At 27.6% G+C, this 57,671-nt stretch carries 51 protein-coding genes and 1 other annotated feature (2 of these 52 cut by a window edge); of the genes, 4 read left to right on the plus strand and 47 right to left on the minus strand.

Annotation, left to right across the window (positions count from 1 at the left end; translation table 4 throughout):
* From MFL_RS03170 to MFL_RS03205, 8 genes are all read right to left on the minus strand, one after another.
* A protein-coding gene (locus tag MFL_RS03170; RefSeq protein ID WP_011183490.1) for a Fur family transcriptional regulator crosses the window boundary here: on the minus strand, positions 1-358 show its 5' portion. The gene continues 98 nt to the left of window position 1, outside the view; 358 of the gene's 456 nt are visible here — the first part of the coding sequence; its start codon is at positions 356-358; its stop codon lies off the left edge, out of view.
* A 2-nt stretch (positions 359-360) separates the two neighbouring features.
* Positions 361-585 (minus strand): acyl carrier protein, encoded by a 225-nt coding sequence (locus MFL_RS03175; RefSeq protein ID WP_011183491.1) that lies wholly within the window; start codon positions 583-585, stop codon positions 361-363.
* Between the two features lie 31 nt (positions 586-616).
* The gene (locus MFL_RS03180; RefSeq protein WP_011183492.1) at positions 617-952 is read right to left on the minus strand and encodes a hypothetical protein; all 336 of its coding nucleotides are present in this window, start codon (positions 950-952) and stop codon (positions 617-619) included.
* Positions 939-2,069 carry a hypothetical protein gene (locus tag MFL_RS03185; RefSeq protein ID WP_011183493.1) on the minus strand — a complete coding sequence of 377 codons (1,131 nt, stop codon included), beginning with the start codon at positions 2,067-2,069 and terminating at the stop codon, positions 939-941. The genes MFL_RS03180 and MFL_RS03185 overlap by 14 nt, the downstream gene beginning before the upstream one ends.
* Positions 2,070-2,143: 74 nt before the next feature.
* Entirely contained in the window at positions 2,144-3,097 is a 954-nt protein-coding gene (locus MFL_RS03190) for an L-lactate dehydrogenase (protein ID WP_011183494.1), read from the minus strand.
* Between the two features lie 148 nt (positions 3,098-3,245).
* Entirely contained in the window at positions 3,246-7,010 is a 3,765-nt protein-coding gene (gene rpoC, locus MFL_RS03195; RefSeq protein ID WP_011183495.1) for a DNA-directed RNA polymerase subunit beta', read from the minus strand.
* 9 nt (positions 7,011-7,019) lie between these two features.
* Positions 7,020-10,874: a DNA-directed RNA polymerase subunit beta gene (locus tag MFL_RS03200; RefSeq protein WP_011183496.1), complete on the minus strand. Its 3,855-nt coding sequence runs from the start codon at positions 10,872-10,874 to the stop codon at positions 7,020-7,022.
* Positions 10,875-10,888: 14 nt separating this feature from the next.
* Positions 10,889-12,046, minus strand: coding sequence for a hypothetical protein (locus tag MFL_RS03205; protein WP_011183497.1), 1,158 nt, complete (start codon positions 12,044-12,046; stop codon positions 10,889-10,891).
* A gap of 214 nt (positions 12,047-12,260) precedes the next feature.
* Here MFL_RS03205 and MFL_RS03210 point away from each other — a divergent pair, with 214 nt between their 5' ends.
* Positions 12,261-13,370, plus strand: coding sequence for a serine hydrolase domain-containing protein (locus MFL_RS03210; protein WP_011183498.1), 1,110 nt, complete (start codon positions 12,261-12,263; stop codon positions 13,368-13,370).
* 44 nt (positions 13,371-13,414) lie between these two features.
* Here MFL_RS03210 and rplL read toward each other — a convergent pair whose 3' ends face one another.
* From rplL to rplK, 8 genes are all read right to left on the minus strand, one after another.
* A complete protein-coding gene (rplL, locus tag MFL_RS03215) occupies positions 13,415-13,783 on the minus strand; it encodes a 50S ribosomal protein L7/L12 (RefSeq protein ID WP_011183499.1) in 369 nt (122 codons plus the stop codon).
* Between the two features lie 59 nt (positions 13,784-13,842).
* On the minus strand, positions 13,843-14,343 hold the full coding sequence (gene rplJ, locus MFL_RS03220) for a 50S ribosomal protein L10 (protein ID WP_011183500.1): 501 nt from the start codon (positions 14,341-14,343) through the stop codon (positions 13,843-13,845).
* Positions 14,344-14,365: 22 nt separating this feature from the next.
* Positions 14,366-14,531: a sequence feature (ribosomal protein L10 leader region), on the minus strand.
* Positions 14,532-14,568: 37 nt separating this feature from the next.
* Positions 14,569-17,124 carry an ABC transporter gene (locus MFL_RS03225; RefSeq protein ID WP_011183501.1) on the minus strand — a complete coding sequence of 852 codons (2,556 nt, stop codon included), beginning with the start codon at positions 17,122-17,124 and terminating at the stop codon, positions 14,569-14,571.
* Positions 17,125-17,201: 77 nt separating this feature from the next.
* Complete coding sequence (locus MFL_RS03230; protein ID WP_011183502.1) at positions 17,202-18,590, minus strand: APC family permease; 1,389 nt, start codon at positions 18,588-18,590, stop codon at positions 17,202-17,204.
* A complete protein-coding gene (locus tag MFL_RS03235) occupies positions 18,577-19,587 on the minus strand; it encodes an alpha/beta hydrolase (protein WP_164919796.1) in 1,011 nt (336 codons plus the stop codon). The genes MFL_RS03230 and MFL_RS03235 overlap by 14 nt, the downstream gene beginning before the upstream one ends.
* Positions 19,588-19,673: 86 nt before the next feature.
* A complete protein-coding gene (locus tag MFL_RS03240) occupies positions 19,674-20,114 on the minus strand; it encodes a GNAT family N-acetyltransferase (RefSeq protein ID WP_011183504.1) in 441 nt (146 codons plus the stop codon).
* A gap of 48 nt (positions 20,115-20,162) precedes the next feature.
* On the minus strand, positions 20,163-20,846 hold the full coding sequence (gene rplA, locus MFL_RS03245) for a 50S ribosomal protein L1 (protein WP_011183505.1): 684 nt from the start codon (positions 20,844-20,846) through the stop codon (positions 20,163-20,165).
* On the minus strand, positions 20,846-21,274 hold the full coding sequence (gene rplK / locus MFL_RS03250; RefSeq protein WP_011183506.1) for a 50S ribosomal protein L11: 429 nt from the start codon (positions 21,272-21,274) through the stop codon (positions 20,846-20,848). Before rplK ends, rplA begins: the two co-directional genes overlap by 1 nt.
* A gap of 494 nt (positions 21,275-21,768) precedes the next feature.
* Between rplK and MFL_RS03255 the strand changes: the two genes are divergently transcribed.
* On the plus strand, positions 21,769-22,854 hold the full coding sequence (locus MFL_RS03255) for a putative cysteine peptidase (protein WP_011183507.1): 1,086 nt from the start codon (positions 21,769-21,771) through the stop codon (positions 22,852-22,854).
* Positions 22,855-22,858: 4 nt separating this feature from the next.
* Here MFL_RS03255 and MFL_RS03260 read toward each other — a convergent pair whose 3' ends face one another.
* The 3 genes from MFL_RS03260 to alaS all read right to left on the minus strand — a co-directional run bounded on the left by MFL_RS03260 (position 22,859) and on the right by alaS (position 26,889).
* Positions 22,859-23,773 carry a hypothetical protein gene (locus MFL_RS03260; RefSeq protein WP_011183508.1) on the minus strand — a complete coding sequence of 305 codons (915 nt, stop codon included), beginning with the start codon at positions 23,771-23,773 and terminating at the stop codon, positions 22,859-22,861.
* 73 nt (positions 23,774-23,846) lie between these two features.
* Positions 23,847-24,131 carry a hypothetical protein gene (locus tag MFL_RS03265; protein WP_011183509.1) on the minus strand — a complete coding sequence of 95 codons (285 nt, stop codon included), beginning with the start codon at positions 24,129-24,131 and terminating at the stop codon, positions 23,847-23,849.
* Between the two features lie 79 nt (positions 24,132-24,210).
* Entirely contained in the window at positions 24,211-26,889 is a 2,679-nt protein-coding gene (alaS, locus tag MFL_RS03270) for an alanine--tRNA ligase (protein ID WP_011183510.1), read from the minus strand.
* Positions 26,890-27,008: 119 nt separating this feature from the next.
* On the opposite strand from alaS, the gene MFL_RS03275 reads away from it, so the two are divergent.
* A complete protein-coding gene (locus MFL_RS03275) occupies positions 27,009-27,860 on the plus strand; it encodes a Cof-type HAD-IIB family hydrolase (protein ID WP_011183511.1) in 852 nt (283 codons plus the stop codon).
* A 36-nt stretch (positions 27,861-27,896) separates the two neighbouring features.
* On the opposite strand, the gene MFL_RS03280 is transcribed toward MFL_RS03275, so the two are convergent.
* The 25 genes from MFL_RS03280 to MFL_RS03400 all read right to left on the minus strand — a co-directional run bounded on the left by MFL_RS03280 (position 27,897) and on the right by MFL_RS03400 (position 54,164).
* The gene (locus MFL_RS03280) at positions 27,897-29,348 is read right to left on the minus strand and encodes a glycoside hydrolase family 1 protein (protein WP_011183512.1); all 1,452 of its coding nucleotides are present in this window, start codon (positions 29,346-29,348) and stop codon (positions 27,897-27,899) included.
* Positions 29,349-29,458: 110 nt separating this feature from the next.
* Positions 29,459-30,391: an ROK family protein gene (locus MFL_RS03285; RefSeq protein WP_011183513.1), complete on the minus strand. Its 933-nt coding sequence runs from the start codon at positions 30,389-30,391 to the stop codon at positions 29,459-29,461.
* Complete coding sequence (locus tag MFL_RS03290) at positions 30,384-31,784, minus strand: glycoside hydrolase family 1 protein (RefSeq protein ID WP_011183514.1); 1,401 nt, start codon at positions 31,782-31,784, stop codon at positions 30,384-30,386. The genes MFL_RS03285 and MFL_RS03290 overlap by 8 nt, the downstream gene beginning before the upstream one ends.
* An 80-nt stretch (positions 31,785-31,864) precedes the next feature.
* Positions 31,865-32,608, minus strand: a complete 744-nt coding sequence (locus tag MFL_RS03295) for a MurR/RpiR family transcriptional regulator (RefSeq protein ID WP_011183515.1) — start codon at positions 32,606-32,608, stop codon at positions 31,865-31,867.
* Positions 32,609-32,673: 65 nt separating this feature from the next.
* Positions 32,674-35,298, minus strand: a complete 2,625-nt coding sequence (locus tag MFL_RS03300; RefSeq protein WP_011183516.1) for a glucose PTS transporter subunit IIA — start codon at positions 35,296-35,298, stop codon at positions 32,674-32,676.
* 143 nt (positions 35,299-35,441) lie between these two features.
* Entirely contained in the window at positions 35,442-35,801 is a 360-nt protein-coding gene (locus MFL_RS03305; protein WP_011183517.1) for a hypothetical protein, read from the minus strand.
* 66 nt (positions 35,802-35,867) lie between these two features.
* Positions 35,868-37,052 carry an elongation factor Tu gene (gene tuf / locus MFL_RS03310; protein WP_011183518.1) on the minus strand — a complete coding sequence of 395 codons (1,185 nt, stop codon included), beginning with the start codon at positions 37,050-37,052 and terminating at the stop codon, positions 35,868-35,870.
* A gap of 140 nt (positions 37,053-37,192) precedes the next feature.
* Positions 37,193-39,262, minus strand: coding sequence for an elongation factor G (gene fusA, locus MFL_RS03315; protein ID WP_011183519.1), 2,070 nt, complete (start codon positions 39,260-39,262; stop codon positions 37,193-37,195).
* 37 nt (positions 39,263-39,299) lie between these two features.
* Positions 39,300-39,767: a 30S ribosomal protein S7 gene (gene rpsG, locus MFL_RS03320; RefSeq protein WP_011183520.1), complete on the minus strand. Its 468-nt coding sequence runs from the start codon at positions 39,765-39,767 to the stop codon at positions 39,300-39,302.
* 80 nt (positions 39,768-39,847) lie between these two features.
* Positions 39,848-40,261 carry a 30S ribosomal protein S12 gene (gene rpsL / locus MFL_RS03325; RefSeq protein ID WP_011183521.1) on the minus strand — a complete coding sequence of 138 codons (414 nt, stop codon included), beginning with the start codon at positions 40,259-40,261 and terminating at the stop codon, positions 39,848-39,850.
* Positions 40,262-40,363: 102 nt separating this feature from the next.
* On the minus strand, positions 40,364-40,909 hold the full coding sequence (locus MFL_RS03330; RefSeq protein ID WP_011183522.1) for a hypothetical protein: 546 nt from the start codon (positions 40,907-40,909) through the stop codon (positions 40,364-40,366).
* Positions 40,910-40,917: 8 nt separating this feature from the next.
* Entirely contained in the window at positions 40,918-42,477 is a 1,560-nt protein-coding gene (gene cls / locus MFL_RS03335; protein ID WP_164919797.1) for a cardiolipin synthase, read from the minus strand.
* Positions 42,477-43,202: a hypothetical protein gene (locus tag MFL_RS03340; RefSeq protein WP_011183524.1), complete on the minus strand. Its 726-nt coding sequence runs from the start codon at positions 43,200-43,202 to the stop codon at positions 42,477-42,479. The genes cls and MFL_RS03340 overlap by 1 nt, the downstream gene beginning before the upstream one ends.
* A gap of 86 nt (positions 43,203-43,288) precedes the next feature.
* Positions 43,289-44,203, minus strand: a complete 915-nt coding sequence (locus MFL_RS03345) for a hsp90 protein (protein WP_011183525.1) — start codon at positions 44,201-44,203, stop codon at positions 43,289-43,291.
* A gap of 101 nt (positions 44,204-44,304) precedes the next feature.
* The gene (locus MFL_RS03350) at positions 44,305-44,964 is read right to left on the minus strand and encodes a hypothetical protein (RefSeq protein WP_011183526.1); all 660 of its coding nucleotides are present in this window, start codon (positions 44,962-44,964) and stop codon (positions 44,305-44,307) included.
* Positions 44,952-45,458, minus strand: coding sequence for an L-threonylcarbamoyladenylate synthase (locus tag MFL_RS03355; protein WP_011183527.1), 507 nt, complete (start codon positions 45,456-45,458; stop codon positions 44,952-44,954). Before MFL_RS03355 ends, MFL_RS03350 begins: the two co-directional genes overlap by 13 nt.
* A complete protein-coding gene (locus MFL_RS03360) occupies positions 45,448-46,956 on the minus strand; it encodes a polypeptide chain release factor methylase (protein WP_011183528.1) in 1,509 nt (502 codons plus the stop codon). Before MFL_RS03360 ends, MFL_RS03355 begins: the two co-directional genes overlap by 11 nt.
* Positions 46,957-46,964: 8 nt before the next feature.
* A complete protein-coding gene (gene prmC / locus MFL_RS03365) occupies positions 46,965-47,825 on the minus strand; it encodes a peptide chain release factor N(5)-glutamine methyltransferase (protein WP_164919798.1) in 861 nt (286 codons plus the stop codon).
* Positions 47,818-48,909, minus strand: coding sequence for a peptide chain release factor 1 (prfA, locus tag MFL_RS03370; RefSeq protein ID WP_011183530.1), 1,092 nt, complete (start codon positions 48,907-48,909; stop codon positions 47,818-47,820). The genes prmC and prfA overlap by 8 nt, the downstream gene beginning before the upstream one ends.
* Before the next feature lie 2 nt (positions 48,910-48,911).
* Positions 48,912-49,523 (minus strand): thymidine kinase, encoded by a 612-nt coding sequence (locus MFL_RS03375; protein ID WP_011183531.1) that lies wholly within the window; start codon positions 49,521-49,523, stop codon positions 48,912-48,914.
* Positions 49,524-49,525: 2 nt separating this feature from the next.
* Positions 49,526-50,470, minus strand: coding sequence for a DHH family phosphoesterase (locus MFL_RS03380; RefSeq protein WP_011183532.1), 945 nt, complete (start codon positions 50,468-50,470; stop codon positions 49,526-49,528).
* Positions 50,471-50,482: 12 nt separating this feature from the next.
* A complete protein-coding gene (locus tag MFL_RS03385) occupies positions 50,483-52,360 on the minus strand; it encodes a hypothetical protein (protein ID WP_011183533.1) in 1,878 nt (625 codons plus the stop codon).
* A 105-nt stretch (positions 52,361-52,465) separates the two neighbouring features.
* A complete protein-coding gene (gene rpmE, locus MFL_RS03390) occupies positions 52,466-52,744 on the minus strand; it encodes a 50S ribosomal protein L31 (protein ID WP_011183534.1) in 279 nt (92 codons plus the stop codon).
* A gap of 111 nt (positions 52,745-52,855) precedes the next feature.
* Entirely contained in the window at positions 52,856-53,512 is a 657-nt protein-coding gene (gene deoC, locus MFL_RS03395) for a deoxyribose-phosphate aldolase (RefSeq protein ID WP_164919799.1), read from the minus strand.
* Positions 53,481-54,164: a ribulose-phosphate 3-epimerase gene (locus tag MFL_RS03400; protein WP_011183536.1), complete on the minus strand. Its 684-nt coding sequence runs from the start codon at positions 54,162-54,164 to the stop codon at positions 53,481-53,483. The genes deoC and MFL_RS03400 overlap by 32 nt, the downstream gene beginning before the upstream one ends.
* Before the next feature lie 59 nt (positions 54,165-54,223).
* On the opposite strand from MFL_RS03400, the gene MFL_RS03405 reads away from it, so the two are divergent.
* Positions 54,224-55,039, plus strand: coding sequence for a MurR/RpiR family transcriptional regulator (locus MFL_RS03405; protein ID WP_011183537.1), 816 nt, complete (start codon positions 54,224-54,226; stop codon positions 55,037-55,039).
* Here the strand turns inward: MFL_RS03405 and rbsK are convergent.
* From rbsK to fba, 3 genes are all read right to left on the minus strand, one after another.
* Entirely contained in the window at positions 55,036-55,962 is a 927-nt protein-coding gene (rbsK, locus tag MFL_RS03410; protein WP_011183538.1) for a ribokinase, read from the minus strand. The genes MFL_RS03405 and rbsK overlap by 4 nt on opposite strands.
* A 16-nt stretch (positions 55,963-55,978) precedes the next feature.
* On the minus strand, positions 55,979-57,487 hold the full coding sequence (locus MFL_RS03415; protein ID WP_011183539.1) for a PTS ascorbate transporter subunit IIC: 1,509 nt from the start codon (positions 57,485-57,487) through the stop codon (positions 55,979-55,981).
* A gap of 171 nt (positions 57,488-57,658) precedes the next feature.
* On the minus strand, positions 57,659-57,671 hold the 3' portion of the coding sequence (fba, locus tag MFL_RS03420; RefSeq protein ID WP_011183540.1) for a class II fructose-1,6-bisphosphate aldolase. It continues 878 nt past the right edge of the window; 13 of the gene's 891 nt are visible here — the last part of the coding sequence; the start codon falls outside the window, past its right edge — the gene reads right to left on this strand; the stop codon is at positions 57,659-57,661.

Below are 57,671 nucleotides of genomic sequence, written 5' to 3' on the forward strand. Positions count from 1 at the left end.
AATCTATGTTCTTTATTTTATCAGCAGAAACATGTTCTATTTTTCCACAACCATCACATTTAATGTGAGCAGATTTGTTTGTTGAAAGTTCATATCATATATTTTTACCATCAAAAGTATTTGATGTTATTATGTGTTCTTTTAGTAATAAATCTATAGTATTGTAAATACTCGCAAGATTTACATTTGATAAGTTTTTTTCAAGCTTTAATGTAAGTTGTTGAATATTAATGTGTTCAGAAATAATAATAATCTTTATAATATTTGATCTTATTTCGGTAATTTTTATTGACTTTACTTTTAATTTATCAATTATTTCAAAATATTTTTCTTCTTGAATTTTATTTAACTTTAACATAATTATTTTGTTAGCTCAGCTATAACATTTTCTAAATCTTTAATTGTTTTTATTTCTAATAGTTTATCATCTGGCACAAATATTGATAAACGGTCTTCTAGCACTGTTATCATGTCCATTAAATCTAAAGAGTCTAAACCAATTGATGAAAATTGAGTCTCAGCTGTTAGATTACCTTTTGCACCCTTACTTTTTAATTCTTTTATAATTTCGTTATGTATATTCATTTTTATCACCTAAAGAAATTATAACATTTAATTAAGCTTTTTCTAATTGGTAAAATCACTTATAATTTTTATAATTATTTCAAATATTTACTTCTACTTTATTTAATTCAAAATCAAAACTTATGTTTTCCACATATGCTTGATTTTCTAGTTTTAATAAAAATACACTGATAAATTTGTCTTTATCAATATCACCATCTTTATTTATAAAAGATCTCCATTCATTATCTTTAAAAGTAACTTTTTTAATATTTAGATTATCTACTATTTTGTTTCCAAAAAAATTGGCACTTGTTATAGCAAAATATAAGGTAACTAAGCCTGAACATAAAATTATAGATACCAAAAGAATTTTAAAAAATTTCATAACCTTTTATCATCTCCTTTATTTCTTCTGCATTTAGTAAAATTAAAATTGTTCAAAATAATTTATCGAATTTATAAATAAATTTTTTACTATTTTGAATATTAAATTTTAAATTATCTATAAATTGATATTTATTGTAAGACTTAATTATTGAATTGAAGGTAAAGGTTTCGCCAAAAATATTTAATCTCATAACCATGCATTGATCTAAATTTCAATTATACGGATTTATGTAAAGGCCATCTAATCCTTCATTTAACAATACTTTTTTTGTTTTTTCATCTAACACTGATAAACCATCGTAATTTATTAAAAACAAATTTTCATTTTCAACTAATTTAGCAGTTAATTTGCCTGAATAATAATTTTTAAAATCATTTTCATCATTTATTTTAAAATCTTCTAATATTAAATGAGGAAAAATTTTATTGTTTTTAGCTTGCTGAATTTCTTCTAATATAATCTTATTGTTATTTATTAAATGTTGATTTTCTTCATTAAAAGAAATTGTCATTTTAGCAAAATTTTTATAATACTTATTAACTTCTAATTGATTAAAATTTAAATTTAAATTTGCACTTAAAATACAATCTGATGTTCATTTTTTGATTTCATTTTTAATATCATAATAAGTTAAATAATTAATTAAATTTATATTAATCTCATTATCTACTTTATTAAATGTTGGATTTATTTTTATAAATCCTTTAGACTTATATTTTATTTCTTTAAATTCATGACTGAAACCAAAACTTAAATTTATTGCATGTTCTTCTTTTAAAGAAATTGGTATTTCAAATTCAAAAAATATTTTACTTTTATTATTTATTTCATAATTTTTAGTAATTGTTGAAGCTGGTTTAATTTCTTTTAAATCAGAATTATATAATTTGAAATCTAAATTTGTAATACCATAAATCTTTTTATATTCATCAACATCAACCATATTTGGATTTAGGTTTAAACTTACTAACATTTTAAAATAGCTATTTTTGTTAATAGTGTAAGGTTTATTTATAAAAACTATCTCTGGTGCTAAAAAAGATTGATTAGCATTTGAAATAATATTTTCTACCAAAATATCAGTATTAACTTCTTCTTTGATTTGGTTTAGCATTTGTTCACCTCATTTATAATTAAGCAAAAAGCGCAAAAAAAATAAGATGATTAACATCTTATTATTAATTTTAATTAAGCAATAGCTTCTTTTGCTTTTTGGTAAGTTGCATCTAAAGCATCACATGATTTTTTAAATGCTGCTTTTTCTGCATCTGATAGATCTCATTCAATGATTGTTTCTCATCCTTTTGACCCTAAAATAACAGGAACTCCAGTATAGAACCCTTTTTGTCCATATTCACCATTTAGTTTAGCACCTACCATGAATGTAGTTTTTTCGTCTCTCAAGATTGCTGATGAAATTGCATTTAAACAAACACCAATTCCGTAGTAAGTAGCACCTTTACGTTCAATAATTTCATAAGCCATTCTAATAGCTCTAGTTCAACATTCTTCTAAATCAGCTTCAGTAATTTTTCCTTCTGCTAAGTATTTGCTAATTGGTTGACCCATAACTGTTGCTTTTGAGTACGCAGCAACTGATGAATCTCCATGTTCTCCCATAATATAAGCATTAACTGATTTAGGAGCCACATTTAATTTTTCAGCAACTAATCTTCTTAATCTAGCTGAATCAAGTGTTGTTCCTGCTCCTACAACTGAATGTTCATCATAACCAGTTACTTGTTGATAAACAGTAGTTAAAACATCACATGGGTTTGAAGCAATAACAGTTACTCCATTGAATCCTGATGCTTTAATAGCTTCAGCTATACCTTTCATAATTCTTGAGTTATCTGCAATTAATTCTAATCTTGTTTCTCCAGGTCTTTGTGGGCGCCCAGCAGTAATAACAATTAAATCTGCATCTTTACAATCTTCGTAAGTTCCAGCTTTAATTGTAAAAGGTTTGTCTAAAACAGCCATTGTATCTTGGATATCAATTGCGTTCCCTTCTGCAGCTTTTGTATTAACATCGATTAATACGTATTCTTCAGCTAAACCTTGGTTTACTGCTGAATAAATAAATGACATACCAACTGCACCAGTACCAACTAATACAACTTTATTTGAAGTTTTTTTCATATTTAATATCTCCTTATTATTTCTCTCTACACATATAATTATATTCTCTCTATTATAAAAAATTAACTCTTTTGATAGAGAAAATATTTTTTGTTTTTTAAGTTAAATATAAAAAAGCATCATTTAACATGACGCTTTTAAATAAATATTAATATTCGTTTTTGTGGTATTCTTCAGCAATTTCCATTACTTCTTCAATTCCAGTTAAACCTGTTCCTGCAGGAATTAAGTTTCCTAACATAATGTTTTCTTTCAGACCTTCTAATTTGTCTTCTCTTCCTTTAATAATTGCATCTGTTAATACACGTGCAGTATCTTGGAATGAAGCAGATGATAATCAAGATTCAGATTTCAATGGAGCTTTTTTAATACCTAAGATTTGGTTTTTAGCGACCGGAGGTACTAAACCTTCACGGATACATTGAGTAACCACTTCTTTGAATTTTTGTTGAGTTACAATTTCACCTTGTAGTAAATGAGATTCACCACTTTGGATAACTTTAACTTTGTTTAACATTTGTTTTACGATGATTTCAATATATTTGTCTGATATTTCAATCCCTTGTAAACGATAAACTTTTTGTACTTCTTTTAAGATGTAGTTTTGTACAGCTGTAGTTCCAGCAACTTCTAATAGATCATGTAAGTTGATTGAACCTTCAGTAAGTTTTTTACCTGGTTTAACTTGATCACCTTTATTAACTCTTAATACAGCGTTATACATTGTTTTGTATTGTTTTTCAATTTGTGTACCATTAACTTCTTCAGTAACAACAATTGTGTTGATTCCATTTTTGTTAATAATATCTGAAACAACTCCTGCTTTTTCAGCAATAATTGCAACTGAACCTTTTTGAGTTGTAACGTCAAGTAACTCTTTAATACGAGGAAGACCTTGAGTAATATCAGCATCCCCTGCAACCCCTCCGGTATGGAAGGTACGCATTGTAAGTTGAGTTCCTGGTTCACCAATTGATTGAGCAGCAATAACCCCAACTGGTTCACCAATTTTAACTAATGATGCGGTTGCCAAGTTACGTCCATAACATCTTTGACAAACACCTTTTTGGTTATCACAAGTCAATACTGAACGAATTGTAACTTTTGTAATTCCAGCAGCAATAATTGCATCAGCTTCTTTTGATTCAATTAAAGTATCTTTAGCAACTATAACATTACCCTTGATGTCTTTAATGTCATTGAATGAGTAACGCCCAACGATTCTGTCTTTTAACGGAACAATAACGTTGTTGTGTTTTGTATCAATAACTGATTCAATTTCAAATCCTTTGTTTGCTTTACAGTCTTCATTAACTACAACAATTTCTTGTGATACGTCAACTAGACGACGTGTTAAGTAACCTGAATCGGCAGTTTTTAAGGCTAAATCGGCCATCCCTTTACGGGCACCGTGAGTTGAAACGAAATATTCAGAAACTGATAAACCTTCACGGAATGATGATTTAATTGGAATTTCTTTAATATCCCCTTTTGTATCGTTCATAAGTCCACGCATACCTACAAGTTGTGTGAAGTTAGAAACGTTACCACGGGCTCCAGAATCAGCCATCACGAAAACTGGGTTTTTAGTATCTTGTTTTAATACCAATTCAAGTCTCTTTTGAATGTCATCTTTAACATCAGATCAAACTTCGATAACACGGTGTTTTTTTTCTTCTTTAGTTAACATACCTTCATTATAGAAACTTGTAATTTCAGCAACTTTTTGATCAGCTTCTGCAAATTCTTCATATTTATGTTTAAAGGCAACAACGTCACCAGCTGAAATTGTTGTTCCAGATTTTGTTGAATATTTAAATCCTAAATCTTTCATTTTGTCTAACATTTCAGCAGTTTTTCTTGCTCCAAATTTGTTAAAGTAAATTTCAATAATAATTGATAATTCTTTTTTCTTGATTGGAGTTACGATTGTGTATTCTGCAATAGCTTCATTAATATCTTTTGAGAAATCAAAAATGAATGAGTTTACTGCTTCTTTTGCATCATAAATACTTGAAGAGTTAATTCATGGGAATGAAGCATCAAAGATTTGGTTGAATAAAATTTTACCAACAGTTGTTAATAAATATCCTTTTCTTTGTTCTTCAGTGAATTTTTCAGCTGGTAGTGCATCAACTGCAATCCCAATAACTGCGTTTAATGAAACAATACCTGTATCAAAAGCATTAATTGCTTCTGTAATTTCAGCAAACATTGTTCCTTCACCTAATTGCCCTTTTTCTTCAAAAGTAGCATAGTAGTTTCCTAAAATAATATCTTGACCTGGAGTAACAATCGCTTTTCCATCTTTAGGTCCTAAAATAGCATTTGATCCTAACATTAAAGCTCTAGCCTCAGCAACAGCTTCTTTTGTAATTGGAACGTGAACTGCCATTTGGTCACCATCGAAGTCGGCATTGAACGCAGTAGTTACAAGTGGGTGAAGACGAATTGCTTTCCCTTTAACTAACTTAGGTTCAAATGCTTGAATACCAAGTCTGTGAAGTGTTGGAGCACGGTTTAATAGAACTGGTCTATCTTTAATAACATGCTCTAAAGCTTCTCAAATTTTTGGATCATTTTGTAAAATCATTTTTTCAGCAACTTTAACGTTTTCAGCATATTCATGTTCTTGTAATCATTGAATTACAAAAGGTTTGAATAATGTTAATGCCATTTCACGAGGAATTCCTGCTTGATACATTTTTAAGTCTGGTCCAATAGCAATAACTGAACGACCTGAGTAGTCAACACGTTTTCCAAGTAAGTTTTGACGGAAACGACCTTGTTTACCTTTAAGTACACTTGTTAATGATTTTAATGGACGTTTGTCTTTTCCTTGAATTGGACGTGGCTTACGTTCATTATCTAATAATGCATCAACAGCTTCTTGTAACATACGTTTTTCGTTGTTAATAATAATTGATGGTGCACCCATTTCTTTAACTTTTAATAAACGTTCATTTCTAATGATAATACGACGGTATAAGTCATTAATTTCAGAAGTTGTAAATCTTCCTCCATCTAATTGAATAATAGGACGAATATCTGGTGGAATAACTGGTAATACACGTAGTACCATTCATTCAGGTTTTTGGTTTGAACGTTTTAATGATTCTAAGATATCTAATCTTTTTAATAATTTTGAGTTATCAGCATTTGGACCAATAGCATCTAAAGTATTTTTTGTGATTTCAATTTCTTTGTCTAAATCAATTTGTTTTAATAATTCTTCAATAGCAGAAGCACCAATACCAAATTTAGCATCAGTATATTTTGAAATTAAAGCTGTAGCTTCATCAATTGAGAAAGGAATAGTTGGATTATTTAATTCTTCCAATAATCTTTCAGCTTTTAATGTATCTCTATGAGCTGGATCATTAATTAATGTAACAATTTCTTCAATAGCAGGTCTTAATTTGCTACGAGTTTTTTGTGATTTTGAAACTCCTAAATCTAAAACTTCTTTAGCTGCAAAGTGTTTTGATGTTCCTGGATCTAAAACGATGTGTGAAACGAAGTAAACAACTTCTTCTAATTCTTTAGATTTTAAGTCTAATAATGATGCAATTCTTGATGGAGATACTTTAACCATTCAAATATGAGTAACAGGTTCTGCTAATTCAATGTGCCCCATTCTTTCACGACGCACGATTGATTCAGTTAATTCAACACCACATTTTTCACATTTTTTCCCTTTGTTCATTGGGTTAGCTTTTTTAAATTTTCCACAAAAACATTCATAGTTTTTAGTTGGTCCAAATATCTTTTCATCAAATAGACCATCTTTTTCAGCTTTTAATGTTTTATAGTTAATTGTTTCAGGTTTAGTAACTTCCCCATGAGATCATGAACGAATAGTATCAGCACTAGCTAATTCAATTTTAATTACTTTATTGTTTTTATTTTCCATTTTGACCTCCTATTCCTCTTCAAATGAAAGGTTTATTTCACTTTCATCTACTTCTTCAAAACTATCTAGGTCTTCAATTTCAACAAGTGATATTGAGTCTTCAAAAGTTAATTTATCAATTGATGCATGTTTCATACTTTCATCGTTAATTAAATCGTTGTCATCATCGTATGCATTAATTTGTGATTTATTACCTTTGTTATCTAATAAGTAAATATCAAATCCTAATCCCATAATTTCTTTTGAAAGAACGTTAAATGATTCAGGTGTTCCTGGTGTAGGAATGTTTTTTGATCTTACGATAGCTTCATAAGTTTTTGTACGACCTTTTAAGTCATCTGATTTAATAGTTAAGATTTCTCTTAGAGTATGAGCTGCCCCATAAGCTTCTAACGCTCAAACTTCCATTTCTCCAAAACGTTGTCCCCCGTTTTGTGCTTTTCCTCCAAGAGGTTGTTGAGTAATTAATGAGTATGGTCCAACACTTCTTGCGTGAAGTTTGTCATCAACCATGTGTGAAAGTTTCAACATGTACATAACCCCAACAGAAATTGGTTTGTCAATTGCTTCCCCTGTTTGACCATCAATTAATTTAACTTTTCCATAGTTTTCCATTCCAGCTTCAGCCATGATTTCATCTAAATCATTACTGTTAACTCCTTCGAAAACTGGAGTTGCAATTTTAACTCCTAATTTTTTAGCAGCCATTCCTAAATGGATTTCTAAGATTTGTCCAATATTCATACGTGATGGAATCCCTTGTGGGTTCAATAGAATATCTACTGGTGTACCATCTTCTAAGTGAGGCATGTCTTCTACAGGTAACACTTTTGAGATAATCCCTTTGTTACCGTGACGTCCTGACATTTTATCCCCTTCTTGGATTTTACGTTTTTGAACAATATAAACTTTAATTACTTCTAATACATCTGCTGGTAAATCAATACCATCTGGGTTCGCTGCTGATTTAGCTTTGAAACGTTTAACAGATTGAACAATACCTTCTCCACCATTTGGAACTTTTAATGAGTTATCTTTAACTGATCTTGATTTTTCTCCAAAGATAGCATGTAATAATTTATCTTCTGGTGATAATTGAGTTTGTCCTTTTGGAGTTACTTTACCAACTAAAATATCTCCTGTTTTAACTTCAGTACCAATAGCTACAATACCTTCGTTATCTAAGTATTTTTTAGCATTGTCACTAATGTTTGGGATTTCTGAAGTAATTTCTTCAGCTCCTTGTTTTGTATTACGTACTTCTAATACATATTCATCAATATGAACTGAAGTAAATTTGTCTTCCATGATTACTCTTTCAGACATAACAATAGCATCCTCAAAGTTGTAACCATTATATGTAGTAAAGGCAACAACTACGTTTTGTCCTAAAGCTAATTCTCCATTATCAACAGATGGACCATCGGCGATGATTTGACCTGCTTCTATTGAATCTCCAACTTTAACAATTGGTTTTTGTACAATTGAACTTCCGTTATTTGAACGTTCAAAGTTTGCTAATGTATAAGTTTTAATTCCTGCTTTTGATTCAACAGTAATTTGTTTTGCATCTACGTATTTTACAATACCGTTTTCTGTAGCAACAATACATACTCCTGAATCTCTAGCTGCTTCAAATTCAATTCCTGTTCCAACGAATGGTGATTCTGGAACAATTGTAGGAACTGCTTGACGTTGCATGTTAGCACCCATAAGTGCACGGTTGGCATCATCGTTTTCTAAGAATGGAATTGCTGAAGTAGCAACAGAAACGATTTGTTTTGGTGAAACGTCGATAAATTGAACTTCACTTACTTTAGCAATGTAATCATCACCTTTGTAATGTGAAACAACAGTTTCATCTAAAATTTTTCCATTTTCATCTTTAGTAACGTTTGATTGAGAAATAATGTATTCTTTTTCTTCATCAGCTGATAAATATTCATGTTCATTTTGAATTACACCATCAATAACTTTTAAGTAAGGTGTTCTAATAAATCCTAATTCATCAACAATAGCATAAGTTGATAAGTTGTTAATTAATCCAATGTTTGGTCCCTCTGGAGTTTCAATAGGACAGATTCTTCCATAGTGAGAAGGGTGAACGTCACGCACTTCTAAACTGGCACGGTCTCTTGATAATCCCCCAGGTCCTAAAGCAGTTAATCTACGTTTATTTGTTAATTCTGCTAATGGGTTTATTTGATCCATAAATTGTGATAATTGTGATAAGTTGAAGAACTCTCCAATTACAGCAGTTAATGGTTTTGCATTAATAATTGTTGAAACTTTAACTTTGTATAAATCACTTGTTGAAAGTTTTTCTTTAACGTTTTTATCAATACGTGTTAATCCCATTCTGAATTGATTTTGTAATAACTCTCCAACTGTTCTAACACGACGGTTAGCTAAGTTATCAATATCATCATATTCACCAATGTTGTACTCTAATCCTAATAAGTAAGAAACAGTAGCTACAATATCAACAACTGTAATGTGTTCTTCTTTTGAGTTAGGAGTAATTCCAACAATTGTAAATGTTTCATCTTTTGAGTTATTGTCTTGGTAAACTTTAACTTTTTGGATTTGACGTGAACCAGGGATATCTTCTCTGTATTCAATTGAAGAAACCATTACACCATCTTGTGATAATGCATCAGAAACTTCTTTAATATTTGCTTTTGAAATTTCAGTATTTTTAGCAACTAAAATTTTTCCGCTAGCATCAACAATATCTTCAGCTAATATTCTTCCCATTAAACGATTTTTAACAGCTAATTTTTGTTGTAATTTGAATCTACCTGCTTTAGTTAAATCGTATTTTCTACGGTCAAATAATAATCCGTTAATGTATTTTGATGCTCCATCAGAAGTAGCAGTTTCACCTTGTCTAATTTTTTTATAAATTTCTTGAACGTGTTGTGCTCAGTCTGCATATGTATCACCAGTATCGTTGTCATTTTTTAATGTTTCAACAATAACTTTATCTTTATCATAAATATTTAAGATTGTATCTCTATCTAATCCTAAGATTTTCAAGAATGATGTTGCAGTTGTTTTTCTTGATTTGTCGATTTTAACAAATAGTGAATTTGTTGTTTCAGCAGTTTTTTTAGTATCAGTTTCAAACTCTAATCAAGTACCACGACTTGGGATAATATCACCATTGTATAGGCTTTCCCCTGTCTTGTTATTGATTTCTGTTTTGAAATATGAACCAGGTGATCTAACTAATTGTGAAACAATAACTTTTTGTGAACCATTAATAACAAATGTTCCGGCATCAGTCATTAGAGGGAAATCTCCAAAGAATACTTGTCCTCATTTTCTTACACTAACTTCTGCTACAATAATATCTTCTTTTTCTTCTAAAATTGTAATTTGGAATAAGTCATTTTTTTCTGTTCCTTTTAACTTAACATCAAAGAAATAAATGTTATCAGTGTTTTTAACAAGTGAAACGTTTTTTGAATCTGTTTTTTCAGCAATTCAATTTGATAATACTTTCTTAACATCTTTTTCTACAATTTCTTCAAATTCTTTTGAAATGTCTTCAGTTTTTGTAAACATTAATTGCAAGTCTACATAAATTGGAGCATCATAGATTTTTGATTGCTCTTTTGCTTTTGATGGTGAAATTTTTGCTTCTTTAATTTCTCATCCTTCTAAGAAAAGAGATGCACTAGCATCATTTGAGCTCATTGCAAAAAATTCATTTAAAACTTCATCAATTCCTTTTGTTTTGAATCATTCGAAAGTTTTAGTTTGAATTTCGATTAAGTTTGGTAACTCAAGATTACCAGAAACTTTTCTATAATCACGTCTTTCAACGCCACGGTTTACTTTTTTAATTTTATATGCCATGTTGTTTCCTTTCATTATTCTAATATATATTTATATTTATTTAATTGCTTATCAGCAACTGTAAAGTTTGCGTCATTTTTTGTAACTTTGACTATGTTAGCACTTTTAAGGTTTTCTAAAGCATCCTTAATTTCTTGTTTTTTAACTGCTGCGTAACCTGCAATTTTTAATTTGTCAGTAATTCTTTTAACAGAAACTTCTTTAGTTCTTTCTGTCAAAATACTAATTAACACAATAAGTTCATAATCACTTGGAAAAAATTTTGATCTAACTTCTAAATCTTGCGCTATTCATTCTTTTACCAAAGAAGCTATAAAACCTCTTTTTACAGAATCTTGCAAATGTTTTTTAACAACTTTTAAAAGGTTATTTACATTTAAATTGTTAACGAAAGATTCATTAATTTTTTCAATAATTTCATCTCAGTGATTTAGCAAATCAAAAATTCAAATTTGAAATATTTCTTTCTCTTTAGATTGACCAATGAATCAAAGACTCATAAGCAAAGCTAATGTTGAATTGAATTTTTGATAAGGTTGAATAATTAAAATCTGTAAGAAAATAATTATTGCTTTTGTAAAACCATCAAAAGAATTTTCAGGTGTATCATTTATAAATTTGAATAAGCCTTTTAGTTCATCATCTATTGATTCAAAGTTAATTAAAACATCAGTCAAAAGTTTTTTATTGTCTGTTCTATAATAATTAGCTTTTCTGTCTAAGTTAAACTCTGTATTCCTGAATAATATATGAATTAACAACTCATAGTTATCTTCATTAATTTCAAAGTCAGCTTTTTTGACCAATCTAACAGCTTCAATTAAATTCATTGCTAGTTTTTCTTTTTTAGTTTTTGGTTTAGCTCCGTTTTCAATTCTTCTAATCATGTTGTGAATAGAAATAGTTGAAGATCCTTCTGCCAAGTTTTCCAAAAACATCAATGAAGATATATTGCTAGTTAGAATAAAATCATTTAATTCCTTATTCTTAGTAAATGTATATGCTTGAAAGTAGTTTGTTAAGTACTTATCTCCTTCAATTTCTTGAACTGGTTCAAAATTCATTTTTTGCATTATTGAAAGTGGAAAGTCTAAAGTCAAATAACTTTGTTCTTCAACAATTTGATTCATTGAATCAATAATCTTTTTATTTAAAAAATAGTTTAGACTCATATGACTTCCTCCAATATTTCTTTTGCAAAAAAAATGAGGATAGCAGAAGCTCTTAACTAACTAAACTATACTCGATTATTATATTATATATAAAACCCCCTAAAAAATCAATTAGACTATTTGATTTAAAGCGGAATTAAACTATTTATTTGCATATTTTTGTTATTAAAGTTATACAATTATTTACAAAATAAAGAAATTAAAGGGATCTAATATGAAAAATATTGAACAAAAAATAAACGAATTTATTTCTAATAATTTTTATCCAGGAGCTGTTATTAAAATTGATATTAATGGTAAAGATTTATACTACTCTTCATTTGGATATAGTGATTTAGAAAATAAGAAACCAATGAAGAAAAATCAGATTTTTCCAATTTATTCAATGACAAAACCAATAGTTGTTGTTGCTTGTCTTTTATTAATCCAAGACGGGTTGCTTTCATTGGATACAAAAGTTTCAGATTTTTATTCTAACTTCAATCAAAATATGAAAATAAAAAACTTATTAAATATGACATCTGGTATAACTTATAGTTGGAGCGCAAAAAACAACATTGAAAAACAAATTGAAATTGAAGAAGAAATTGAAACTAATAATTATAATCTTCATGAAATAATTGAAATGATTAGCAAAATACCCACAGAGATAGAACCTGGAGCAGATTGAATTTATGGAATGGGTATTGATGTATTAGGTGGAATTATAGAAAAAGTTTCTGGAATTAAACTTTCAACGTTTTTGAAAGAAAAAATTTTTTATCCGCTAAAAATGAACGATACTGACTTTAAGATAAAAGATTTAAATAGAAAACCTGTGAAATATAATTTGGACTCTTCAAATGGTTATAAGCTTATTAGAAATGAAAATTATCATTGAATGATGCCAGAAGATTTAACTAAAATTCCAAATTGCTGTCTTGGAGGCTCTGGAGTTTTTACCACAGCTAGTGATTACAATAAATTTCTTAATTTTTTATTATGTGGAAAAATTGAAAATAAAGAATATTTAGATACTAAATATTTAAATGAAATGACAAGCAATCAAATTACTAATTTAAAAAATATTAAAATTTTTGATTTAAACGAAGACTACCAATATGGTTATGGTGTCAGGGTTAGAACTAAGAACAATGTTTTTCCATTAACTGAAGTTGGTGAATTTGGTTGAGGTGGTGTTTTAGGAACAACTTCGCTTGCTGATCCAAAAAATAAAGTTGTTATGTCATTTATGGTTTCTGTTTATCCAGGTAATAATATGCTGGTTGAAAAGGAACTTTTTGACGCTTTATATAAAGATTTAAAAGATAAAAAATTAATATAAAAAAATCTTGCTCTAAGCAAGATTTTATTTTGTTTTGTGGAATACTATTTGTATTCTACTGATGCTCCTGCTTCAATTAATTGAGCTTTAATTGCGTCAGCTTCTTCGATTTTTACGTTTTCTTTAATAGCTACTGGTAAAGTTCCGTCAACTAATTTTTTAGCGTCCATTAATCCTAATCCAGTTACTTCTTTAACTACTTTAATAACTGCAACTTTTTGTCCACCTGCGTTTGTTAACATAATTGCAACTTCTGATGGAGCTGCGTCAGCAACAGCTGGTCCAGCAGCAACAGCAACACCTGCTGATGCAACAACGTCGAAGTGTTCTTCGATTGCTTTAACTAATTCGTTTAATTCTGTTAATTTCATTTCTTCTAATGCTTTAATAATATCTTCTTTTGTAATTGCCATGATTTTGGTCTCCTTTAATATTTTTCTTTTTTGCTATTAATACATTTTGATTATTTGTATTAGTCTTGTTTTGTATCAGCAACAGCGTTAATTACAGCCATAACTTGACGTAATGGGTAAAGTAAGCTTGATGCAAACATTGAGTATAAATCTTCTTTTGATGGTAGTGTAGCAACTTCCATAATTGCTGCAGTATCCATAGCTGCGCCTTCGTAAACTCCGGCTTTTAATTTTAATGCTTCGTTTTCTTTTGCAAAGTTTGCTACTAATTTAGCGGCTCCAATTGCATCATCATTTGAGAAAACAAAAACATTTTGTTGAGTTAAATATTCGTTTAATTCTGTTAAATTTAATTCTTCCACAGCTCTTCTAACAAGTGAGTCTTTGTAAATTTTAACTTCGATACCTTGTTTTAAAGCTTGTCTTCTTAAATTTGACATTTGTTCAACTGTTAAGTGTTTGTATTCTGCAATAGCAACACCTTGAGCTGATTGAATTTTAGAAACAATCTCAGCAACGATTTCTGCTTTTTTAGCATGTGCAGGTCTATTTGTTGACATTCGTATTCCTCCTATTTTCTTATTTTGTAAAACAAAACCCTCGGTTCTTAATGCAAAGACCGAGGGAAACGTAAAAATACATTTTTTAAATTAATGTTTGATTTATTTAATAAATGTTTATTTTAATCCTCGGTAACAAATTAAGGGAATTTCCCAGTTACTGTCTTTGGTATTAATAGCCTTTATTAATAATATCATATTGATTATTTATTTCAATAATTACAACTAAACTTCAACATCATCATTTCGTTTTATTATATCCATATCAGTTTCATTTGGAGGGAATACACCATCATTTTGACGTTTTTTGTATCATTCGAATTGACCTTCAAATGGGTGCAATCTTCTAACTTCTTGAGCAAGTTCTATGTAAATATCATCACTCATACTATTTCAGTTATATTTAAAGAATTTTCTATCTGATTTAAACTCTGCTAATTCTTTAACTAAACCTAACGAGATCATTCCATCTATTACATGTTTTCCAAGGAAACTACCAAATCTTATTTCTCTATTTCTGTTTCTTGCTCCAATAAGACCAAGGGTAACAAAGAAAACTGCAAATATTAATAATATTCCTGCTTGTTGCATAATGTATAGTGTATCTGTTGAATTGAATCCATTTTCTCCAACACCATATATTATTGATCCTAGTCCATGTAATACATATGTGAACTCAGCAACAAAACTAATTTTGTGGAAGAATTCAAATTGCATAAATGAAGGGAATGTTCCTCATCCTGATGAAATATTTATAACTAAATAAATGATAACTAAAACTTTTGAAATTGTTTCATCCTTAAACAAGAATCATAATCCTTGTATAGTAAGCACAAATATAAGATCTACAAATAATAGCCATAGTCATACAGATAACATAGCAGCTGAACCTATTGCTATTCAACCGGTTAGACTTAAAGCTATAGTAAGTGCTGTTGCTTGAACTATTCCAGTAACAAACATAAGTAATGTTTTTGATACATATCATTTTCCAGTTTTAAGTTTTTTAGTTCTTCTTGCTCTATCATATATAAATGTTTGCATAAATGTACCAACAAACAATCCGATGATTATAAAGAACTCACCAATTCCAATTCCATAAATTCCATTTTTTAAACCAGCTATTTCAATATTAACTATTTCAAATCTATCAAAAGTTTTATGTTTAATAGTTTCAATAACTTTTTTGCTTAATGTATTTAAAAATGAAATTTGATTACCAAATCCATTTGCTACAGCCAGTTTATCCATGTTTTTATTAAATTCAAATACAGTTGTTACATTTCTATTTAAAGGGTTTAAGGTTGAGTTAAACACTTCTTGAGATTTAATTAATCTTAGATTAAATCCAGTTTTTTCATTTAAAATTGAACTTATTTTTGGTAAGTAAGTTTTAAAGTTAAATTTTAAGTTTTGGATAGGGCTATTATTGATTCCCGCTACAAAAGCTGTTATGGCTTTTTGAACTTTTGAATCTAAACCCAATTTATCTATATGATCTAGATTAATTCACATTTTTTGTGAATCTTCGAATGGATCTATTCCATGCATCACATCATATAAGTATTTGTTTAAAATATGTGAGTTGTCATTTAATAATAAAATATATCCCATTAGTTTTGAATTATAAAGATCTATTTTTAATATTTTAGCTATTGTTTTTAATTGGTCACTACCTAACAATGATGCGATTGTATTTGTAAATATACCATTTGTTTTTTGCGCTGCATCTGCTTTTGAAGTTATTTCTTCTCTTATATCACCAAAAATAGTATTTTCAGATTTAACTTTTTGAACATCTTCTAGTGATGAAGTTGACTCATTTACTGAGTCACTTATAACATACTGTTTATTTGCTTCAATAATAACGTCAGAATTATTTATAGTTCCAAAACTTTGAGAAACGCTTACTTTTTCATCATTTAAAGGTGTGTATGTTACTTGTTTATAGAAGTTCTTATAAACAATATTTGAAATAAATGACGGTATGTTTTCACCTAAAAAATCTTCAATTGCTGATACTATAAGCGCTGATTTCATCTCCATCATACTATTTAGGTAATATCCAAAAATAAAGTTTCTTTCAAATGTTGTTCAAAGATTAATATTTGATTTAGGTAATTTAGGTGCCTCATTTTTTTTATTAAAAGTAGTTCCTACTTGTTGAATTAAATATTCTCCAAAGCCTTTTTCAATTTTAGCTTGAACATAATATTTTTTACCTTTTCATTGTTTTTCAATTTCTTTTTCAGATGATATATATCTGATGTTTGTGAATGCCATATCTTCTTTTAATTCTGGAGAAGAAAAAACATAATCTTCATCCTTAATATTTTTATCTGTTTTTTCATTTAAAGCTGATTTAATTATGTCTCATACGTTAAATTGAAAAATGTGATTTGCAACTTCTTCTTTTGAAGCTGCTATTGTTCCAGTGTTTGTATATAAAATTCCTTTTTCAATGTCATAAGCTGAAGAAATGGCTTGTTCTTTACTTATATAACCATCCAGTGAATTGTATTTATAATCTGTTAAAACACCGATTTTAAAATCGAGTTTTTCCATATCATTATTTTTATATACTCAGACTGTATTGTCTTCGTTTAAAATTGCAACTGGTGCTTTTCCTAAATTTATTGTTGGGTTTCAAAAAGCAATTAAACATGTTACTCCATACAATATGGGTATTAATGCAATACCTATAAATTTAGAAATCCTTTTTACCGAAGACAGAACTCGAGATGTAAATTCATCTCGAAAACCTTTGATAATGTCTATCATATGTCTCCTTTTAAATAAATGAACTTTAGTAGTTCATATATATAAGATAACACTTAATAAAAAAAATAACTTAAAAGTTATTTGATTTTTATATTATTAAATTTAAAAATTCCAAACAAGTAAACTAAGAATGCGATAAGAACCATTAAAATAGGTTTTCACAAGATTGAGAATGTACTTGCACCTGTTTGTTGATGGGGCATTATAACCATTAAATAAATTGAACCTATAAATGTAAGAGCACATGTAACTAAACTTAAAATCATTAGTGTTCAGAAAGTTTTATTTCCATATATTTTTTTATATTCTGGATCTTTCAGTCTTAATTTTATTATCGATGAGTTTAATAAAATTTTTAAAACACTTGTAGCTAACGCAAATGAAGAAATGATTTCAGAAATAGAACTAAATAAAATATAAAATACTGCAACACAACATAACAAGATAATTGCCATATAAGGTTGATTTGTTTTTTTATGCACTTTTCCAAAAACAGAATGAACATCTCCAGTTTCAGATAATTTATGTATTAGTCTTGATTGAAAAAATAATAAAGAGTTTACAGAACCAATAAATAAAAATATTGCAAAAATATTAAAAGTTAAAACAGCCCATCTATGCTGAGCAAAAATTGATGACGTTGTTCCTCCTGGATTTATTCAATTTCCATTTGAGTCAGGTGTTGCTAATGATAAAAGAGCAATACCATAACAAACGTATATAACTAAAACTATTAATACAGCACTAATGATGACTCATGGAATTGTTTTTTTAGGATTTTCAATTTCTTCTGTAATGTATGTTGGGAATTCATGACCAGAATATGCAAACCCTGTATATGTTATTGCTGGAATCAACATAGCAGATGAAATATATGCATGCCCTAAATTCTTATTCATTTCTGAATTTGAAAGTAAACCATCTTTTGAACCATACATTATTGCTAAAATAAAAACTAATATGATTGGTAATGTTTTAACAAATAAAAAGAATAACTGTGTGTATTTACTACTATTTTTAATCATTATTTGAATCCCAGCCAAAAATATCAAGATAAATATTGCTAAGCTTTTTTGTAATGTTTCAACTGCTATTTCTTCAGGATTTAATTCTAAGATTTGAGTTATCATAGAACTCATTGCAGAACAACAACTAGCCAAAGATGTTGCTGAAACAAATAAAATTAAAACTCAACCAAATCAAAATGCTAATATTCTTCAATTACATTTTCTAATTCAACTATAACCACTACCACTTTCTCCATAACCTATTGAAGGTTCAATAACAATAAATGCATCAGGTAGAACTATTAAAGCTCCAAAAACTCACGCCAATATCATTAAAAGAGGATTTGCTTCAGATAAAGCAAATACCATATTAAAAGAAATTATAATGCTTGAACCTACTATTGCAGCTAATGTAGATGCTAATACTGTTCAAAATCCATATTTTTTATTTAGTTTCATTTACTTCTCACTTTCTAGCAAAATTTATTGTTTTAAGAATGTAATCATCATTATAAGTCTTAATTGTATTTACATGCTCTGAGCCTTCGGGTGTTCAAATTTTGCTTATTTTTACTTTTTCATACTTTATTTTTTTCTCATACATTATCTGACTCATCTCATATGGAATAAAGGTATCACCTTTTGAGTGAACAAAAAATATCGGATTACTTTTTGCTTTCTTCATATTTAATAATAAGTTATATTTTCTTTGTTTAGTTTTTGTTTCTTTGCTAAATTTATGTGTAAAAAGAAATCCTATCTTTCATCATGGAACATGGTATAAATTATTTTCAATGTAATATCTATACTGCAATTTTATATTACTAAAACCACAATCCGCAACAACCCAATTTATTTTTGATCTTAACTTATTTTTTTGAACAAATAAAATACTTGTTGACGCACCCATACTATTACCAATTAATCCAATTGAGTCTGCTTGTTCTTCATTTTTTAGGTGCTCAACAATAGTTTCCAACATTGAAATAGAAGAATATCCTATATCAGTTTTTTCACCATAACTTAAACCGTGAGCAAATGCATCAAAAGTTAATATATTGTATCCTTGCTTTCAAAAATGATGAACTAATCTTAAAGCTAAAAATTTATTTTCAGTTCAACCATGTAATCCAACTACTCATTTTTTAGAGTTTGCATTTTTTGCAACTAAACAGCTTATTTTTCCATTACTATTAAATAAATCAAATTCTTCAATCGATTTTTCGTTGAAAGTATCAGTTAAATAATTTAAATTTTTATTTTTTAAATCATCATAATAAATATCAAGTGAATTTACCTTAATTCCTTCTTTAGTAAAACCATCTCTATAGTAGTTGTAACAAAAGTTTTTATAATCTAAAAAATGAGAACTAGAATTTTTTTTAATTGATTTCATTTGTAACAATGTTATTAAAACTGTTTTTAATGAATATTTATATTTATTTATTTTTTCCAAAGTAAACCTCATTTTTCATATTTAAATTAATTATACATATAAAAAAAATAATTCCCAAAAAATTTTTTTATTTTGGAAATTATTAATTATTTTTTAATGATCATATCAATGTGATCTATACCATCATCATCATATACTTCAGAGCATTCTACAAAACCAAAACTTTTATAGAAATTTAATAAATAGTATTGAGCGCTAATTTTTATGTCTTTGTTTGGTCATTCTTTATTAATTCAATCAATAGCATTTTGCAAAAGTGTTTTACCCATTTTAAGTCCTCTGAATTTAAATGGAGTTAGTACTCTACCAAAAGAAGCTGTTCCATCTAATTTTTCATATATTCTTAAGTAAGCCACAAGTTCATTATCATCATTTCTAATAATTAAATGTGTTGCTGTCAAATCTTGTTCGTCAATTTCGCATGCTACTCATTTTTGTTCGACAACAAAAACTTCACTTCTACTTTTAAATATTTCTCAAGCTTCATAACTAGTTAGTTCACTAAGCTTCTTAAATTCTATTTTCATAAAATACTCCTTTTCTTTTATAATAAAAAAACAGCTAACGCCGTTTTATTAATTAATTTCTACTTTAATTCCAGGACCCATTGTTGTTGAAATTGTAATGTTAATGATGTAATCACCTTTAACAGTTTGAGGTTTAACTCTTTTCATTTCATTTAGGATTGTAGTAAAGTTTTCTTTCAATTGTTCTGCTGTAAATGAAGCTTTTCCAATAATTGTGTGGATGTTTCCTTCTTTGTCTGCACGGAATTCAATTTTTCCTTTTTTAATTTCGTCGATTGCTTTAGCAACGTCCATTGTAACTGTTCCTGTTTTTGGGTTAGGCATTAATCCTTTTGGTCCTAAAACTTTCCCAATTGCTCCTAATTTTGCCATCATTTCTGGTGTAGCAACAATTACATCAAATTCAAATCAATTTTCTTTTTGGATTTTTGTAATTAATTCTTCTCCACCAACAAAGTCAGCACCTGCATCTTGAGCTTCTTTAACTTTAGTATTTGTTAAAACTAAAACTTTTTGAGTTTTACCTGTTCCAGCTGGTAATACTAATGCTCCACGGATTTGTTGATCTGCTTTTCTTGGATCGATGTTTAAGTTAAATGATAATTCAACAGTTGAATCAAATTTAGTTGTTGAAGTTTCTTTTGCTAATTTAATTGCTTCGTCAAGTGCGTAAACTTTTTGTTTGTCTACTAAACCTTTAACGCTTTTCATTCTTTTTGAAATTTTAGCCATTAGTTAGTTTCCTCCATACCTGTAATTTTGATTCCCATGTTTTTAGCTGTACCAGCAATAATTTTCATTGCTGCTTCAACATCATTTGCATTTAAATCAACTAATTTGTACTCAGCAATTTCTCTAACTTTGTCAGCTGAAATAGTAGCAACTGTTTGAGTTTTAGCATTGCTTGCACCTTTTTCAATTCCTGCTGCTTTTTTTAATAAAATAGCAGCTGGTGTTGTTTTTAGTATAAAGTCAAATGATTTGTCATCATATGCTGTAATAACTACAGGAACAACGTCTCCTGCACGATCTTTAGTAGCATCGTTAAATTGTTTTGTAAATTCAGGCATGTTAATACCTAAAGAAGCTAATTCTGCTCCTGGTTTTGCTTGCATCGCCATAAATTCTAATTTGGCAATACGTGTAATTCTTTTAGCCACGGGCTTATCCTCCTAATATTCTGTTAGTCGGCTGCTTTTACTCGCTGTGGTCCATATGAAGTATTAGAACTTCTCCCACAATAAAAATCAGTCATTTTTAATTATACATTTTTATATTCTTAAATCAAGTTTATATGAAATTTGATGAGCGTAATTTATGAATTTCATATAATAATGAGGTGATTAGATAGAAATTAAGGAATTAAAGGATTTATAACTGAAAACTACATTAAAAAATAATACTCATTAAAATTAAGAGCTGAGTTTTATCACAATTTTATTTTCACTCATTTTTGGCAAAAAAACTTTTAATTGTTTTAATATCAAACATAATTTAGTTAAACATTTTCGGTTTTTATAGATTTATTGTTTAATGAAAGTACACAGTTATTTTTAAAACAAAAAGTAATAATAAAATATTAGTTTTTTTCTTACAATATTTCTAAAGTGTTAAAATATCCTTAGTAGATAATCTACGAAAAAAGGAAAAGCAAATGAAAAAATTATTAAGTTTAATAGGAGGAATAACTTTAGTTGTTTCTTCATCATCAATCGTTGTCTCATGTTTTAATACTAGACCAATTATTAATCATACTTTTAAAGATGAATTTACAATATTTGATTTGGGAGCAATCTCAGGAGCCGAAAATGCTCCAAGTATTGAAACTATATATAATGGTATTTCCGTCGCTCATCAAAATGTTCCAGATTGACGATGATCAGTGCCAATCGAACATATTACATTTGTTGATGAACCAACAACCGATTCTTGCATTATTAGAGTTATTGATGGGCACAACCAACCAACTCTTACAGGAGAAGTTCAATTTAGATATAATTATCAAAAAATAGAAAATAGAGAAATTACTTTTTATTCAAGTGGGCAAAATAATGGTATTAAAAGAAGAACTGGAACAATAGAAGAAATATCAAAGTTTTCAAACTTAATTACTAACTGAAATTGAATAGAAAAAATATCATCAGAGCCAAGTTTGGCATATACAGATCTTTCTAATTATGCTTCTACTGGAGGAACGGGATTATGTGAATATATTGCACTTAATATGCTAATAAATTATTCACAAGTTTTTGGAAAATATAATTTATATCCTAATTCAGATATAAGAAAATATTTTTATCAATTAGATTCTAAAAGTATATACCATTATGCAAGTGGCAGTGGTAATAAAGATGCAGTTCCTTATTTAATGTATAAAAAAGTATCAGATAAATATGGGGGAAGATGATATGACATTAGAGAAGGAAAAAATATTAGAAAAATTATGAAAACATGATTAGGTGATTATTCAAAAAATTTAATTGATGACTACTCAGCTAATTGATCACATACTTCAAAACCTGAAGATTGAATCAAAAAATATAACAGACCTATCTTATTGTCATTTTTTGTTAAAGGTGAAGCACATTCTATAGTAATATATGGTTACAATGAATCGACAAATGAATATGCTGTTAATTATGGTTGGTCAGGTAGTCAATATAGTAAACAAATAATTAAGAAATCAGAAATTTGATCTTATTTCAGTATGGGTTTTTGATACGGCTTAAGAGATAAATAATAGGTTAGTTAAAATTAAGATTAAATAGCTCTTTGTCATAGTTTCTTTTTAATTTTGAGTAAACATTTTTAAGATAATCTTCTCGTTCTATTGGATCTTCTGAAATTTTCTTTAATTCATTTTTTAAATATTGAGTATCTTTTGTTATATTAAAAAGATGTCAATTAAATAACGGATCTTTTGAATCTTTGATTTTGATTATCATTTTTTGCAGCAATTCATCTCTAATTTTTTTATTGTAAATACAAAACTCTAAAACTATATTTTTATTTAAATTAGTCAAAGTGTTCGTATAGAATAAAGAATTATTTGTATCAATGAAATCAGCATTTTTAAGTAAGCTATTTTCATTTAAGATGTCACTTGGAAATGAATAAAGTATTTGATTAAATTTGTTCACTTTTCATTTAAATGAGTTTTCTCCTATGTTTATAATAGATTTAAATTTTTTATCGTTAATTTGAACATCTTTATTAAGTAAAATAAAATTATCAAAATTTTGAATTCTTAAATTATCTTTTGATATTTCAGGAGTGTAAATTTTAATAAACTCAGCATCCACTTTTTTAACATCATTAATTTTCAAAGTATGTTTAAAATAATGAGCAAAAAAAGTATTTAAAAAGCTTTCTTCAAAATGTTTAGAATTTATTATTTCATTAAAGAAAAATATTTTACTCATAAGTTCTATTTTGTTTAATTCTAAGTTTCAATAAACATCAACATCTAACATAAAATATTTTTTTTCAATTACATTTTCTTCAATCTTGTATTTTAACGCTCTATTTCAGTTTGCTGAAGAATAACAGTTATTTAAAACAGAATCTGGGATGGATTCAAATTTTGTATTTCCTATATAGTAAACATCTTTTTTAAAGCCTATTTCAATTAATATACTTTTGCTAAATAAATAAAACATTGAATACTCCTTTTTTACTTTGTTATTTTAACAAAAAAAAGATTTGCTAAGCAAATCTCTTAAATAAATAAAATTATTTTTTTAATAATCAGTTTGTAATTTGTAATGCTAATGGTTGTTTACCCATTAAACATCAAATGATAATAAAGATTATACCTACAAATGATAAACATAGTAATACGTAGATTAAACCATAAATTAAAGCAGCCCCTCTACCTTCCGCTTGAGGTGTTTTGAAAATCATTTGTCCAACTAATGGTAAGTTTAAAATTCATAATACTAAAGGTAAGATCCCTAAAGTAAATCCGTTTAAAAATCCATTAATAATTGTTGATAATGCTCTTTTTATAATGTTCATTTTACTTATTCCTTTCTGTATTTCTCTTAAAATTATACAACAATAGTGGGAAAAAACAAAAATAATTCGATTTTAGATATTAAAATTTTCCTTGCGCTAAACTTGAGTTTCCTCCACCTTTTGGAGATATTGTTAAGTTTTTAAATATTTCTATAGCTGAATATTCATTTTGAATTTTTTCACTAACTCCAACAACCACAAAGTTTCCTTCTTCAGTTTCAGAAGTTAATATTATAATTAATTTTTCAAATTTATTTTTATACTCATCTACAAGGTTTTTCATATCTTTAATATTCAAACCATTCACTTGTTGTTCAATTGTTCCTACACCTTTGTCATTAGTTATAGGTTCAAAAGCTTTAAATTGTTCTAATTTTTTAGAAGTTAATAAATCTTCAATTTTTCTTTCATATATTTTTAAAGCAGCTGATAACTTTTCTAATATCAATTTCAATTCTTGAATTGACTCTTTTGAAATTGTTTTAGTAACTGATTCTTTAACAATATTTTCAATGTTTTGGTCAGCCTGAATTAATTTAGTATTTTCGTATTTAGAATTTTGTTCTTGAATCAATTTTAAAAGTTTATTAAATTCTGTATTTAAATATTCATTAATTGCTTTTTTTGATGTTAAACACTTAACCCTGTAAACTCCACTACCTTTTGATTCTAAACCTGTTATCATAAAGTCTTCTATGTCAATTGTATTATCAACATGAGTACCACCACATAATTCACTTGAGAAATCTCCAAATTTTACAACTCTTACAATGTCATCATATTTTTCAGTAAAGAATGCTAAAGCACCATATTTGCTTACTGCATCTTTCATTGAACAGAAATAAACTTCTCTATTTATTTTTTCATTAATTTTATCTAAAACTAATTTCTCTGCTGCAATTAATTCTTCTGCTTTTATTGAGTCATTATATGTGAAGTCCATACGTAATCCATGTTCATCATTATATGAACCTGATTGCATAACAGTTTCTCCCAATACAACTCTTAATGCAGAGTGAATTAAATGAGTACCTGAATGATTTTTCATTGTTAATGTTCTTTTTGTTTCATCTACAAATGCATCGATTTGATCTCCAATTTTAATTGAACCATCTAATAGAATTTTATGAATATGTTGATGATTTGGTCCTTGTTGTGTATCAATTACTTCACATCTTGCTTCTTTATTTACTAAATAACCTTTATCAGCAGCTTGGCCACCTTTTTCAGCATAAAAAGGAGTTTTATCTAAGATAACATAAACTTCTTTATCTGTAGCTTCAGTAAGAATTTCATCGTCTGTGAATATATATACAATTTTTGCATTTTTATGGCTTGTTTCTTCTCAACCAGTAAACTCTGATTCAACATTTATTTTTGTAAAGATTTCATTTTGTTTATCTCAAGCTTTTAAATCTTTTCTCGCATTACGAGCTTGTTCTTTTGCTTGTTCTAATAAACTATTAAATTCTTCAATTTCTACCTTAACTTTTCTGTCTTCAGCAATTTCAATTGTTTGTTCTATTGGATAACCATATGATTCAAATAAAAGTAATGCATTTTTACCTGTTACTTTTTTGTCATTTTCAATCATTTTATTTAATGCCTCATAACCTTTTGATAAAGTTTTTAAGAATTTTTCTTCTTCAATTAAAATTGTTGTTTCAATTAAATTTTGTTTTTCTAATAAATATGGATAAAAATCTTTCATGACATCAATAACATTTATTACTAATGTGCTTAAAAATGGCCCATTAATACCTAACTCCATACCTTTCATTAAAGCACGGCGAATTAAACGGCGAATTATATATCCTCTATCTTTGTTACCTGGAAAAACACCATCAGCAATAGCAAAACTTGTTGCTCTTACATGATCAGCAATAACTTTGAAAGCTGTATTAATTTTAGTTTGCTCTGCTTTTTCATCAAAGTAATTTTCAATTGAGTATTTGAAATTAGCATCACAAATATTTTCAATTTGTTTGATCGTTGGTCAGAAAATATCTGTTTCAAAGTTTGTTGGAGTATCTTGAAAAATAGAAGCTATTCTTTCTAGGCCAGCACCAGTATCTATATTTTTTCTTGGTAGCTCTGAATAGTTATTAAAACCATCATTATTAAATTGAGAGAAAACAATATTTCAAATTTCAATGTATCTATCGTTTTCAATATCTTCAGCTAATAATCTTGGACCAATATTTTCTTTATCTCATTTTTCGCCACGATCAAAGAAAATTTCAGTATTTGGACCACAAGGTCCTTGACCTACGTCTCAAAAGTTTGTATCTCTTGTTAATCTAAAAATATGGTCTTGTTTAATTCCAATATCATTAATTCAATATTCATATGCCTCAATATCTTCATTAAATACAGTTATATATAATTTTTCTACAGGAATAGCAAACCATTTATCACTTGTTAATAATTCTCATGCAAATGATATTGCTTCTTTTTTAAAATAATCTCCAATTGAAAAATTACCTAACATTTCAAACATTGTATGGTGTCTAGCTGTAACACCTACATTTTCAATATCATTAGTTCTAATTGCTTTTTGTGAGTTAGTTAGCCTAGGTGAGGGCGGTGTTTTTCTTCCATCAAAATAAGGTTTTAGTGTCGCTACACCAGAGTTAATTCATAGTAATGAAGGGTCTTCTACAGGTATTAAACTAACTGGTTCTAAAAAATGGTGGTTTTTTTCTTTAAAAAAATCTAATCACATTTTTCTAATTTCATTTGTTGTTAATTTTTTCATTAAATATCAGTCCTTTAAAATTAATTATAACCTTTAACAAAATCAAAGAGAAAATATTTTTATCTAAATTTTGATAAAATATATTTATATCTACTTATTCTGGAAAGGAAAGTAAACTTATGCAATTAAAAGACAAAAATAAAAAGAGATTAATACTAATTGATTTAGATGGGACAACATTAAAAAATGATCATATATCAATTAATCCAATTACTAAAAATGCATTACAAGATGCAATAAAAAATGGGCATACAGTTTGCATTTGCACTGGTAGAAGTTTAAAAGATACATTACATATCTATAATGAATTAGAATTAGACAGTTTATTAGTAACACTAGATGGTGGTCATATATCTGATCCTGTTCACAGAAATTTTAAAAGAATAGTTTTACCAATAAGTGAAGAAGTTACAAAAGGCATATTAAGACACCCAATTTTAAAAGGCAAAATTGAAAATATTATTGTTGAGTATTATCATACAAATATGATTCAAAATCCAGCTGATAACTTTTTCGTTGTTGATTCAAATGCAGAACAACCTGTTCAAGGAAATATTTTAAAAGATTGAAATGGTCCATGTAGTAATATTATTATTAAATTAAATACTAATTTAAATTTCTTTAATGTTGTTGACACTTTAAATGATGAATTTGGAGATGCAGTTAAAGTAAAATCAAACCTAATTTATGGTATTGAAAATATTGGAGAAAAGCCTATTTTAATAATTACAAATAAATTTGTTAATAAAGGATTTGCAGCTGAAATGGTTGCCCAATACTATAATAAAAATATTAATGATGTTATTGCTTTTGGAGATCAAATGAATGATTTTGAAATGATACAAACAGTAGGTCATGGAATCGCATTAACTAGTGGTAATCCAAAACTAAAAGAAGTTGCATGAGGTATAACTGATTTATCAAATGAAGATGGCGGTCTTGGTGACACACTTAATAAACTTTTAAAATAGAAAAAACATCAGTCCAATAAGCTGATGTTTTTTCTATTAAAATTCTTTTGTTTTCATAAAATTTTGAAATCAGTTAAAAGATTTCTTTTTAAACCTATTTCCTGTTCCATTATGATAATCATCATAATCAACATAAATCATTCCATAACGTTTTGACATTTCATTAGTTGAAGCAGACACTACATCAATTGGCGTTCACATTGTATAACCAAATACATCAATACCATCCTTGATTGCCTCATTGATTTGTTCAAAATGTTTTCCTAAATAATCGATTCTATAATCGTCTTTAACAGTATTATTAGAGTCCAGATTTTCTAATACACCTATACCATTTTCTGAAATAAATAATGGTTTTTGATATCTATCTCACATTTGATTTAAAGAGACTCTTAAACCAATAGGGTCAATTTGTCATCCTCATTCTGTTGCTTCTAGAAATGGGTTTTTTCCTCCAGTTGAAACATTGCCTGATGCCTTGTCTTTTCCTTGAACGGCAACAGTAGCAGACATGTAATAACTAAATGAAATGAAATCAACTGTATTATTTTTTAAAACTTTTTCATCATCATTTTCCATTATAATATTTATATTATTTTCAGTAAAATATCTTTTAATGTAAGTAGGATACTCACCTTTAGCAACTACATCATAGAAAAATCAACGAGATATTTGTTGTGATTTCAAGTTTTCAATTTCATTTATAGGATTACAGTCTAGTGCGTAAGTTGTTATGTTTGCAACCATACACCCAAATTTAGTTTTTAGCTTACACATCTTTTTACCTAATTCAATAACTTTTGCTTGTGCAATAAATTGATGGTGAAGTCCCTGATAAGCCGCTTGATCTCTTTCATTTTTACTTTTAAAATCTGATTCAAAAACTCCCAAACCAACTTCTGTACTTCAAATTGCAACATTAATTTCGTTAAATGGTAATCAAAAATCTACAACATCATCAAATTCTTCAAATAACGTTTTAGCATACTTTACAAATAAATCTATTACTTTTCTGTTTGTTCAGCCACCGTATTTTTTTGTAATTTCATAAGGTGTATCAAAGTGGTGCATAGTTACCATTACTTTAATTCCTGCCTTTTTGCATTCTTCAAAAACATTTCTATAAAAATCTATACCCGCTTCATTTGGTTTTTCATCATCACCATTAGGAAATATTCTTGATCAAGCAATTGACATTCTATAAATGTTCATTCCTGCTTCTTTAAACAAAGCAATATCTTCTTTATATCTATGATAAAAGTCAATTCCAAACCTTTTTGGGTAATGCAAATTTTGTTTGTTTTCAATAGAGTCAAGCATTTCTTCTTTTGTTTGACCTCCAAAATGTATAGCTTTTCTATTTTTGATTGGCAAGAAAGGTTTCATTTCAAGTAGAGTTAAAGTTTTTCCGCCTTCATTATATGCTCCTTCTACCTGAGATGCTGCTGTTGCTCCACCTCATAAAAAATCGTCTTTAATAAATTTCATATTTTCACTTCCTTTATATTTTGATTTTCTCAAATATTTAAAATTTAGCATATTTTACGTATTAAATAAATTTAACTTTTATAAATAGAAAGTTGTTAACAAAAATGCTATTATGCATTTTGTTTTTCTTCAAGCTCGCAAAGTTTATAAAAAACTCCATAACATCCTGCATCATTATTTAATTTTGATTTTTCGACAACATTAAAAACTGGATTTTTTGAAAATTTGCTATTAGCATCAAAATTTCGATGAAACTTAATCTTATCAATAACCATTTTCATAAACTGTTTATTTTCGCTTACACCACCACCAATAGTTAGCAAATCAAAATCCAATAATTGATGAAAGTTAATTATTGCTTTAGCAATTGATGATGTTCATTCATCAACTAGTTTACACACAATTTGATCTTTTTCATTAAATTTAGTAAAAATGTACTTACCTGAAATATTTTCGTTTGAGTTAATGATTTTTTTGTATTTCATAATTAAAGTACCCAGACCTGTGTCCAACGCGTAAGCAGATTTATCATTTTTATCATTTATTGAGCTAAACATTCCTGAAGCTTGACCAGCCTCAAAATTGCTTCCTTTATAAAGTTTACTATTAATTATGATTCCGCATCCTAAAGCAGAACCAATTGTAATATGAATAAAATTTATTAATTTTGGATCATTTCTAAATTTAAATTCGCCAAACGCAGCTGATTTGCCGTCATTTTCAATTTCAAAATTTTGCATATTATATAATTTTGAGAATTTTGCATTTATATCAAATTCAACATCACAAAATGCTGATTCAGTTATTACTTTTTTCTTTTCTGAGTCTAAAACACCAGGAATTGAAATACCTAAGTCAAAATAGTCTTTTTCGTTTTTTAAATCATCCAATATTATATCTAAAACTTTTTCTAGGGGAACTTGAAACCCTTTCTTTTCTAAATGGGTAAAGTAAAGAATATCTTTAAATTCTACTTTATCATCATTAAAAACTATTTTTTTAATTGATGAACCACCCAAATCGTAAGTAATTTTTTTATTCATTGTAATCACCGTTGTTTTTAATTAATTCTTTGTATCAATAGAAACTGTCTTTTCTTATTCTTTTCATATCTTTTAAATCAAATTCATCTCTATTGACATAAATAAATCCATATCTTTTTGATATTCCTTCATGAGTTGAAACTAAATCAATAGCACTTCAAGGCATATATCCTATCATCTCAACGCCATCTTCAATAGCTAGTCCCATTTGATGAATATGTTTTTTATAATAATCTATTCTATAATCGTCATGTACTTTTCCATCTTCAGTTAAAACATCTTTAGCACCAATTCCATTTTCAGTAACCATAATTGGTAACTGATATCTTTCTCAAACTTCTCTTAAAGTATTTCTAAAGCCAACAGGATCAATTTCTCATCCAAACTGAGTTTTTTGAAGATTAGGGTTTTTTACTGATTTTGCAAAACCTTTAAATGCAAATCCAGATTGCTGGTCATTGTTTGTTGCTCCATCATCTCCATTTGAACTGTTGATAGCTTCAACAGTTCCAGAAGAATAATAATTAATCGCAATAAAATCAGGTTTTGCTACTTTAAATAATTCCATTTCTTCTTCAGTTGTTTTAATTTGTTTATTATTTTCTTCCAAATACTTTAAGAATTTTTTACTATATGATCCTCTACATAAAATATCTAAGTAAACTCAGTTTCTCAATAAATCCATGTTTAACTTAGCCGTAAAATCTTCAGGTTTACATGAAGCTGGGTAGTTAACTGATATGTTGGGTGCTGGCCCTATTTTGACTCCTGGACACATTTCCCTACACATTAGAATAGCCTTAGCTTGAACAACGTTCATGTTATGCATTACTTGTCATTCATTTGAAGAAGACTTTTCTTTATTTGTATTTATGATTTGTGAAACTAAAACCATAACATTCAGTTCATTAACTGTTAATCAATATTTAACTTTTGAACCAAAATTTTTAAACAAAACTGAGCAATATCTTTCATAATGTTTATAAACATTTTTGCTTTCTAATCCACCATCATCTTCAACAAACATAGGAATATCAAAGTGAAAAATTGTAACTACTGGCTCAATATTATTTTTAATTAGTTCATCTAATAAGTTATTATAAAAATCAATTCCTTCTTGATTTATATTACCTTCCTTATCTTTAATTATTCTTGGTCATGAAATAGAAAATCTGTATGACTTAAATCCCATTTCTGCCATAAGAGCTACATCTTCTTTTCAATGGTTATAGTGATCAGCTGCAACACTAAAATCTGTTATTTCTTTGTTTGCGTGTTTTTTTGATGAAGGGTCCATTGATGATGGCACTTTGCCGCCTTGATATATACCCCCTTCTACTTGATAGGCGCTTGTAGCTGCACCCCATAAAAAATCTTTTGGAAATTTATTCATATAATTCCCTCCTTATATTTTTATTTTATGCTTTGCATTTTTAATATGCCCTGATAAATAAGGCATTAAAAAAAACTTTCCTATTTAGAAAGTTTTTTTAACTCGTTTAATACCTCGATAAAAAGCATTTGAATTGCTATGTTTCTTATTAAAAATGATGCACTATCATGATTAATATCTAAACAAATTGTATTGAAATTAAATTTCTTAAGTTTTTCCTCAGAAAATTGAGATGTTATTAAAAAACTTTTCTCTTTTTTAAAATTTTCAAGCATTTCAAACTCAACTTGATCAACCAAACTTTCTGTGTCAAGTCCACCAAACAAAATTATGTTGATCGATTGCTTTTTCTTTTTTATATTTTTCATGAATATATATTGTGTTTCAAAAATAATTGGCGTGATTTCACCTTCAAGTAATAATTCGTAAATAAAGTTTGAAGCAATTCTAAATTGATAAGAACTGTATATATAAACATTCTTTTCAGCTGCAATAGAAGTAGCAATTAATTTTATAGTATCTTTTTTGGAAATTAATCAATCATTAATATCACGTAAAAAATTTTTCATATTTCCTATTTCATTTATTTCATTAAGTTTATTTTGTTTCTTTAAATCAAATACTAGCTCTTTATATCCTGAAAAACCCAAACTTTTTGAAAACTTTGTAATTGTTGATTCACTTACAAATGATTTTTCAGAAAGTTCTTTTTGTTTAAGGAACTTTCCTTGTCTAGCACTATTTAATATTTCGGTTGCTATTATTTGATTTGTTGTATTAGTAAAATTTTTATGCTGTGTTTTTAATTTTTCATATATGTTCATCGATTTACCTCTTTAAAAAGATTTTACAATAAAAAAGTAAACATTGAGTTTACTCTTATATTTTATTAAATCGTTTTAACCGCTTTTTTATTTTTCTTTAAACTTTTTGTAAGTTGTTTTAGAGAAATATTTATGTTTTTAGGGTTTTCAAAGTCATATGCAATTTTTAATGAATTTAAATCGTTTCAATAGTTATTTTTAATTTCAACTATTTCTTCTTTTAAATTATATTGTTTACTGATTTGTGATAATAAATTATCAATTTCTTTTTGTTTAGGTTCAATTATTTTATCAAGTGTTTTGAAATCAATTTTTGCTTTCAATTCATCACGCTCAATTTTTAATTTATCTATTTTTGCTTTATAAGAAAGGCTATTAAATTCATTAACTAATTTTTTTGAAGTTTGTAAATCATTTTTACTTATTGCTTTTTTACCTTTTTTATAAATTTGTTGCTCATGTTTATATTCATTTTCAGTTAGTGTTTCAATTTTTGAATCAACAGAAACAACTTTTTGAATTTGTTTTTCAATTTTTTTAATTTGTTTAACTGTGTCTTTATTTACAACAGCTTTCATTTCTTTAATTTGAGATTTTAAAATTTGAATTTCTTCGTCTGTTAAATTATCTTTAACTTTAATGAATTTTAACAAAGCATTTGCTGATTTAGAAATAGATGATTTTTCATTTGGTCTTTCAATATAAATTAGTAAACTAAATACAGTTCCTAAAGCTAATGCTATAGCGGCACCTGAAATATATAAAAGTCCGTTTGAAATGTTTGATAATTCAGCTGTTCCACCCATTGTTGGTGAAGAAAAGAAACCAATAAATTCAAATATTCCAAATCCTGTTCCGGCTCTTGCTGTTACACCAACGGCATTACAATAAGCTCCAGCGAAGAATGCAGCTATACATCCTGCTATTAAAGGACGTTTTTTAGGTAAGCTTATACCATATAAAATAGGTTCAGTAATTCCTAAACATCCTGCAGGCAACATATGAATTGCATCTTTTTTAAGTTTTGAATTTTGTGTTACTAAAATAACACCCACTAAAGCTCCAACTTGAGCTCAAACAGAAATACCCATTATCATGAATATACCTGCTCCACCTCTTTGAATACTATCTAAAATACCTACAATTATAAGCCCCATGTGAATTCCAAAAATTACAGCAACTTGTCATATTCCAATATAGAAACCTACCCCAATTCCTAATGGAGCTTGACCAATTCAATACATTAGTGTTCCAGCTAATGTTTCAATAACATTTCATACTGGTAATAATATGAAAAATGAAGTTGGAACTATTACCATAACTAATAAGAAAGGTCTAAACATTAATTCTAATGAAATTGGAATTCATGTTTTAATTCAATCATTTAAATATTTGGCAGCTATTGTAGCCCCAATAACGACAAACATTTTATTAGTCATTGCAGCTATCTTAACTTTAGATATTCCATCTAAAACAGGGTTACCTGTGTTTAAATCTCCGAAGTCAATAACTATTCATTCATGACCCATTCCACCTGAACCACCATCTAAGAACATTAATGGAGTTGATAAGATCAATGCAATTGATGCGGCTATAATAACATCAAATTTAAAGTACTGAGCTGTACTTATTGCAATAGCTATTGTTCCAAAAACTGTTGTTGTTTTTGCCATAATAAATAATATAATTCATCCAATAGCTGCATCTTTTAGTAAGACCTGATTGCCACTCGCTTGCGCTGTAATAACAATATCGGGCATAACATTTATTTGAACTAAAATACCCACAATGGCTTGAACAATAGCACACCCTACTAATACTGGTATAGTTTTTACCATTATTGAAGCAAACATTCTTATAAATTGTGCTCCCCTGCTTTGTTTCTCATTATTTTCATTTGTTTGAGAAGCAACTACTGAATTAGCAAATTCATTTTGAGCTATAACTTCATCTTTTAATTTATATACATCTTGTCCAATTACAACTTGCAATTCATCACCTTGTCAAATTGTACTTTTAACTAGTGACAAAGTTCTTATTTTTTCTTCATTAACAATTTCTTTATCTTTAACCAAAAATCTCAAACGTGTCATACAATTATAAACGTCTCTATAATTTTTTGGTCCTCCAACAAGTTCATTAAGAATTCTTGCTTCTTTTTGATATTTATTTTCAGCATTAAAAAATTCTTCAAAATCTTTATTAGTCATTTTATTTGGATCTGCTTTTACAATTTGTTCTTCTAGTACTTTTATTGTACAAATAAGATCTCCTTGCTTAAAATTACCTTTTACAGAATTTAAAATTTCAATTGGTTGATCAAAAACAATTGGAGTTTCTGTTGAAATTTTTTCTGCATTCACCATTTTTAAATCAACTTCAAAAATTTCATCACCTAATCTTATTTTTTTGTCAATTTCTAAATTTGTTTTAAAAGGTTTACCACCTAATTTAACAGTATCTAACCCACAGTGAATTAAAACGTTTATACCTTCAATATCAAAACCATATGCATGTTTTGTTTCGAAAATCATTATTGTTTTAGCTTCTAAAAATGGTGAATAAAACTTATTTTTCTTTGGGATAATTAATAAACCATCACCAAGTAATTTTTTAGAAAAAGTTTCATCACTACATTCACTTAAAGATTTAACTTCACAGTCCACTGGAGCATAAATTTTTATTTCCATATTTTTTATTCCTTTCTAGAATATTTTCCAATATAAACTCAAAAATAACTTGTTTTTGTATAAAACTTACATTAAATTTCTTTTTTGGAAAGTTTTTAGTTTTTAGAAATAAAAAATAATACTAATCAATAAAAAACACCAGTTTATTCAACTGGTGTTTTATTTTCTAATTTTATTTTATCTTGTTCATCTGTTAACATTACTGAAGCTACTATAAATAGAATACCAGATACTAAATTAACAAATAATAGTGTACATACTGATAAAGCTATATGAGTTACTTCTTCCTCTGTTCCAATTTGTTTATATGCTTTATTTGCTGCTAAAGTCATTGGTATAGTTCAAACTAAAGGAACTAAGAATATAACCAATAAGACTACTCCAACTATCGGATTAGCTGTAATTCCAATTAATCCGTATATTAAAGCAATTAAGACAGCAAATCCCATATATACAATATTTAAAATTATTCCTATTAAATATAATGATTTTCTTGTTTGCATTTTTCCACCTTTTCTTTTCTAATGATAACAAAAAAAATTGCCGTTAAGCAATTTTTTGTTTTGGTATTATTGAACTGAAATAACTGTTCCAGCACCAATAGTTCTTCCACCTTCACGGATTGAGAATTTTGTTCCATCTTCAACGGCAATTGGTTTAATTAATTCAACTGTCATTTCAACGTTATCTCCAGGCATAACCATGTCTGTTCCTGCAGGTAAGATTACTTCACCAGTAACATCAGTTGTACGGAAGTAGAATTGAGGACGGTATTTGTTAAAGAATGGTTTTTGACGTCCACCTTCTTCAGTAGTTAAAGCATAAACTGATGCTTGTAATTTAGTATGAGGTTTAATAGTTCCAGGTTTAGCTAAAACTTGTCCACGTTCAATACTTTCTCTATCAACACCACGTAGTAATGCTCCAACGTTGTCTCCAGCTTCAGCAAAATCTAATAATTTTCTGAACATTTCTAATCCAGTAACAACAGTTTTTTTAGCTTCTTCAACTAATCCAACGATTTCAACTTCTTCGTTAACTTTAATTGTTCCACGTTCAACACGTCCTGTAGCAACAGTTCCACGTCCTGTAATTGTGAAAACGTCTTCAACAGGCATTAAGAATGTTTTATCTGAATCACGAGTTGGAGTTGGGATGTATTCATCAACTGCAGCCATTAATTCTTCAATAGCAGCAACTCATTTAGCTTCTCCGTTTAAAGCTCCTAAAGCTGATCCACGGATAACTGGTGCTCCGTCTCCATCGAAGTCGTAAGCTGATAATAAGTCTCTAACTTCCATTTCAACTAAGTCGATCATTTCTTCATCATCAACCATGTCACATTTGTTTAAGAAAACAACAATTTTTGGAACTCCAACTTGTCTTGATAATAAGATGTGTTCACGAGTTTGAGGCATAGGTCCATCAGTTGCAGCAACAACTAAGATCCCACCATCCATTTGAGCAGCACCTGTAATCATGTTTTTAACATAATCGGCGTGTCCTGGACAGTCTACGTGTGCGTAGTGTCTGTTTTCTGTTTTATATTCAACGTGTGAAGTATTAATTGTAATTCCACGTTCTCTTTCTTCTGGAGCGTTATCGATATTTGCGTAATCTTTAAATTCTGCTCCACCTTTATCTGCTAAAACTTTAGTAATAGCAGCAGTTAATGTAGTTTTACCGTGGTCAACGTGTCCAATAGTACCAATGTTAACGTGAGGTAAACTACGGTCAAAAGCTTCTTTTGCCATTTTTGTATTTCTCCTTTATTTATATCTAGCGATATTAGATTTACTTTCTAGTATCTTTACCGCCCCCGTAGGGGCGTTGTTTATTCTTATTAATTAAGAATATTTTAACTTTTTACATCAATAAGTGCAATTATAAATTACTACTTACCTGATTTTTTAATAATTTCTTCTGCAATAGATCTAGGTGCTTCAGCATAGTGACTGAAAATCATAGTGTAGTTTCCACGTCCTTGTGTGAATGATCTTAATTCTGTTGCATAACCAAACATTTCTGTTAGAGGAACTTTAGATTTAATTGTTTGTGCGTTTCCTCTTTGTTCTGATCCTTCGATTAATCCACGTTTTGATGAAATGTTACCCATTACATCTCCATAGTATTCATCCGGAACAGTTACTTCAACGTTCATGATTGGTTCTAAGATAACTGGATTCATTTTTTTACATGCTTCTTTTAAAGCAAATGATGCAGCGATTTTATAAGCCATTTCGTTTGAGTCAACGTCGTGCATTGATCCATCAACGATTGTTGCTTTAACATCGATCATTGGGTATCCAGCAACAACCCCGTTTGTAAGTGCGTTTTCTAAACCAACACGTGCAGCATTGATGTATTCTTTAGAAACACGTCCTCCAGTAATTTTGTCAACTCATTCAAACCCTTTATCAACGTTTGGTTCGAATTCAATAACAACGTGACCATATGACCCACGTCCTCCTGATTGTTTAACATATTTACCTTCAGCTTTTGCTGGTAATTTAATTGTTTCACGGTATGATACTTGAGGTGCTCCAACATTTGTTTCAACTTTGAATTCACGTCTCATACGGTCAACAATAATATCTAAGTGTAATTCACCCATACCAGCAATAATAGTTTGTCCAGTTTCTTCATCAGTATATGTTCTGAAAGTTGGATCTTCTTCTGCTAATTTTGATAATGCTAATCCCATTTTTTCTTGATCCGCTTTAGTTTTTGGTTCTAAAGCTAATTGGATAACTGGTTCTGGGAATACCATTGATTCTAAAATAATTTCATGTTTTTCATCAACTAAAGTATCACCTGTTGTAGTATTTTTTAATCCAACAGCAGCTGCAATATCTCCAGCATAAACTTCTTCAATTTCGTTACGGTTGTTTGCGTGCATTTGTAAAATACGTCCTACACGTTCTTTATCACCTTTTGTTGAGTTCAATACATAACTTCCTTTTGTAAGAATACCTGAGTAAACTCTAAAGAATGTTAATTTACCAACGAATGGGTCAGTCATAACTTTGAAAGCTAAAGCTGAGAATGGTTCATTGTCATCTGCATGTCTTTCTGCTTCTTCACCATTTGGTAAAACACCTTTAATTGAAGGAACGTCTAATGGTGAAGGTAAATAATCAACAACTGCGTCTAATAATAATTTAACACCTTTGTTTTTGAAAGCTGATCCAGCTAAAACTGGGAAGAATTCTGCACCAATAACCCCTTTACGGATTGCTTGTTTTAATTCAGGAATAGTGATTTCTTCACCATCTAAGAATTTCATCATTAATTCTTCATCGTATTCAACAGCGGCTTCAACTAATTCGCTTCTTAAAATTTCTGCTTGATCTTTTAAATCTGCAGGAATTTCAATTTCTTTAGCAATTTCTTCAGCTTTTCCGTCAAATTCGTAAGCTTTCATTTCAACTAAATCGATTATTCCTGTGAAGTTATCTTCAGCACCGATTGGTAATTGAATTGGAGCAGCTTTGGCTCCTAAACGATCCCCGATTGATTTAACTGAATAGATGAAATCTGCTCCAGTTTTATCCATTTTGTTAACAAAAACAATACGAGGAACTCTATAAGTAGTTGCTTGTCTTCAAACAGTTTCAGTTTGAGGTTCAACTCCTGATTGTCCATCAAGAACTGCTACAGCTCCATCAAGAACACGTAATGAACGTTCAACTTCAACAGTGAAGTCAACGTGACCTGGAGTATCAATTATGTTGAAACGGTTATTTTTTCAGAATGCAGTTGTTGCAGCTGAAGTAATTGTAATACCACGTTCTTGCTCTTGTGCCATTCAGTCCATTTGTGAAGCCCCTTCATGAGTTTCACCAATTTTATGAATTTTACCTGTGTGGAATAAAATACGTTCTGTTGTAGTAGTTTTCCCAGCATCAATGTGAGCCATAATTCCAAGGTTACGAGTATTTTCTAAACTAAATTCTCTTGGCATAATTTTGCCCCCTATCTAAATAAAATATTTGTTGATCTTATCAACGGTAGTGTGCAAATGCTTTATTAGCTTCTGCCATTTTATGTGTATCTTCACGTTTTTTAACTGATCCACCCATGTTGTTTGATGCATCAATAATTTCGTTAGCTAACTTAACAGTCATAACTTTTTCATTTCTTAATCTTGCATAGTTAATTAATCAACGTAAAGCTAATGTAACTTGTCTTTCATCTGAAACTTCAACTGGCACTTGGTAGTTAGCTCCCCCAATACGACGAACTTTTAATTCTAAGTGCGGTTTGATGTTTTCAATAGCTTTGTTAAAAATTTCAATTGGCTCTTCACCAGTTTTTTCTTTGATAATGTCAAATGCATCATAAATAATTGTTTGAGCTGTTCCTCTCTTACCATCTAACATAATTTTGTTGATAGCACGAGTAACTAATTTTGAGTTATAAATTGGATCTGCTAAAACATCTCTTTTTTCTGCTCTATTTTTACGCATAGTTTTGACTCCTTTCTTGATTTTCTATTTTGTGATACTTATTTGTGGTTCATTTCACGGTTCTTCTAAATTTAATTAGACTATTTTTTAGGTCTTTTCGCTCCATATAAAGAACGAGATTGTTTACGGTTGTTAACTGCTTGAGTATCTAATGTTCCACGAATAATGTGGTAACGTACCCCTGGTAAGTCTTTTACACGTCCCCCACGAATTAAAACAACTGAGTGTTCTTGAAGGTTATGTCCTTCTCCTGGGATATATGCATTAACTTCCATTCCGTTTGTTAATCTAACACGAGCGTATTTACGTAACGCAGAGTTGGGTTTTTTAGGTGTCATTGTAGCAACACGAGTACATACTCCTCTTTTTTGAGGTGCAGAAACTTTAGTTACTTTCTTTTTCAATGAGTTTACCCCTCTGTTTAAAGCAGGCGCTTTAGTTTTTCAAGTTTTAGCTTTACGGTTTGTTTTAACTAATTGATTGATTGTTGGCATTGTATTTCCTCCTTTCACAATTCCGTGTGTGTTGAACTCACATAAATAAATTATACACTTAATTGATTAAAAGTTCAAACTTATATCAACAAGTGTATATTTTTATATTAAATTTATTATTTCCACTAACGTTGAAATGATTTCAAAATTGTTTTTTAGGTCTAAGTTTAATTTTGTTTTATTTGTTGAACTTATTAAATTCAACAATGAAGTTAACACTTCAGATTTTTCTAATAAACTAAATTGTTTTTCTTTTTGCTTTGTATTTTTTATAAAAAGCGGTAGCTCCTCATTTGAAGTTAAAATAAAATCTTTATTTTCTTTATAAGCAACAATAAAAATTTTTTCAAAACTTTCATTTATAAAATTTTTCATATTTTCAAAATCTTTAAAATATGCTGATAATGCTTTCTTATAAAAAAGCAGATCGTCTTCCAAATTTTTTAATATTTCTTTAAATGCAATTAAATTATGATTTTTACATTGTTTTACTATTTTTATTAGTTCTTGTAGCTGTGCTATATTTTCAATTCTTAAGTTAATTGACTTAAATTTCTTAAAATCATCATCAAACAAAAATGCATCTAGCATCTTAAAGCCTTGGTAAGATTTATTAATTTTATTAAATACTACTTTTTCTATATTCATAAAACTCCTTATAAAAGTGGGGCCATAATATTATAGACTTTAACAATAGCTCTTTTTCACAATGGTAAATCTTTGTTTGGCATAAATTTATATTCAAATGATTTATCCATGTCATGAATCATTTTCTCTTCAATCTTTTTGTTCATATTATTTGATCTTATTAGAGCCATAGTTTGTTGATCGCAAAATAGAGCTCTATAGTCAAGATTAGAACTTCCAGTAAATGATATAGCTTCATCAAAAATATAAGCTTTTTCATGTATAAAAGTATCATTCATTGAATATATTTTAACGCCGTTTTCAAACATTTTTTTAGTTCATTGTTTAGAAACTTCTAACAATAAAAATTTGTCTGATCTTCCTGGTAATAAAATACGAACATCCAATCCAGTAGATGCAGCATTACATAACGCATTTATAATTTCTGGGGGTGGTATAAAGTAAGGAGACTTTAGTCAAATTCTATTTTGCGCTGAATGAATTAAATTTAATAATAGTTCTAAGCAAATAGGTCTGTCATGATTTGGTCCATCAGAAACAATCTGAATAAATTCATCAGTTGTATAACGTTTTCTGATTGCTTTACCAAATTTAGGTTCTAATTTTTCAATTTTCTTTTGTTTTTTAGTTACATAAAAATTTCAGTCTTTTTGGAATATTGCTTCAATTTCTTGAACTCCTTCGCCATTAATTCTTATTGCTGAATCGTTTCAGAAACCAAAAACTCCACTTTTATTTATGTATTCATCTGAAATGTTAACTCCACCTAAATATCCTATTTGGCCGTCAATTGAAATATCTTTTCTGTGATCTCTATAATTTGCATTTCATTTTAAAAATGGGAAATGTATCGGTGAGTAAGCAATTAAGTTTGCACCCTCTTGAATTAATCTTTTTTTACTTGTTGTAAATCTTCCATAACTTCCTAAGAAATCATAAATTATGTATACTCTAACACCTTCACTCATTTTTTCAACTAGTAAGCTTGTTAGTTTACTCAAAAATTCACCTTCAGAAATGATGTAACAATTAATCATTACATACTCTTTAGCATTTTTTATATCATTTAATAAATTTGAAAAATATTCATTTCCTGATTTTAAATATTCTATTTCAGTATTTGCATAAATACCTTCTCTTTGTTGTTCAAAAGTCATCATAAATGATCTCTTAAACTCTGGATTTAGTCTTTCAATTTCTTTTAGATTTTCAATGTCATATTGTACTTTTGGTTGTAGAACACTAACTGAGTTTTTGTTATATAAATAATTCTTATTTTTATTATATTTGTAAACCCTACCTAAAAATATGTAAGACATAATACCAAAAAATGGAATTACTATTATAAATATTGCTCATCTAATTCTAGTTTCAATTCTTCGTTTTCTATTACATAAAACAACAATTGCTCATACCATTGAAACTATGTGAGTTGCTGATATAAAAAAAATAAACGGCAATGGTGTAGGTATAAAGAAGTTTAAACATAAATTGATTGCAACATATAAAGCGCCTCCAATACTGAACATTGCAATTAAAGAAGCTGTCGCTACAAACGGTTTTTTCATTATCATGCACCTTCCTTAAATCTAAACATTTTGCTTTTACTTGTTAATCAATTATTTAATTTTGAAATAATACTATTAAAATAAAATGGCGAAATATCTTTAGTCGTTTCACAAAGTAAGTCATTTAATTCAAGCTTAAATAAAAAATTATTGTATGTATTTATTTTTTCCTCAAAATCAGATTCAAAATAAGTGATTATGTACATTGAAAGTAAATATCCATATTTATAAAAAGCATCTGCTTTATCATCTGATATTTTTGAAAATATTTTACCTATTTCTGAATAATAAAAATGTTTTCTTTTATTAATAATTTCATCTGAGAAATTAGAAAATGTTTTTATTCTATTAAATAATTCTTTTTCATAATTAATTTTAAAGTCTACATTTGATTGAATTGAAGGTAATATAGTTTCAATGATTTTTGTTATCTTGAGTTTTTCAATTTTAATTTGTTTTGTTTCAGCTGCATCAAGATTTGTGTAAAGAAGTCTTGAGTAAAGTATAATGTGAATCATTTCATTAATAAAATGATTTTTATTTTTTCCTTCAAGGCTTATTAAATTTAAAAAAACTTTAAGTATTATATTTTCATGAGCAAATTCCACTAAAACCTTAGCTTCTTTTTTGGTAATTCCGTGCTCAATTAGTCATATATTAATTTCTTTGCTTTTTAATTTAATGAAATGCTTTTGCCCTTTAATACTTTTTGTAGTTTTAAACATTTGAAAAATTCCTTTGCTTTTTTAATAATTATATTCTTTTAAAATAAAAAAACACAATCAGCTAACATGCCAATGTGTTATTTGTTTTATTTTTGTCTTGAAAGAAGTGGGAACATGAATTTCTTATCTTTTAATCCTGTTGTTACTTCTTTTAAATATAAACATGAGTGTATATCTAAACCTGTTTTAACAAAAGTATCTGTTTTAGTTATGTGAATACCTTCTTTAATATCTGGCATAAAACCAAAATCAACTCTTTTTATACCATTTGGAACTATTATTTTTAAAAGCTCTTCTAAATCAATGTTGTGTGAAGAAAATGATCCAATGAAATCAAATATACCATTTTTAATTCTAAAACAAACAACTGTTTGTAATGAAGGTATATATCACAAGTCGTCTTCAAAGTGTTTTTGAATATTATGAAATTTAACTAAGCTATCGCCTTTTGTATCTAATATACTTGATTGTTTACTTGAGTGTAAAATAGCTTCCTTAACTAATTCAAAATCATGTGCTAAAGATAAATCAAGTTTGATGATTTTTGAAGATTCTTGTTTTTCTCTATTATTTCAAGGTAAGAAAAATAAATATTCTTGTTTTCTTTCAAAACCAGATTTTATTAAAACCTCTTCATCTTTTACTCCACAATAAGAAATTAAAATATCAACTAAATTTGAATATTTATAAATAGCTGCTTCAATTAAAATCTCTTCAAGTTTTTCTTCAATGAAAGCTTCTTTAATAAAGAAATTTCCAACTTGAACTGCGCTACATTTTTCTCCACTAATAAAAACATCAAATTTCAAAATACCTAATGCTGCTATTATTTCATTTTTTTCATTAACGATTGTGATAGGTGAAAAATTTTCTAATTGTTTATCTTTGAACAATCATTTTTCAAAATTATTATTTGATGATCTTTTGATTAAGTTGCTTAAATCCTGGTTGAAGTGTTTATTATCTTTGTGATCAAAAACAATATCATAAGTGTCTCTCATGCGAACTACTCCTCTATATGTAAATTACTTATTAATTATATAACAGTTTAACAATAAATAGAATAGTTAAATTTTGCTAAAGCATCCAAAAAACCTTTATATTAAAGGTTTATTTGTTTTATTACAATGTCTGACAATGGATTAAAGACAAATATTTTTATATTCTTTATCTCTGAATTATTTTCAATTAATTTCTTTTGTAGCATAGCTTCATATTTATATTTGTCTTCATATGGAGATTTACTAAACTTAAATATGCATAGAAATCAATTATCATTTGATTTTAATAGTAAATCAATTTTTCCATAAAAGTTCAAGCTTGATTCTAAGTTCGCTAGCATTATATTTGCTAAGGAATGATTTATTTTATGCTTATATATAAATTTATTTAAATCATGTACAACTGACTTTGCAATGTTTATTGCTACTTTATGATCTTCATCATTTTTTTCAAATTTAAGAAACTCGGCTTTTCTTTGAACGACAGAATTTATTATTAATTCTTTTGCTATTTTGTTTCTTAAAAATATTTGTTCAAGAATTTTTGATGATGGGTTTTGAATAAAGGGAAATTCTTTTTGACAAAGATCATCAATTGAATCAAGAATTAATTTTTGATTTTCATCAATGTAATAAGTTAAATTGAAATTTTTATCATTGTAATCAATACTATTAATTAATTTAAAACTTGAACAATTATCATCAAATTCAAAATACTCTGAAATATCATTGATATTAAATTTTGATTTTATCGTACTCATATATTTGTTATAGAATTATAAATTTTTGATGGTTTAATGTTTGTAATAACTTTATCAAAATAAACATTAATTGATCTATCAAAATTAATTAATTCGTCTTTCTCATTTATTGGTTGCTCTCCATGTAAATTAACACTTGTAGAAAATATCGGTCCAGTTTTTTCAATAATTTTTTTTATATCATCTCTAATTATTAATCTAACTGCTATAGTTTTATTATTACTTTTTGTTTTAAAAATAACTGTTGTACTTTCATTGAACAATAAATCTACAAATTCATTTTTTTCAATGCCCAAAATGCTTAGCTGTTCTATGTTTGATATTAAAACAATTAAAGGTTTTTCTTCGTTTGCATTTTTTATATTATTTATTCTTTTTTCATTTTCAAAATTTCAAATCGCTGATAATCCATAGATAGTATCAGTTGGTAAAATAATAATTTCATTTTCTATAAGAGCATTTGTAGCTTTAATTATTAGATCTTTACTTAACATTTTTATTCCCTTTTCTTCTTTTAGCTAAAATTTCTGAAAATAAAATTTGAGCACCAACTCTCTTTTTAAATATAGTTGTTTTCATAATATTAAATCCAATTATTAAAAATGAAGAGATTAATATTCCAAATAAAATTATAGATTCTGCAATAACATTAACTGTTTTTTCTCATAAAAAACCTACATGACCATCAATTAAATTTAAATTGTAAGCTTTTTCAATAACTTCATAATCACTATCATTGCCAATAATTCCTTTTATTGCGTTTATGAAAGCATTACCTGCAGTTACACCATTTTCACTTTGTAAATTTCAAGCTTCTACTAAATTACCAACCTGTACTTTTGATACTATATTTAAACACGTGATTAAAACTAAGTTCGCATATATAATGAAGTACTGAGTAATGAATAAATTTTGCGATTTATTTTCTCCTCTAATTGATACTGAGATAAAGTACATAAAAGTTGCCATAGTTGTACCTAATCCTATTATTGGAAGCGAGCAATATACAAAATAATTTTTTTCATATTTTAAAATTTCTGAAAAACTTGTTTGAGAAAGCCCTTCATCAATTCCATATCTTTTTAATAACTCTGGTAAGACATGAACTGTTCTTGTTAATATAGAAGTTTTTGTTGTGTCAAAAGAAATTGTTATAACATAGACAAACTGAGGTAAAAGAATACATGCTGCAGCAAACATTGTCCAATTTGAAATGTTCTTGTCAGAATTTTTAAATATTTTTGCTAAAAATGATTTCATTCTATTTTGACTTAATTCTTTTTTTCTATTACTAATATAGTCAATATATTTATTAATATTTAAACTTTCCGCTTCTACTATTACTGCATTTTGAATACTTAATGAAAGCATAAAAATTGCAATTATTTGAATAAATAGTATTCATCAAATAGAATCTTCAGATGCTCACTTATACGCTTGATCTTTATTTGCAGTAAACTGTTTAGAAATTTCGCTTATAACACCTGGAACAGACTTAACATATTGATTATCAATTTGTCCTATTAATGACTCAAATGTAAAAAACTCTTGAAATTTAGCAAACTCATACTGAGCTATTGAAGACATAAGAGCAGCAATAATTCCGAAAGAAATAACAAATATTCAAAAACTTGTTTTAAACTTGTTATTTACACCAGCAGCAGTTAGAAAAGGTTTTAATAAAGTAAAGCCAATTAATGTTGCAATGAAAAAGCCTCACCCTATGTAAACAGGTGTTAAAATTTCAAATTTAGATGGAAGTCTAAGAAATTCTGAAAGCGCATTTCAATTATCAAAATAAATTTTTAAATTAATGTCTGAAAAAACTATTCAACTAAATATATACGTAGGAATCATTAAAACTGAAAAAATAAACATACTAAAAATAGCAACCTTATACAAGTGTGCATTTTTTTCTTGAACAGAAGCAACTTTGTCTTTTATTGCAAAGTTCAGTCTGAATTTACTTTTAAATTCAATCTTTTTTTCCATCTTATCTCCTACTTAGTAAGTATTAAATATCTTAAATTATTAAAATAATCTTTTTCAAACTTTCATTTATATTTTAAACCTAATTCTTGTTTTAAAAAGACATCTAGCTCTTTTTCTTGTTTTCACCCTATTTCAAAAACAATTAGTATATTTTTTGTAATATCCATAAATTTATCAATATTTTTAATTGCTTCCTTATAAAAAAACAATCCATTATCTTTTGCGAAAAGTGCTAATTTTGGTTCATATTTTTTTGTCATTTTATCTACATCAACATCATTAAAATCAATATATGGTGGGTTACAAACAAGAATGTTAAATTTATTTTGTTGTTTTATAATAGAATTTAAAAAATCACTTTTAACAACTTTTGTTCAATTTACTAAATTATTATTTTCAATATTTTTACTAGTTATATTTAACGCTTTTTTAGAAATATCTGAGAATGTAACATTTTCCATTTTATCTTTGTTTTCTATAGCTATAGAAATTCCTATACAACCCGAACCACAACAAAGATCTAATACTGAAATTTTTTCATTTTGAGAATTGATAAATTCATTAACATAATCAACAATAAGTTCAGTTTCCATTCTTGGTATTAAAGTATTTTTATTTACTAAAATTTTATGAGTCCTAAAAATTTTGTATCCTAAAATATAAGCTAAAGGTTTCCCTTTAGCTAACTTTTTAGAAATTTTGATTATTTTTTTAAATTGTTTTTTATTTAAAACTTTTTCTTGTGAAAATAAAACTTCTGAGTATTCAATTTTTGTAATAAATGAAATAATTTCAATAGCATCCGATTTTCCAATTTTACTATTTTCTAAAAGAAAATCTAAAGCAATTTTTATATTTGCATTATTCATTATCTTGTAATTGTGCTTCAACTTTCTGACGTTGTTCATCATTAACTAAGGCAATAATAAAATCATCAATTTTTCCTTCCATAACTTGATCCAGTTTGTTTAGTGTTAAACCTACTCTATGATCAGTTACACGATTTTGTGGATAATTGTATGTTCTTATTTTTTCACTTCTAGCTCCTGTACCAACAGCGTTCTTACGTGTTGCATCAGCTTCTGCTTGTTGTTTCTCTAATTCTGCTTCATATATTCTTGCTCTTAGCATTGTCATAGCTATATCTTTGTTATCATGTTGACTTCTTCCATCTTGAGAAGCTGCAACAACACCAGTTGGTATATGAGTAATACGAACAGCTGAATCTGTTGTGTTAACGTGCTGACCACCAGCTCCAGATGATCTATACGTATCAATTCTTAAATCACTGTTTTTGATTTCAATTTCAACATCACTCATTTCAGGTAAAACAGCAACTGTAGCAGTAGAAGTTTGAATTCTACCTTTAGCTTCAGTTTTTGGTACTCTTTGTACTCTGTGGGCTCCAGATTCAAATTTTAATTTTGAATAAACTCGGTCACCTTTAACCATAAAAGAAACTTGTGAGAAGCCACCAGCTTCTGAAGAGTTTGCATCAAGCATTGTAATTTTTCAATTTTGAGTTTCAGCATATAGTTTATACATTCTTAGTAAATCACCAGCAAATATATTTGCTTCATCTCCTCCTGCTGCACCTCTAATTTCTACAATAACGTTTTTGTCATCGTTGGGGTCTTTTGGTAAAAGCAATTCCTCAATAATTGCGACAATTGGTTCAACAGCATCTTCATTTTCTGATAATTCCATTTTAGCTAGTTCAATCATTTCAGCATCTTTTTCATTACCTAATATTTCTTTAGCATCAGCAATTGATTGAATTATCGTCTTATATTCAATAAATTTTTCTACAACTTCGATTAAATTTGCTCTTTCTTTGTTAAGTTCTAACATTTTTTTAACATCTGAAACAATTTCTTCTGATTGTAAATCTTTATCTATTTGATCAACCCTTTTTTGCATTGTTTCCAATGCTTCATAAGTTTTTGGATTCATTTTTACCCCTTTTCTATTTGGTAGCAATTTCTACATCTAGCTTCGTAACTATCATTACCATCAACTAGTATTAATGGTGAATTTCAATCAGCTGGTTTGCCATCAATTATTCTTTGCGTTCTATTTGCAAAGTTTCCACATTTTTGGCAAATGGCTGTTAATTTATCTACCATTTCAGCTAGTGGAAGTATTCTGTCAACATTTTTAAATGGTTGACTTCTAAAGTCTTTATCTAAACCTGTAACTATTACTATTATTCCTCTGTCAGCTAATTCTTCAATGTAATCAACAATAGCTTCATCAAAAAATTGAATTTCATCAATACCAACTACATCTACTTTTTTTTCTAATATTTTTGCTTCTAGTTTTTCTTTTAATTCAGCTGTTGAATTTACAGGAATTGATGGTAATAAAGTTCCTGCATGCGAAGCAACCTCATTAACAGCATATCTTGTATCTATGACTGGTTTAAATGCTATTACATTTCTTTTGGCAAAAGCATGTCTACGTAATCTTTTGATAAACTCTTCTGTTTTACCAGCAAACATACATCCAGTTATTAATTCTACTCAACCTAACTGTTTTTGTTCAATTGTATCTCTGTTAGGTATCATAACTATTTGTTTCCTTTTGTTATAACAGCGTCTAAGTCTTTAACAAGTTTTGATATATCAGATAGTGTATTTAACTTACATCCACTTGCTAATTTATGTCCACCACCATCATACTTATTAGCTACTTTATCAATTTCAAAATCTCTACTTCTAATTGAAACTTTAATTTCTTCATCTAATTCAATAACTAAAACTCAAATTTTTATTTCATCAATACCACTCATAGTCCCTAATGCTGATTTAATTTCTTCATATGAGTATTTTCAAGGTTTTTGGTCTTCTTTTGTAATTGTAATATGACCAACACCTTTTTTAGATAATTGTAATTTTGAAAATGCAAAGTTTGCATATTGTTTTCTTTTTAAATCTGAAACAAAAAGTGAATCATGTACTGCTTTTAAATTTGCACCATTTTCTAAAAGAATTTTAGCTGCATTAAAAGTTTTAAAGCTTGTATTTGGAAATAAAAATCTTCCACTATCTGTAACTAAACCTTTGTAAAGATTTGACGCTGCATTTGCATTTCATTTTAGTTTCATAGCATCTGCTCATAAAGTTATAACTTCAGTACATGCCATTGCTGTTTCTTTGACAATTTCATTTTTTGCATATGGATCAATATTAACATGGTGATCAATTTTAAATGTTTCAACTGCAATATCATATTTATCAAAATCTAATCTTGATTTTGTTGCAGTGTCAACTGTGATAACTAATGCTGATTTAATAAAATCATTTGATATTTTACTTTTTAAAAAGTCTTTGTTATCATCAAGTCTATCACCAGGAACAACTATTGTTTTACCTGGGAAATTTTCTTGAATTAGGTACGCTAAACCCATTGAGCTACCTTGTGCATCTCAATCAGGTCTTATATGTTTTAAAATAATAATATTTTTGTATTTTTTAATTTTTTTAATTAATAATTTGTAATTTGTTTCTTTCATTTCTTTTTTCCTTTATATTATTGCTGATATTGAATGTTCTTCAAAATAAAGAACTGCTTCATTTTCTCTTTCAAATGTTTTATCTTCAGAATAAAAATATATTTTTGTTTTATTTTTTGTTATTCCAAAGTACATATTTTTATCATGATATTTATTTGTTCTTATAATTCTAACATTTATCGGTACAGAATTATTTTCAATGAACTCAGTTGATATCTCAAGAGGATTAATAAATATAAAACCACTTTCATTAAATTTTTTTGTGTTTACATTTCATAATCTATTTTCTACATCAATTAAATTGTCAGATTCTTTTGTGTAAGAAAAAACATTTGATTCACCTAATTCATTTTTACAAATATCTATTAAATTTTTTTCAAAAAATTCTTTATTTGTTGTTTTAACTAGTTCATTATTTCTTGATCAATATATTTTTTTGTTTTTAGATATATCACTTATTGTGAAAGTTCTTGAATGCAGAATAATAAATGATATCTCTGGATAAAATTCATTAATCTTACTTATTGTATCAAAAAGCATTTCATAATCTTTATTTGTTAATAAATGTAAGAAATCAGATAATATAATATTTTTCTTACCTAGATTAATCGCTTTCAATATTTTTACATATATCATGTTTAATGATGTAAGTTTAAAACTTCCTTTTAAGAATCATTCAAAATTTATATCTAAGTTTTTAAAGTTATTTTCCATTCATAATTCTGCTTGTTTAAAAACAGGAACTATTTGTTTTTTGTAATGTTTTCTTAGAGATAAAAATTCATTCTTATTTCCGTACTTTACTTCCCCAGTTAATATTAATTTGTGGTAATTATGAATATTTGAAATAATAAATTTTGTTAACAATGAAGATTCAGTTTTAATAAAATTGAATAAGAATTTTTTTTCTGTCAAATTTTGATCTGACACTTTATCTTTAATAACTTTTTTTCATTTATTAAGTTCTGATGATATTTCTTGCTGAACTTCTTTTGCAACAGAATAAGTTTTGTAAAACTTATCTAATTCAAATTTAAATTGAGTACTTATTGTTCTTTTTCTAAAAAATAATAAAATGCTTTCCAGTCTTAATTTATTTAATCTTATGTTTAAAAACTTTAATTGTTTTTCTACAATAAATTTTGTTTGTTTGTATTCAAAAAGATTTTTTCTTTTTCTCAATAATTTATTATTTGATTTTTTTGTATTAAATTCACATGTACAACAATCACGCAATTCATTTAAAGATTCTACTCTATCGTAAAGAACTTGAACAAATTTAAATTCCATTCTTTTAAGTAGTTTTTCTTTTTCAATATCAAATAAAGCTTTTGATAAAACTTTTACTTGTGGTGAAAATTCATTAAACATTTTTTGAGACATACCCTCATTTAATTTTGATAAAACATCATCTAAGTTATTTATTATTTTTTCATGTGATTCGTTAGAAAACTTAATAAATTTATTTATAGCTTCATCAATATCTCTTCTTAGCTTTAAATCTGATAAATCATTTTTAGAATCTAGCAAAGAAAGATACTCGTATTTTTTTTCTGCATATTTAATTCTTGCATTTCTTAAAAATTGTAAATCAGACAATAACGAAAGAGCCAAAATTCATTTTGTAGGTACTAAACGTTCAAACCATGTATCAGTCTTTATGTATTCTGTGTGCAATTTAATAAAATTCTTATTAATAACATCTTCGTTGTCTACTTGGTATCTACCAGTTTTATTTTTTTGTCTTCCAAGTATGATTTTTTTAAATGATTTTTGTTTTTCATCTTCTAAATAAACATTAGTTATTTGACCTGGCTTAGACTCAAAATCAACTTTTTTAAGTGTTTCTTTGTTATTTGAAGGGCTAAAATTTTTTATTTTATATGACATATTTTTTACCCTCCTTTAAAAGACATAACATTTATTATATTTTAAATCATTTAGGACTTTAATTAAAGATATTAACTAAATAAAAGACCACTATTGTGGTCTAAATTATTTATTTTCTTTGTTTTTTGATTTTTGATCTTCAGAATTTTTTTGAGCAGTTGCGTTAATAGCTTCTTTTCTAGCAAATTTTGATTTAAATTGTTCAACACGACCTGTAGTGTTTGCAAAGTTTTGTGCACCTGAAAAGAATGGGTGACAATTTGAACAAACGTCAATTCTCATTTCTTCTCTTTTTGTAGTTCCACAAATGAATTCATTAGCACATGTTGTACAAATAAATTTTGCTTCCTCGAAGTATTTTGGTTGAATATCTTTTTTTGGCATAGATGTATCTCCTTTCACACTATGTTTTCATTTAGATACTTTTTCAGTACTTAAAAATTATATAACATTTTTATTTAAAAGCACAAATAAAAAACCGCTTTCGCGATTTTTTTAGTTTAATACTTCTGATATTGAACTTGTTCCAATTCTTTCTGCTCCTGCTTCAACCAATTCTAAAGCAAAGTTTTTTGTTTTGATACCACCAGAAGCTTTAACCTTACATTCATTATTTACAATTTTTTTCATTAATTTTACATGTTCTATAGTTGCTCCCATTTTAGAATACCCTGTTGATGTCTTAACAAAATCTAATTTATTTTTAACCGCAATCTGACAGCATTTAATAATTTCTTCTTCTGTCAAAAGGCAAGTTTCAAAAATTACTTTAATAATTATGTCTTTAAAAGAATTTCTTATTTTTTGAAATTCACTATTTACTTTTTCTCAATCATGATCTTTAATATTCCCAATATTTGCAACAAAATCAATTTCATTTGCACCTAATTTTAAGCATTCTTTTATTTCATTAATTTTTAATTTAGTTGTTGCATTTCCAAAAGGAAAGGAAACTGTTCCAGATATGCTAATTTTAGTATTCTTAATTATTTCTTTAACGACTGCTATCCTTGAAATATGAACGCAAATACATCTAACATTTTTAATTATACATAAATCAACAAACTTATTAATTTCAATTAAAGTTGCATCAGGTTTTAAAAGAGTTGCATCTATATAATTATTTAATTTCATAATTTTTAATTTTTTCAAATTGCCCTTTTAATTTATTATTTTCTACGTTTACAAAAGCTCCTACCACAACAATGTCAGCTCCTGCATCTAAGATTTCTTTATATGTGTCTTCTCTTAATCCACCATCAGTCATAATTTTAAATACTTTATTATTTTCTTTTCTATATTTATTTATTATATTAATTTTAGAATACGAAGATTCTATAATTTTTTGCCCATTAAATCCAGGAAGTATATTCATACACATTACTGCATAAAGATCATCACAATAAGTTTTGATATGCTCAAAACTAGTTTCTGGATTTAAAGCAATTATAGGTTTCATATTATAGCTTTTAATTTTATTTATTATATTATTAACAGTTATTGGGTTTTTATCTGTTAATGTTTCATAATGGAATATAAAGTAGTCACATCCCGCCTCAGCAAATGACTCAATATATTTTTCGCTATTTGAGCACATCATATGCGCGTCTACTTTTATTTTAGGATATTTGTCTTTGATATCTTTACAAAATTTTTGGCATAAAGCATAATTATTAACAAAATTTCCGTCCATTATGTCTACATGAATTCATTCCATGCCTGCTTCTATTAATTCATCTATTTTTTTTCCTATTTCTAGAAAATTAAATACATAAATGCTTACGGCTACTTTTTTATTATTCATTTTTTTCTCCTTTTTATTTTATATAATTAATTAAGATATTCTAAATTGAGGTGTTTTATATGAGTAAAAATCTTACTTTTGCTGAAATGTCAGCACTTGATCAAATAAATAAAAACATTAACTTCTTTGTTTCTAATAATTTACAAAATTTATCTAAAAATTATAACGTTGGTGAAGCTACTCTAGTTAGATTAGTTAAGAAAAGAGGTTTTTCTTCTCTTAAAGAAATGCAAATAAGTTATGCAAAGAAAATTGATATTGAGAATTTATTTGGTAATAGTGATAATAATCAAAATACTAAAATTATAAATGATGTAGCAAATTTTGAAGTTTTTTCAATTATACAAACAAGCGAATGTATAAATATTAAAGATATCAATAAAACTGCAGAGCTACTTATAAATTCAAATAAAAGACTTTTTTTCGGAATTGAGAATAGTCAATTATCTGCAACATTTCTTGCAAACAATTTGCAAAAAATAGGTTTAAATTGTTCAGTTTATCAATCTGTTCACGGAGCAATCACAGAACTTAACTTTTTAAATAAGGAAGATTCTATAATATTAATCTTTAGTTCTAGTGGTGAAACTAAAGAGTGCATTGAAGTAGCTAAAATAGCACATGAAATGAATTTAAGGTACATCTGAATTGGATCAGAGTTCGCTTCAAAAAAATCAGAATATTTACAAATGGCAAATATTAAAATTTTTCACTCATATCATAAAAATGAAATATTAAGATTTCCTAATATTTCATCTTCTAGTGGCCAACTTTTTATTTCAAACTTACTTTTTAATATTGTTATAAATAATAAAGATGGAACTTCAGATATTTTAACTAAGTCTAATACAATGGTTAAGGGTTGAAACTCTTAACCATTTTTTTTAATAAATTCATGAACTTCTTTAAGTTCAGGTAATGAAGATTGCGCTCCCATTTTTGTTACTGCTAATGAAGCTGCTGCAGTGGCAAATTTAATTGCTTCTTCAATAGTTTTATCTTGAGCTAAGTATGCAGATATCCCACCCATAAAAGTATCTCCGCAAGCCGTTGCATCAACAGCTTTTACTTTATATGCTTCAAACTTGTGCAGTTCACCTTTTTCATCAATTCAAATAGAACCATTTTCTCCAAGAGTGACAATAACATTTTTTTTATTGATGTCTCATAATTCATATGCATACTTTTTCAATAACTCATAGTTTTCAGTGTATTCTTTACCTAATAAAATACATATTTCTGATTCATTAGGTGTAATAAAATCACATTTTTCAATAATTTTATTTGAAATTACTTTTGCTGGACCTGGGTTTAAAATAATTAATTTATTTTTAGAATGTCCATAATTAATAAAATCTTCTACAAATTCTAAATTTGTTTCTAGCTGGGTAAGCAAAATATCTGAATGGTCAATAAGCTCTTTATATTCATTAATTTCATCTTTTAAAAATGTAAAGTTAGCACCTGTATCAACAATTAGTAAATTATCACCTTTATCATCAACAATAATATTAGCTACTTGTGTATTTATATTATTAATTTTTTTAATATATGATGCATCAATTTTATTTTTTACTAAATTTTCAATTGCATGTAAACCTGCATCATCATTTCCTACGTGTCCTATATATTTAACATCCGCACCTAATTTGGCTGCTGCAACAGCTTGATTTGCGCCTTTTCCTCCAAAAAATATATTAAAGTTTTTTGAAATAATGCTTTGCCCTTTATTTGGCAATTTATCTACATTAAATACATGGTCAACACCGATAGATCCCATAGTTAGTATTTTTTTCATTTTAATTTTTCCTTTTCTAATTTGATTTTTCTTCTTTAATTGTTGATTTTTTAGTTGTTTTTTGTTTTACATATAATTCTGGTCTTTTAATTTTATCTTTTTTAATTCAAAAGTGCCCATCTACTAATAATCCGCCAATTCCAACAAAAACAATTGCCATGATTAATCATTTTGTTCATTCTGCATTTAATATTCAACCTAATATATTAAATATTAAGTAATCAGATTCTGCTCATTGTAAAACACCATTAGAATCGAATATTCAACCTAATTGTGATTGCATTAGAATAAACATTAACGGAACAATTGTTAATATTATTCCATTAACAAAAGCACCTAAAATTGCACCTAAAATACCACCTTTTATGTTTCCAAATGTACCGCTTACTCCTCCTGTGAAAAAGTGAGCAATTATTCCTGGAATTATTACTGCAGGAATTGCTGCTGGCGCTGCTAAGTTAAGTCCAATTGAAATTAATAATCCAATAATACCACCTGTAAAACTTGATACGAAACCAATTAAAACAGCTGTTGGTGAATATGATAAAGCAACACTACAATCAACAGCCATTTTTGCTCCAGGGATTAATTTTTTACTAATTCCTTCTAAAGCAGGAATTAATTCATTAATCATAGTTGTAATTCCAAAAATTAAAATTTCAACACCAGCTGTGAATATTAACGCATCAAGAATAATTTTTACAAGTATTGAATCATTCTCACCAATAATTCCTAAAGCAACCATTTGTTCTTTTCCAGCTACACCTCATAAACTTGCATATGTTACGCCAAATAGCATCAACATCATAACTGCTACTGAAACTGTAGAATTTGAAAATACACTTAATCATTTAGGGAATTTAATTTCTTCAGTTGATTTAACATTTCCTTTTTTTAGTTTTCCTACAAGTCCACCAATTCCTCCTGCAATTGCAAATCCCATAACATTAGCATGGCCGATGTAAAGTTTGTCATCACCTGTTAAGTGATTCATATATTTTTTTGTTAATGCCGGACTTAGAAGCATATACAATGAAACAATAGCTGATCCAACTATTAAGAAATATCAAACATCAGTTGATAAAGACATTCCTGAAAAGTGGAATATTGTTGAAACTGCTACACAAATAAATAATGTATGGTGACCTGTTAAAAATATATATTTAAATCTTGAAAATTTAGCAAATATAATATTTAAAACTATAGAAATAAACATCATCAACGCTGCAATTGTTGCTATTTCAGGAATTGCTTCCATAATAGCTCCTGCTAGCGCATCAGAGTTTGGCATCACACCTTGCAATCCAAATAACTCGTTAAAAGCTGTTGTAAAATCATCAAGTGTAGATACCAATAGACCGATACCACCAGAAAGAATTAAGTATCCAACAGCAGCTTTTAATGTTGAAACTAAAACCTCTGTGAATTTTTTTCTTTGTAGTAACGATCCAAATAGTGCAAACAACCCAATTAGGACAGCAGGTGCACCAAAAAAACCTTTTATAAAAAATATGAATTCATTCATAAATTATCATTTCCTTTCACACATTTATTATTATTTTAAAATGGAAATAATACTACATTATTATATATTTTTGGAAATTTACTCCAAAAATATATAATAATCTGTTTTTTTATGGAGTGAAAAATTTAAAAAAAAACCGCTTTCGCGATTTTTTAATTATTTGATTAAATATTAAGCTTTACCT

The sequence above is a fragment of the Mesoplasma florum L1 genome (assembly GCF_000008305.1).
Lineage (GTDB): Bacteria > Bacillota_I > Bacilli_A > Mycoplasmatales > Mycoplasmataceae > Mesoplasma > Mesoplasma florum.